The organism is Pseudomonas sp. 05L36 (genome assembly GCF_056398125.1).
Genome location: NZ_JBFTOU010000018.1, coordinates 57,672 through 113,711, shown reverse-complemented (window position 1 = coordinate 113,711; position 56,040 = coordinate 57,672). Strand labels below are relative to the sequence as shown.

Below are 56,040 nucleotides of genomic sequence, written 5' to 3'. Positions count from 1 at the left end.
CGGTGTGGTTGCCGCCCGGCGTGCCCCACGGGATTCGCGTGGTGTCCGACCTGCAAATGCGCAATATCTACTTGCGCCCGTCCCTGGCGGCGACCCTGGATGACAGCGTGCAAGTCATTGAGGTCGGCGGTTTGCTGCGCGAGCTGATCGTCGGTCTGGTGGAGCAGGGCAACGACGGGCCGCCCGAGTATTACGACGCGCTGGTGGGGCTGGCACTGCTGGAGCTCAAGCGCGCCAGGCGTTCGCTGCTGAAAATCCCGCTGCCGGACGATTCCGACCGACGGCTGATGAACCTGTGTCAGGCGGTCATGGTCGCGCCTTCACTGGACATTCCTTTCGAACAACATGCGGATAACGCCGGAGCCAGCGTGCGCACCCTGGCGCGGCTGTTCAAGGACGGCCTGGGCATGGGTTTCGCCGAGTGGCGGCGTCAGGTGCAACTGGCGACGGCGGTGGCCGGGTTGATCCAGGGCGCACCGGTCAGTGCGATTGCCCGGGAGCTGGGCTATTCGCCGAGCAGCTTCAGTGACATGTTTCGTCGTGAGCTGGGTGTCGCCCCCTCGCAGTTTCCTGCGGCGCAACGCCAGGACTGAGTTCGCCGAGGCCAGGCTTTGGCCGAAATTCAGAAGCACTTGGCCGATGCTCGCAGGTTACGCCCTCTAGACTCAGCGCATACCTCAATTGCCCCCGGAGTCTGTCATGAACTTCCTCATGTCACTGGCCATCGGTCTGGGCGTCGGTCTGCTGTACGGCGCCCTGGATTTTCGTTCCCCCGCACCCCCGGCCATCGCGTTGGTAGGCCTGCTCGGCATGCTCGCCGGCGAAAAGCTCTGGCCGATGGGAAGGGAGCTGGTGGCTGGCTGGATCTCCTGACCCCTTCCTTTATTCAATGGACACGCCCATGAAAGCTCTGCAATTCGACAAAACCGGTGATCTCTCGTCCCTGCGCTACGTCGAGGTGCCGACCCCCGTGCCCGGTGCCGATGAAGTGCTGGTCGAGATAAAGGCCGCTGGCCTCAACCCCAGCGATGTGAAAAACGTGCTGGGACGTTTTCCCTACACCACCTTGCCGCGAATTCCCGGTCGGGATTTTGCCGGGGTGGTCGTGGCCGGCCCGCAGGCGTTGATCGGCCGGGAAGTCTGGGGCACGGGCCGGGAACTGGGTTTTTTTGCCGACGGTTCCCACGCGCAGTTCGTCAAGCTGCCGGCCAATGGCGTGGCGCTCAAACCCACGCACCTGAGCTTCGCCCAGGCCGCCAGCCTCGGCGTGCCATACACCACGGCGTGGGATGCACTGGAACGCAGCCTGGTGACGGCCGAAACCCGATTGCTGGTCATCGGTGGCGGGGCGGTCGGCAGTGCCGCGCTGGCCCTGGCCAAGGTGCGTGGCGCCCGGGTGCTGGCGGCCGCGCGGCGTCCGGAACAGGTCAAGGACTTGCAAGACCAGGGCTATCAGACCCTGCAACTGGATAAACCCGAAGATTTGGGCGCACAGGTCAACGCGGTGTATGCCGGAGGCGCCGATGTGATTTTCGACACCACCGGTTTCTGGCTGCCGGCCTCGGTGCCAGCCCTGGCCGCGTTCGGCCGCATCGCAATCATCGCGGCGCCGGTGGACGGTCACGTGCAGTTACCGGCCCTGGCGTTGTATCGCAAGGGTGGCTCAGTGGTGGGGATCAACTCGTTGCTGTACGGGGTACAGGCGTGTGCGGCGATGCTCGAGCAGTTCGGCAGGTTTTTCGATCAGGATCTGTTGCCGTTGCCCCAAGGCTTGTTCGAGTCGCCATTGGCCGAAGGGCTGGAGCGTTACGCCGAAGTGAACCAGGGCAGCGGCGACAAGGTGATTCTGCTGCCATGACCCAACCCCCTGTAGGAGCTGGCTTGCCAGCGAAGATGGCGGTACATCCAAAATCAACGTAACTGACGGACCGCTTTCGCTGGCAAGCCGGCTCCTGCAGGGTCCGTGGCCGCGCAATGCCTTGCGCAGGCCTCGCTCTGTTAGAATCGGCCCCATTGACCCAATGAGGTGCCCCCATGAGCGAACCGATTCGCCTGACCCAATACAGCCACGGCGCCGGTTGCGGCTGCAAGATCTCCCCCCAGGTGCTGGAAGTGATCCTGGCCGGCAGCGGGGCGCAGAACCTCGATCCGAAGCTCTGGGTCGGCAACGCCTCGCGCGACGACGCGGCGGTGTATGCCATCGACGAAGAACGCGGCGTGGTCTCGACCACCGACTTTTTCATGCCGATCGTCGACGATCCCTTCGATTTCGGCCGAATTGCCGCCACCAATGCCATCAGCGACATCTACGCCATGGGCGGCGATCCGTTGATGGCAATTGCGATTCTGGGCTGGCCGGTGAACGTGCTGGCCCCGGAAATTGCCCGGGAAGTGATACGCGGCGGCCGTTCGGTATGTGACGAGGCGGGCATCCCGCTGGCCGGCGGGCACTCCATCGACGCACCTGAGCCAATCTTTGGCCTGGCCGTCACCGGTCTGGTGGAAAAGCGCCACATGAAGCGCAACGACACCGCCACGGCCGGTTGCCTGCTTTATCTGACTAAACCCCTCGGCATCGGCATCCTTACGACTGCCGAGAAAAAGGGCAAGTTGCGTCATGCCGACATCGGCCTGGCCCGGGACTGGATGTGCACCCTGAACAAACCCGGCAGCCGCTTCGGCAAGCTCGATGGCGTGACCGCGATGACCGACGTCACCGGTTTCGGCCTGCTCGGGCACCTGGTGGAAATGGCCGACGGCAGCCAGCTCACGGCGCGCATTGAATACGACCGCATACCGCGCCTGCCGGGCGTCGAGTATTACCTGGAGCAGGGCTGCGTACCGGGCGGGACACTGCGTAATTTCGACAGCTACGCCAGCAAACTCGGACGCCTTCAGGAACTGCACAAACGCGTGCTCTGCGACCCGCAGACCAGTGGTGGCCTGCTGATTGCCGTGACGCCCGAAGGCAACGAGCAATTCCTTTCTGTGGCCGCTGAGCTGGGCTTGAACCTGGAACCGATCGGTGAACTGGTCGAGCGACAGAGCAACGCAGTCGAGGTGTTTTGATGTTCGTCGACTGCACTGATTACCGCGACATCTTCCTCAACGACCGGCCAATGATGGACGCCCGCGCGCCCGTCGAATTCAGCAAAGGCGCGTTTCCCGGCGTGATCAACCTGCCGTTGATGAATGACCATGAACGCCAGCGGGTCGGCACCTGCTACAAGCAGCACGGCCAGCAAGCGGCCATCGTGCTGGGGCATCAACTGGTGTCGGGCGCGGTCAAGGCCGAACGCATCCAGGCCTGGGCCGATTTTGCCCGGGCGCATCCGGAAGGCCTGCTGTATTGCTTTCGCGGCGGCCTGCGCTCGCAGATCGTCCAGCAATGGCTCAGGGACGAGGCCGGTATCGACTATCCACGGGTGGGCGGCGGCTACAAGGCCATGCGTACCTTCCTGCTGGACACCCTCGATCAAGCCGTGACCCAGTGCGATTTCGTCCTGTTGGGCGGGATGACCGGCACCGGCAAAACCGAGGTGCTCACGCAACTGGGCAACAGCGTGGACCTTGAAGGTCATGCCAACCATCGCGGCTCCAGTTTTGGTAAACGCGCCACGGGCCAACCCTCGAATATCGACTTCGAAAACCGCTTGGCCGTAGACGTGCTGAAAAAACGCGCCCGGGGCATCGAGCAGTTCGTATTGGAAGACGAAAGCCGTGCGGTGGGCAGTTGTGCGCTGCCGTTACCGCTGTACCAGGGCATGCAACAGTTTCCGATGGTGTGGCTGGAAGACAGCCTGGAAGGTCGGGTCGAGCGGATCCTGCGCGATTACGTGGTGGATCTGTGCGCCGAATTCATCGACGTGCATGGCGATGACGGCTTTGCGTTGTTTTCCGAACGCCTGCTGGCGAGCCTGAACAATGTGCAGAAGCGCCTGGGTGGCGAACGTCATCGGCGCATGCTGCTTTTGATGGAGGATGCGTTGGTTGAGCAGGCCCGCAGTGGCGCGGTGGATCTGCACCGGGGCTGGATCGAAGGGCTGCTGTGCGAGTACTACGATCCGATGTATGCGTTTCAGCGGGAAAAGAAAGACGCACGGATCGAGTTTGCCGGGGAGCGTGGGGCGGTTCTCGAGTATCTGCGCGAGCGGGTGAATCAGAAGGGTTGAGGGTGCTTTTGCCGGCCTCATCGCGAGCAAGCTCGCTCCCACATTGGATCTGCGTCGTACACAATATCTGTGTTCACTGAAGATCTACTGTGGGAGCGAGCTTGCTCGCGATGAGGCCCGCTCAGACAACGCATGTCTCAAGTCGGGCAGGTTTCAGCACCGTTATCCAGACCTTGCTTGTACACATGGCTCTGCAAACTGGCCTTGCCGTTGTGCCAGGTCAGGGTCAGCACATACAGCGAGTCGTAATCACTGGACTCCCAATCGTCGATGATCTTCGCATCCTCGCCGGTGGCTTCTTCGGCCACCGTGTTGATCAGCTCCGGCAGGTAGCCGTGTGACCAGGCCGTGTAGATGACCGAGTTGTGATACTTGCCCTGGAGCAGTTCTTCGGCCAGGTCATCGGTGTCATTGGCGGAAAAATTGATGTTCACCGGCAGGCCCAGCTTGATGGCGCTGGGGCTGATGGTCATCAGCGGGCGGATGTAACTGTAGGAATTGTCGAACTCGCCTTCCTCGACGTTACGGGTCGGGTTCGCCGCAAACACATAGTTGGCCTTGCCGAACTTTTCCGGCAGCAGCGTGGCCAGGTCGATGGCGCGGTTGAGTCCCTGGCAATTGAGCTGGCCCAGGCCTGCGGCGGGTTTTTCCCCGTGGCGCAGGAAGACCAGCGTCTGGGTGCCATCCATCGGTTGGGCGCGACTTGCGCCGGGCTCCAGCGACAGGAACAACGCGCTGACCACCAAGAGGGCGGGCAACAAAAGGTAAGCGCGATGTTTAAAGCGTTTGGCAAAATTGAACAGGTTCATGAATAAAAGGATCTTCAGCGCAATTCGGTTAAGGCTGACAAACATTTACACCACGATTGTGCTGCGTCGGGTGTTTCCATGTCATTGAAGCCGGTCCGTTTCAAAGGAGTGGTGCTCAGAGTCCCCTGAACCCGTTTGGTTCGATTTCGGTCGAGTGCCGCTAACCTTCAAGGGTTTTCAGCGAAGGCTATCGACAGGATGTTGCACAAATGTGGACACAATACACCGGATGGTGTTGAAAAAGTGGTGATCTCTTTTGATCTCGCCTATCAGCGAGATTCATGGCTTCAACGGATCGCTGAGCGGATATCTACATTATTATCGTCACTCTCAATGTATTCGTGGATCCCGCCCATGACCGATTTGTCCGCATTCCCCATCACCCGCAAATGGCCTGCCCAGTATCCCGAGTGGATTCAGCTGTACTCCTTGCCGACCCCCAACGGCGTCAAGGTCTCGATCATGCTCGAAGAGATCGGCCTGCCGTATGAACCTCACCGGGTAGGCTTCGACACCAACGACCAGATGTCCCCGGAATTTCTTTCCCTCAACCCCAACAACAAGATCCCGGCGATCCTCGACCCCCACGGTCCGGACGACCAGCCGTTGGCGCTGTTCGAGTCGGGGGCGATTCTGATCTACCTGGCGGACAAGAGCGGGCAACTGCTGGCCCAGGAATCGGCAGCGCGCTACGAAACGATCCAGTGGCTGATGTTCCAGATGGGCGGGATCGGTCCGATGTTCGGCCAGCTCGGATTTTTCAACAAGTTCGCCGGCAAGGACTACGAAGACAAGCGTCCCCGTGACCGCTACGTCGAGGAAAGCAGACGCCTGCTCAAGGTGCTGGACGGCCGTCTGCAAGGGCGCGACTGGATCATGGGCGAGCGCTACACCATCGCCGACATCGCTACCTTCCCGTGGGTGCGCAACCTGATCGGCTTCTATGAGGCCGGCGATCTGGTGGGCATCCAGAACTTCCCTAACGTCACGCGGGTGCTGGAACGTTTCCTGGCGCGGCCGGCGGTGGTGCGCGGGTTGCAGATTCCAAACCCCGTGGCGGGTTGAACGCCGCCCCCTGTAGGAGCGAGCCTGCTCGCGAAAAACGTAAAGGCAACGCGAGCATTCAGACAAAGCGCGTTATTGTTTACGACCATCGTCGGAACGCTGACCGGAGCAAGCTCGCTCCTACATCTCATCCTCTGAAATCCAGGAATACCCATGTCCAGTCAGTTCCCCGAAGCACGCCCACGCCGTCTGCGCCGCAATGCGAGCCTGCGCAGCCTGTTCCAGGAGACCGAGTTCAGCCTGAACGACCTGGTGCTGCCGATTTTCGTCGAAGAAGAAATCGACGACTTCGTGCCGATCAAAAGCATGCCGGGCGTGATGCGCATTCCCGAGTCGAAACTGGCCGGCGAGATCGAGCGCTACGCCCGTGCCGGGATCAAGTCGGTGATGACCTTCGGCGTGTCCCATCACCTGGATAGCAGCGGCAGCGACACCTGGCGCGAGGACGGTCTGGTCTCGCGCATGTCGCGTATCGCCAAGGACGCGGTGCCTGAAATGATCGTGATGTCCGACACCTGTTTTTGCGAGTACACCGACCACGGCCATTGCGGCGTGCTGCACAACCATGAAGTGGACAACGACCAGACCCTGATCAACCTCGGCCGGCAAGCCGTCGCGGCGGCCCGTGCCGGTGCCGACGTGATCGCCCCCTCGGCGGCCATGGACGGGCAGGTCCAGGCGATTCGCCGGGCGCTCGATGACGCCGGGTTTACCCAGACGGCGATCATGGCCTATTCGACCAAATTCGCCTCGGCGCTCTATGGCCCGTTCCGCGAGGCTGGCGGCAGTGCGCTCAAGGGCGACCGTAAGAGCTACCAGATGAACCCGATGAACCGCCGCGAAGCGATACGCGAATCGTTGCTCGACGAGCAGGAAGGTGCCGATGCGCTGATGGTCAAGCCGGCCGGTGCGTACCTGGACATCATCCGCGACATCCGCGAAGCCTCGCGCCTGCCGCTGTCGGCGTATCAGGTGAGCGGTGAGTACGCGATGATCAAGTTTGCCGCCCAGGCCGGGGCCATCGATGAGGACCGTGTGGTGCGCGAGAGCCTGGGGGCGATCAAGCGGGCCGGGGCGGATCTGATCTTTACCTATTTTGCGATGGATCTGGCGCTGGCCGGGATCTGAAAGCCAGCACATTCCCCCCTGTAGGAGCGAGCCTGCTCGCGATGGCGGCGTGTCAGTCACTCATCCAGTAACTGACGATCGCTATCGCGAGCAAGCTCGCTCCCACAGTGGATCTGTGTTGCTTCAGGTCGCGCCAAAAAACGGCCGGATCCCGTGATCGCGGAAGTACCGTTCGATCACTTTCGGGTCCGCACACGTCTCGGCTATCGCCACATAGGTATCGGGTCGCAGCAGATAAAAGCCATTGCGCCCCAGGCCCGCCGCTTCGAACGCCGGTCGCCAGTCGAACACATGCAGCTGCAGATGGTGCTCGTGACACCAGGCGATCATCTCGTCGCTGGTGTCGCCATAGACATGCACCTGCCAGGTCAGGCACTTGAGCGACTCGAAATTATCCCCCTCACCATCATGGGCCCAGGGCAGGCGATCACCGCCATGCACGTGCCCGGCAACGCCCGTGCTCAGCGGCATTCCACGATAATTCAGGGTGATCTGCGACACTGTGCGAAACAGGAACTGACGGGAGGTTTCGAACGAGGTCATTTTCGGTAACAAGAACGGGGCCAGGCGTGTACGCAGCAAATCGGCAATTGGCCCGTCGGCGGTGACGAAGTTAAATACCCGGTCGGTGGTGGCCACCAGTTTGCGGGCGAAGGCGATGCGCTCGGTTTCATAGGTGTCGAGCAGCCTGGCCTCGGCACCGCCGCTCAACACGGCCGCGAGTTTCCAGGCCAGGTTGATGGCATCGCCGATCCCGGTGTTCATGCCCTGGCCGCCCGCCGGGCTGTGGACGTGGGCGGCATCGCCCAGCAAAAACGCCCGGCCGTTGCGGAAGTGATCCGCCACCCGGTGATGCACGCGGTAGGTCGAGAACCAGTTCAGTTGCTCGATCTTCACCTTCATATGCTCGATGGCCCGGCTGCTGACGTCTTCGAAACGCAGGGTCTCGGCGTGTTCGGCGCGCTCGTCGCGCACCGTGCCGATCAGGCGGGCACGACCACTGTCTCCCAGCGGGAACACCGCGAGGAAGTCCGCCTCGTCGAGATCCACATGCAGTTCGCCGTTGAATGTCGGGCCGCTGCCCTGCACGTCGGCGACGTAGAAAATCTGTTGGTAAGTGCCGCCGGGAAAACCGGTATCCAGGGTCTTGCGCACAATCGACCGGGCACCGTCGCACCCGGCCAGGTAACAGGCCTGGCAGGTTTCCTGCTGGCCGTCGGGCAGGTGCAGCATGGCCGTGATGCCGTCTGCGGTTTGCTCGAAGCCTGCCAATTCAGTGTTGCGTTCCACCGTAATGCCGAAGGCTTGCAGACGCTCGATCAGCAGCCGTTCGTGTTCGTCCTGCGGGAAGATCTCGAGAAACGAATAGGGCGTCAGGCCTTCACCGATCTGGGACAGGGGCAGGCGCGCAACGGGCTCACCCTTGACCCAGAAGTTGCCGGCCTTTACTTGATGGCCGTGTTGCACCACGGCATCGGCAAGGCCCAGCTGGCGATACAACTCCAGCGTCCGTGCCTGGACGGCCAGCGCCCGGGATGTGGTGCCGGGGGCCGAGGTTTTGTCGACGATCCGCACGCGCACCCCCAGTTTGCTCAGCCACAACGCCAGGACCAGCCCGGTCGGGCCGGCGCCGACGATCAACACGTCGCTGCGGTGCATGAACCTGTCCTCCTCGCTGTGTGAATCAAGTATGGTCCAGTCGGGGAGGGCGGCAACCGTCGGACTGCCATGGACGTAGCCGCTGACCTGCCATTGGTCGTATGGTTAGCCCGGACCAATGGATCAGATGGAACGACATGCAAATCAGATTGATCACAAGCGTCGGCGTGTTGCTGGTATTGACCGGTTGCGGCAGCCAGCGGACCCAGGAGCCGACGACGCGCACCCCGGCCGAAGTGAAGGCCGAGATTGTGCGTTTGCTGCCGGCGAAAGCTGCCGATCCCCAGGGTTGGGCCACGGATATCCAGGTGGCGTTTACCGCGCAAGACATCTCGCCGACCACGCAAAACCTGTGCTCGGTGCTGGCCGTGACCGAACAGGAATCGACCTTTCAAGTCGATCCGGGCGTACCGGGGCTGGGCAAGATCGCCCGCGACGAGATCGACCGCCGTGCCGCCAAGGCGCACATTCCCGGCCTGTTGGTGAGCGGTGCATTAATGCTCGATTCGCCGAATGGCAAAAGCTACAGCAGCCGCCTGAATGCCGCGCGCAGTGAAAAGGAACTGAGCGCGATTTTCGACGACTTCATCGACATGGTACCGATGGGCAAAAAACTGTTCGGCGGCTTCAACCCGGTGCATACCGGCGGGCCGATGCAGGTCGGCATTGATTTTGCCGAACAGCAGGCCAAGGGCTATCCGTACCCGGTGCAGGGCTCGATTCGCCATGAAGTGTTCACCCGGCGCGGTGGCATGTATTTCGGCATCGCGCATCTGCTTGGGTACCCGGTGAGCTACCCGCAGCCGCTGTACCGCTTTGCGGACTTCAACGCGGGTTGGTACGCCAGCCGCAATGCCGCGTTTCAGAACGCGGTGAGCCGGGCTTCCGGTATCCCGTTGGCGCTGGATGGCGATCTGGTGAACTACGGTTCGATCATGCCCGGCACCACGGAACTGGCCGTGCGCACCCTCGGCAAGCAACTGGACATGCGCAATCCGACGATTCGCGAGCAACTGGAGGAGGGGAAAACCCTGGCGTTCGAAGACAGCAAACTCTATCGGCGGGTTTTCGAACTGGCCGAACGGGCCGAGGGCCGGCCGTTACCCCGTGAGGTGTTGCCGGGGATCGTGCTGCAAAGCCCGAAAATCACCCGCAAACTCACCACCGCGTGGTTCGCCAAACGGGTCGATGAACGTTACCAGCGCTGCATGGCGCGGGCAGGGAAGTAATTGCGGTGCAAAAAAAGCATAAAAAACCCGGCGGGTGAGGCCGGGTTTTCGTTGAGTCCTGCGGTAAAGCACTGCATTCAGACAGCGCGGCTTTCGATCAGGCGATCCGAACCGCCTTCAGCGACGCGGTTTTCCAGCAGCTTGTCGGAACCGCCTTCAGCGACGCGGTTTTCCAGCAGCTTGTCGGAACCGCCTTCAGCGACGCGGTTTTCCAGCAGCTTGTCGGAACCGCCTTCAGCGACGCGGTTTTCCAGCAGTTTGTCGGAACCGCCTTCGGCAACACGTTTTTCCAGCAGGCGATCGGAACCACCCTCGGCCACACGGCTTTCAATCAGACGATCCGAGCCGCCTTCAGCGACCACAGGTTGAGCAGAAGTTGCGGCAAAAGCGTTAACTGCGAAAACCGAGAAAGCGATGCCGAGAAGGACTTGGCGTTTCATGATGGTGTGCTCCGGGGTGCTTATGGGTTGGTATGGAGCAGATGTTACGCCGGGGATTTTTTAAGAGAACTTCATTGAGGTGATGGTGAACATCGACGGCAATGATAGGGTCCGTGCCATACCCCTTGTGAGCGTGATGGTGCGATCGTCGGATGGCCGCTGTGTGACGGTTGGCGGCTTCTACACTGGATAGCTGGCGCGTTCCTCTGCCGGGACGGATGATGAGGCACTGCAGAGATCGCGGTGTGAAAGGAGACGTTTATGTACCAGCTCTACGGTTATCAGAACTCCGGGGCGGCGGCCGTCGAAGCCGCCCTTGAACTCTGTGATGTTCCTTATCGCTTCATCGATGTCGAGACCTCCGCGGAGGCGGCCCAGGCGCTGGAGAAACTCAACCCGCTCAAACAGATTCCGACCTTGCAGCTACCTGATGGCAGCGTCCTGACCGAGAGCGCGGCGATCCTGATTCACCTCGGGCTGACCTTTCCCGCATCGGGGTTGTTGCCGTCAGACCCGGCCGAGCGGGCCCAGGCCATTCGCGGCATGGCGTACATCGTCAGCAATTGCTATGCGGCCGTCGGCATCATTGATTACCCCGAACGCTGGCTGGCCAAGGCGGATGAGTCGTCCAGGCACAACCTCATGGAGGGCGCCCGCCGGCGCCTGCACTGGAGTTGGGAGGTGTTTGCCGATCAATTCTCGGGCGAGTTGTACCTGGGCAGCGAGAAGCCAGGGGCGCTGGATGTGCTGGCGGCGGTGATCTCGCGATGGGCGGGCAGTCGGGAGCATTTGCGTAATGCCAGGCCGGGTTTTTTCGCCTGGCTGGAACGCATCGACCGCTACCCGGCGCTGACGCCGGTATTCGCCCGGCATTGGCCGGCCTGAGAACACCACTCACCCTGTGGGAGCAAGCTCGCTCCCACAGGGGATCTTCGGCGTATCGACTTATTCCCCGCGAATGTACTGCTCCAGCTGCTTGATCAGCTCCGCCTGTTCGGCAATCGCTTCCTTGACCAGGTCGCCGATCGACAGCAAGCCAATCAATTTGCCGCCTTCGACTACCGGCAAGTGACGCAGGCGCCTATCGGACATGATGCCCAGGCAGGTCTCCACGGTTTGATGGGTGTCGACGGTAATCACCGGCGACACCATGATGTCGCGCACCGGCGTGCCCACCGAAGAGCGGCCGTGCAGCACCAGTTTGCGTGCATAGTCCCGTTCGCTGATGATGCCCAGCACTTCATCATTCTCCACCACCAGCAAGGCGCCGACGTTTTTCTCGGCCATCTTCATCAGCGCTTCGAGCACCATGTGATCGGGTTTGATCTGGTGCACTTCCTGATTCTTCTGATCTTTGAGCTTGAGCAGTTGGGCGACGGTTTTCATGGTGGTTACTCGGGTGTTGTCGTTGTTCTTGAAGAATCGTAGACGCGAGCGTTCAGGGCAAGGGCGAAAGCGGCAGATAACACGCAAAAAACGTCATTCGACGGTTTTTCTTCGGTAAACCTCACATTTCCGGCCAGCACCTTACCTGTAGGAGCTGGCTTGCCAGCGAAGACGGACTGTCAGCCAACAAAGATGTTGAATGTACTGACCCCTTCGCAGGCAAGCCTGCTCCTACAGGGTTGATGTTTACCGCTGATACCGGGGGCAAACGCGCTATCGCGACTGATGACGGGTAGAATCACCCTCTGAATCAGTTTCGAGGTTTGCAGTGGTGGATCTACAGCAGGGCTTCGTCCTGACCCGGCATTGGCGCGACACCCCGGCCGGCACGGAAGTCGAGTTCTGGCTGGCGACCGACAGCGGTCCCCGGCGCATCCGCCTGCCTCATCAACCGTCGGTGGCGTTCATCCCTGCTGCGCAGCGTCAGGCGGCCGAAGGCGTTTTGCATGACGAGAAGAACGTCGAGCTCAGGCCCCTGGCCCTGCAGGATTTCGAACATCGCCCGGTCCTCGGACTTTACTGCCAGCAACATGGCCAGTTGATGCGCCTGGAAACCGCGCTGCGCCGGGCCGGTGTCGAGGTGTTCGAAGCCGACGTGCGCCCGCCGGAACGCTACCTGATGGAACGCTTCATCACCGCGCCGGTGCGCTTCAGTGGCACGCCGAATGCCGAGGGCCTGCTGCTCGACGCGCAGATGAAACCCGATCCCGACTACCGGCCGAGCCTCAGACTGGTGTCCCTGGACATCGAGACCACGGCCCGGGGCGAGTTGTATTCCATTGCCCTGGAAGGTTGCGGCGAACGTCAGGTGTACATGCTCGGTCCGCCGAATGGTGACGCCAGCCAGGTGGATTTCCAGCTCGAATACTGCGATTCGCGGACCCTGCTGCTGAAAAAACTCAACGACTGGTTTGCCCGGTTCGACCCCGACGCGATCATCGGCTGGAACGTCGTGCAGTTCGACTTGCGGGTGCTTCACGAACACGCCCGGCGCCTGGCAGTGCCGTTGAAACTGGGGCGTGGCGGCGAGGAAATGCAGTGGCGCGAACACGGCAGCGGCAACCATTACTTCGCTTCAGCCGCTGGCCGCTTGATCATCGACGGTATCGAGGCCCTGCGTTCGGCGACCTGGAGTTTCCCCTCGTTCAGCCTGGAAAACGTCGCGCAAACCTTGCTCGGCGAGGGCAAGTCCATCGACAACCCGTACCAGCGCATGGACGAAATCAATCGCATGTTCGCCGAGGACAAACCGGCGCTGGCCACATACAACCTCAAGGACTGCGAACTGGTCACGCGGATTTTCGCCAAGACACAATTACTGACCTTCCTGCTGGAGCGGGCCAGCGTCACCGGTTTGCCGGCCGATCGCATGGGCGGTTCGGTGGCGGCGTTCACTCACCTGTACATGCCGTTGATGCACCGTCAGGGTTTCGTTGCGCCGAATCTTGGTGGCAAGCCACCCGAAGCCAGCCCCGGCGGTTTTGTCATGGATTCGCAACCAGGACTGTACGAATCGGTGTTGGTGCTCGATTACAAAAGCCTCTATCCGTCGATCATCCGAACCTTCCTGATTGACCCCGTGGGGCTGATTGAAGGGCTCAAGCACCCGGACGATAGCGAGTCGGTACCGGGTTTTCGTGGCGCGCGTTTTTCGCGCACCCGGCATTGCCTGCCATCCATCGTCGCCCGGGTGGCCGAAGGCCGGGAAACCGCCAAGCGCGAACATAACGCGCCGCTGTCCCAGGCGCTGAAAATCATCATGAATGCGTTCTACGGTGTGCTCGGCTCCAGCGGCTGTCGCTTCTTCGACACGCGCCTGGCTTCGTCCATCACCTTGCGCGGGCACGAGATCATGCTGCGTACCCGTCAGTTGATCGAGGCCCAAGGGCATGCGGTGATCTATGGCGACACCGATTCGACCTTCGTCTGGCTGCGTCGCGCCCATGGTCAGCAGGAGGCGGCGCAGATCGGCCACGCGCTGGTGGCGCACGTCAATCAGTGGTGGCGCGAGCACGTGCAGCAGGAATACGGCTTGCAAAGCGTTCTCGAATTGCAGTTCGAAACCCACTACAAGCGCTTTTTGATGCCGACCATTCGCGGCGCCGAAGAAGGCAGTAAAAAGCGCTACGCGGGGCTGGTGACCCGTGCCGATGGCAGCGACGAAATGGTCTACAAAGGCCTGGAAACCGTACGCACCGACTGGTCGCCGCTGGCCCGGCAATTCCAGCAGGAGCTATATTTGCGGATCTTCCTGCGCAAGCCCTATCAGGACTATGTGCGTGACTACGTGCGCAAGACCCTGGCCGGTGAATACGATGACCGGCTGGTCTACCGCAAGCGCCTGCGCCGCAGTCTCGATGACTATCAGCGTAACGTGCCACCCCATGTGCGCGCGGCGCGCCTGGCCGACGAATACAACGACCGCCAGGGTCGTCCTCGGCAATACCAGAACGGTGGCTGGATCAGCTATGTGATCACCGTCGCCGGCCCCGAGCCGCTGGAAGTGCGCAGCGCGCCCATCGATTACGACCACTACATCACCCGGCAACTGCAACCGGTGGCGGACGCGATACTGCCGTTTGTCGACGACGACTTCTCAACCCTGATTGGGGGGCAACTGGGCCTGTTTTGAGTCCATCAGCGACAAGGTCCAGTCATCCAGGATGCCGTGGAAGTATTGGTTCAGGGCTTGCTGGAAAAGACTGTCCTCGGCGGCGACCTGGGCAAACAGGGTCATCGAGGAATGAAACTTCAGGTCGTCGGGAGGGCCGAAAATCCCGGCCACCGAGCGCTCCCGGATATTCAGCACCTCCTGGGTGCAGGTGCGTAGCCGGGCGCCCAGCAACGGGTGCTCAAGGTAGGCCAGGGCTTCCTCCCGCGAGCGGATGGCAAAGCGGCGCGACATCTCGCTGCCGCCGAGCCCGGCAAACTGCGGAAAAATGAACCACATCCAGTGACTGCGCTTGTGTCCGTTGCTCAGCTCGTTTTGAACCCGGTCGAATACCGGGTCCTGAGCCTGGAGAAAGCGTTGCAGATTGAACGGGTCCAGGTGGTCGGTGCTTCTCATGGCGAAGCTCTCTGACAGACTGCGGTGGTTCAGACCATGGCCAGCCGCTGTTTGCGTTGTGGCGCGTGAAACGCTTGGTCCAGCGCCTCCAGATCCCCGGGTTCAAGCTGCAATGTTGCGGCCTGGGCATTGAGCCGCACATGCTCGGGTTGGACCGCTTTGGGGATGGCGATCACTCCTTCCTGACGCAGTATCCATGCCAGCGCCACCTGTGCCGGTGTGACCCCGTGACGGGCGGACACTTGCCTGAGCGTAGCATTGGCGAGCATTTTACCGCCTTGGCCAATCGGGCAGTAAGCCATGACCGGCAACCGCCGTTGTTGGCTCCAGGGCAGCAAATCAAATTCTATGCCTCGTTGTTCGAGGTTGTAGAGCACCTGATTGGTGGCGCAGGCCGGGGCGTCCAGTTCCAGCAGGTCGTCGAGGTCGAAGTTGGATACGCCCCAACGGCCGATCTTGCCGGCTTCGCGCAGGCGTTCGAAGGCCTCGACGGTTTCTTCCAGGGGATACTGGCCGCGCCAGTGCAGCAGATACAGATCGATGTAATCGGTGCCAAGCCTGCGCAGGCTTCGCTCGCACGCCTGGGGAATGCCCTGGCGACTGGCGTTGTGCGGGTACACCTTGCTGACCAGAAAGACGCTGTCGCGCTGGCCGGCGATGGCATCGCGGACCACTTCCTCGGCGCCGCCTTCGGCGTACATTTCAGCGGTGTCGATCAGGGTCATGCCCAGTTCGATGCCCAGGCGCAGGGCCGAGACTTCTTCCGTGTGCCGTGAGCGGTCTTCGCCCATCTGCCAGGTCCCCTGGCCGATAACCGGGACCCTGGCGCCAGCCAATTCAAGCGTGCGCATGCAAACCTCCTGTGTGTATTCGGTGAAAAGTGTAGGAGCTGCCGCAGGCTGCGATCTTTCGATCTTGAACAATCAAAGTCAAAAGATCGCAGCCTGCGGCAGCTCCTACAGGGAGTGTGTACCGACCTAATGATTTTCTGATCCGTTTTTTCTTTGAACATTCCCCTGCCAGTGATCGATTGGTACCGCCCGAAACTGCACTTTTTCGCAATGTCCGGCTCTATCCATGGCAGCCTGCGGCGATCCCCACCGTCGGCCCATGCCCAAGTTCAAGAACCCATGGCTCGAGTTTCACCCGCAATCACTTCAAATATCCGCCGTCATTGCCTGCTGCTGGCAGGTCTGTCGATGTTCTTCGTCAGCGGTTGCAGCCAGCAGCAGGGCGGCGACATCCTCACCCAGATGCGCGAAGGCAAACCCCAGGAGTTAATGCAGACCAGCGTCGACCGCATGGCCTCCCTGACCATGCGCGACAACCTCAACAGCCTTTACCTGCTGATGAGCAAGCTCTACCTGCGTAATCCCGATGAGCTGAAAAAGTCCGGTTTCCTCGATGCCCGCACCGCCGGCAAGCAAGTGCGCATGGCCATTGAACAGCAGCAGCCGTTACCGACCCTGGGTGGCAAAAAGGATCTGGCGGCCCTGCGCTTTGCCATGAGTCCGGAGTTTCTCGGCGACCGGGTCGGGGCGTTCATCTATGCCATTGGCAGCATGCTGGTGACCGCCCATGGGAGTCGCCTCGAGTTCTACATGACCGATACGATCAACCCGGTATTCGTCAGCAATGCCGCGCGCAACATCGAGATCGCCACCTGGATCCTCAGCCAGCGACAGAACAAAGAGGGCGAGCCCTTGCTGTTCTCCAACGAAATCTCGGAGGAGGGCAGCAACCTGAGTTTTGCCGTCGAGTTCGGCAAGATCGTCGCCCGGCTGGACCTGCTGACCCAGATGCTCGACGAACGCTACAGGCGCATTGGCCTGAATTATGCCCAGAGCTTGCTGTTCCTGAATTTCCTGCCGGTGCAGTGAGCACGACACATATTCCTTGTGGGAATTGAGTTCAGGGTATAAAGATAGATCGCATCGATATAACTGGTTATAAGAAATATCGCTATGCTGCGGGCCAGATTTCCCTTGCGATCTTTGTGGACGTATTCATGGATTTAGTGAACATCGGGTTGGTCGTTGCCGGGCTGGTCGTCGGCTTCATCGTCGGCATGACTGGCGTGGGTGGCGGGTCGCTCATGACGCCGATCCTGCTAGGGTTCGGCATCAACCCGGCGACGGCAGTCGGTACCGACCTGCTGTACGCCGCCATCACCAAGTCCAGCGGTGTACTGGTTCACCGCAAGAACAACAACATCGACTGGGCGATTACCGGCTGGCTGACCTTGGGCAGCGTGCCCGCTGTGGCGTTGACGCTGTGGTTCCTCAGCACCCTGCACAGCGCCCCCGAGGCGATGAACGCGATCATCAAGCAGGCCCTCGGTTTTGTGTTGTTTGCCACCGCACTGGCGATCCTGTTCAAGAAGCGCCTGCTCGACTTTGCCCACAAACGGGCGGGCGGCCATTACAACCCCAGCGGACTGCGCCTGAATGTGATGACGGTCATCACCGGGCTCGTCCTTGGCACCATGGTCGCGCTGACGTCCATCGGCGCCGGTGCACTGGGCACCGTGGCACTGTTCATCCTCTATCCGATGCTGCCGACCCGCCGCCTGGTGGGGACTGAAATCGCCCACGCCGTGCCGTTGACCCTGGTCGCGGGCCTTGGCCATGCCAGCATGGGCAACATGGATTGGCACGTCCTGGGTTACTTGCTGGTGGGCTCGTTGCCGGGGATATACCTGGGCAGCCACCTGACCGGGCGCATCTCCGACGAACTGCTGCGCCCTTGCCTGGCGACCATGCTGTTGTTGATCGGCTACAAATTGGCGTTTTAACCCCTGCACGCAATGCCCTGTGGGAGCTCTGGATCGGTTACCCGTTTGGCGGGATGAACCGGATCCTGTAGGAGCTGCCGCAGGCTGCGATCTTGTTGCGGATCATGCGGTGTGGGCAGAAATGTCAGATCAAGATCAAAAGATCGCAGCCTGCGGCAGCTCCTACCTGGGTGTTGGCGGTGCTCGGCAGGTTGATGTTCAGCTCCCAGGCACACCCGCCGTCCTCCCGCCTGATCATTGACCTGCCTGGCGCTCGCCAGGCTCGGCCCACCACGGATCGACGGGTTGTCATGAGCCTTCATGATTCACCCAGCCTGTTGCGCAATGACCGCCCTGACCTAAGCTTGGGGCAAGGCGAGACATATTTGCGGTACGTCACCCGGAACGATCGCCGCAATGCGCAATCATTAGAGCGTGGATATCAAAAGGAGATGCGCATGCTCATCAGGTCACTGACCCTGGCTACTTTGCTGGCGATTGCCGGCACTTCGTTCGCCGCTGATGGCGACTCACCGCTGGACATGGACAAGGGCAGGGCCCGGCCACTGATTGTCATCGCTCCGAGCACGGTTGATCCAACCTGGGTCGGCCTGAAAAAGTCGCTGGATGAGCCGGCCAATCGCAAGGGGTTCACCGACCGCAACATGGTGCTCTACACCGTACTCAACCTGATGGGCCAGCGCGACGGCAAAGACCTCGGGCCACAAGACACGGCGGCGCTGATCCGCTCGCTCAAGCTGGGTGCCGGCGCCAAGACCAAGGTCATCCTGGTCGGCAAGGACGGCGAAAAGAAACTCGAACAATCGGACGCCATCAAGCTGGACGAGATTTTCAGCGCTGTCGATCAGTTGCCGGCGGCCGAGAAAGAATTCACGGCGACAGTGGCGGCTCCGGTCACTGAGGCCGAGCCGGCGGCCAAAGGCACCAAGCCCGGGAAAAGCAGCAAACCGGCGAAGGCCGCCAAACCGCCTGAAATGCCGGATGATTGAACCGACACTGAATTCTTGTGGTGAGCAATTAACCTGTGGGAGCGAGCTCGCTCCCACAGGTTTTGTGCCAGGTTGCGTTCTTCCAGAAGCACCTGATTGGCATCCAATCCATACAGGCCTGATTGTTCTTGCAGTTCCCCGTCATTGAGCACGTAGCACAGCACGTCTTTCGCGTCGCTGATGACCAATGGCGAGTGAGTGGTCAGGACAAACTGGCAATTGGGGAAGGTTTCGCTCAACTGTCGAATCAAACTGCGCTGCCATTTGGGGTGCAGGTGCAAATCGACCTCGTCGATCAGGACGATGCCGTCACCTTCCAATGGGTTGTCCAGAGACTGGTTCATCATCGCCAATCGGCGTGCGATGTCGCCGACCAATGCCATCATCGACTTTTCGCCCTGTGAGAGCTGGGAGACGTTAAGTGTCACGCCGTTTTTGTCGATGGCCATGTGCAGGCGCGGTTTGCGTTGCACTCGCAGGTTGCTGAAGCCGGGCATGAACGCGGCGATGGCGGAACGAACTGCGGTCAACTGACGATCCCGGGAAGAAGCTTTCAATTGGGAAAGGGTTTTCCAGATGTCACTGTCATTGCCGAACTTTGCGGAAATCTCGGATAACGCAGTATCGGATACACCGGTTTCGTTTTCGCTGTCTTCGCGTTCGCGGAACCATTCGAAGAAACGGCGGAAGTCCACGCCACGATTCAATGCGTTGTCGTAGCCGTCGAGCTGATCGAAGGCATGTTTGGTGCGGATTTTTAGCGGAATTTCCAAAACCGAACGCTCTACCGGGTAGTAGGCGATCAGAGGGAGTGAAGCTTTTTCATCGATGGTTAGTTGAGAGCGATAGTGGTCTGCAAGGAGGCTGGCTTCCGCTAACTCACTATGGACATCACTCTTTCGCCCTTGCCTGCCACGAGCAATGGCCCACGTGAAGAGATCATGTTTTGGATAATCTTCGGGGGAGCTTGGTTGCGCCGGCGAACTATCTGATACGGCGGTCAAAACGATTGCGACTGCAGCGCCGTTTCGAATGTCTTCATTTGTAAGGTGGCTGCCAACGCCCCTCTCGGTACGAATCCTGGCAACTAGCCAACTCAATGAGGTGGCCAATGATTTTAAAAGGGTGGTTTTCCCGGCACCGTTGTTTCCCACAAGCACCGTCACATTTGAGCGGTGTTTGGGGGTGGGGGCCAGGTAAACGGTCATATCGGTGAAGCGACCGACATCCTTGAGCTCGAAGCTGAAAATTTCCATTACAACGCCCTTTTAGGGGCAGTCGGTTTGAATCGGTGAGCGCGCATTATGTTATTCCGGGCCACGGATTGATCCGATGCCGTTTGCAGGCTTGGGAGGTCCATTAGATACAACGGTTTCACCTGCATCACAACGGTCATGAGCAAAAAGGTATTTGTAACTGGATGCTCAGAAAATCGAGCGTAGGCAAAGGACTTCAGCTGCGTCGGAAATTTCCTGCATGACGTGGCGCACCCCGTGAACTGGTGCCCATTGGGCCGTATCGATAACCTTCTTCAGCCGCTGAAAATCAGCGGTCGGATGTGGAAGTCCGTTGGTTCAAGCCATCTACCAATGCCCCTAGAGCGCAAGTCGACATTTTTTATGTCAACATCGCCGCGTTTTGGCGGCTGTGCGCGGGAGCACTTTCGAGTGCACCGGGTTTTGGTGGATTGACCTGGACTTCCACACCTGCGTACAGCTGCCACCCTCATGTGGAAGTGAGAAGGGTAGTTTTCTCGACAATCCCCAATGGTACTTCTTCATGAAAAAGCTAAGTCCGAATCCCCCGGAATCCCCATCCGAGGCAGATGTCCCACTCTCCGACATCACTGAACCCGCCGTCAGCGCTCGCTTGCGCAACCCCAAACACGCCGACCCGGTCAGCCACATCTTCACCATCCTCCCAAACGTCGACACCCCAACGCTGCTGTGCCACGCCTGCGAAACCCTCGCGTCACTGAACGTGCTGGTCACCGATCTGGCCTGTAACCTGGAAAGCTCCAACCGCAATGTGGCGCTGTCGATTCAGCAATTGGCAGTCGTGGGCGAGTTGTTGGTCAACCGCGCATTGGACAATATCGACCCACCCGAAGGTGTGCCGATAAAGTAAAAAAAGGTGACCTCTGGAGGTCAATGCCGATCAGTTAAGGACTCTGTAGGAGCGAGCTTGCTCGCGATGGTCGTTAACGATAACGCGTATTTACTGGCTAAACGCGGCGCTCTTGAGTCCATCGCGAGCAAGCTCGCTCCTACACAACATTAACCTCTAGATGTCGCCTTTTTCTCTGGGAAAGCAAACAAGGCTTATTGAGTCAGGGCGCTCAAAACCTGATGGGCAATCCTGACCCGCTGCTCATTGGGATAATTCTTGTTGGCCAGAATCACAATGCCGATGTCCTTCGATGGCACGTATGCCACGTAAGCACCAAAGCCCCCGGTTGAACCGGTCTTGTTGACCAGCACGCTCTGCGGCTGCGCTTGCGGCGGGTTCAGCCATTGGACCTTGTGCGCCTCCATGGCCATCGGCGTGGAGTTGCCGTCCAGCAAGCGATCCAGCGTGATCGGGTAGCGATACATCTCCCAGCCCAGGCCCTGGGTCATATCGCCTACGGTGTAGTAACCGCTATGGGTCAAGGCGATGGCTTGCTGCAATGGCTTTTCCAGAGACGCCGGCTTCATGTTCGCGCCGACATAGCCCAGCAAGTCCGCGGCGCTGGTTTTCACCCCGTACGCCTCGGAATCCAGCGCACCCGGAGTGACCCGTACCGGTTTGCCGTCCTTGTTGTAGCCCTGGGCGTACAGCGCCATCTGATCCTGCGGCACATGCACATAGGTGTGCTTGAGGCCCAGTTTCGGCAGCAGGGTTTTCTCCATCAGCTCATCGAACGGCTGGCCCATGCTTTGCGCAGCGAGGTAGCCGAACAGGCCAAGGCTGGGGTTCGAATACAGTCGGTGGCTGCCGGGGGCGTAGAGCGGTTTCCATTGCTTGTAGTAGCCGAGCATTTTGTCGGCCGAATCAGATTCAGCAGGGAATTGCAGTGGCAAGCCGCCAGCGCTGTAGGTGCCCAGTTGCAGCACGCTGATGTGGTCGAACGCACTGCCGCGCAAGGCCGGCAGGACCTGACTGGCCTTGTCCGACAGTGACAGCTTGCCCGAGGCCTGTGCATAAGCGGCCAGGGTGGCGGTGAAGGTTTTACTGACGGAGCCGATCTCGAACAAAGTGTCTTGCGTGACGGGGTTGCCGGCTTCTTTCGAGGCAACGCCATAGTTGAAGTAATGCGCTACGCCGTTGACGGTGACTGCCACGGCCATGCCGTTGATACCCTCGGCTTGCATCACCGGTTGTACAGCGGCATTCACCACTGTCTCGATTTGATCCTGTGCCACGCACTGGCCCGCGGCGAATATCGCCATGCAAGCGGCGATGGTTTTCAGCCTGTCCATATTGGTTTCATCCGTCGTTGATTCAGGTGCGCGCCATTCTATGGGGAAAACCCTGTTTTTAAATCCGACCGCCCACAGGCGGGTCGGGTTTATTGTTACAAGGTGCGCACCGTCGATTCAACGTACCAGGCACGGCCGCTTGTTATCGAACTTCCAGTCCGGAATCAAAAACTGCATCGCCACGCTGTCATCCCGCGCCCCCAGGCCCATGCCTTTGTACAGTTCATGGGCCTTGGCCAGTTGATCCATGTCCAGCTCCACCCCCAGCCCCGGTTTCTGCGGCACCTGCACGCAGCCGTCGACGATTTGCAGCGGGGCCTTGGTCAGGCGTTGGCCGTCCTGCCAGATCCAGTGGGTGTCGATGGCGGTGATCTCGCCCGGCGCGGCCGCCGCGACATGGGTGAACATCGCCAGGGAGATGTCGAAGTGGTTGTTGGAGTGCGAACCCCAGGTCAGGCCCCATTCGTGGCACATCTGCGCCACGCGCACCGAGCCCTGCAGGGTCCAGAAGTGCGGGTCGGCCAGGGGAATGTCGACCGACTGCAACTGGATCGCGTGGCCCATCTCCCGCCAGTCGGTGGCGATCATGTTGGTCGCGGTCTTCAGGCCCGTGGCCCGGCGGAATTCAGCCATGACTTCGCGTCCCGAGTAACCGTTTTCCGCCCCGCACGGGTCTTCGGCATAGGCCAGCACGTGGTGCTGATCGCGGCACAGGCGGATGGCTTCCTTCAGCGACCAGGCGCCATTCGGGTCGAGGGTGATGCGCGCATCGGGGAAGCGTTCGGCGAGGGCCGTGACCGCTTCGATTTCGGCGTCGCCGCTGAGCACGCCGCCCTTGAGCTTGAAGTCCTTGAAGCCGTAACGGGCATGGGCCGCCTCGGCCAGACGGACCACCGCGTCGGCGGTCATGGCTTTCTCATGCCGCACACGGAACCAGTCGTTGTCGGCGTCCGGTTCGCTGCGGTAGGCGAGGTCGGTTTCGTTGCGATCACCGACATAAAACAGATAGCCAAGCATCTTCACTTCATCGCGCTGCTGGCCTTCGCCGAGCAGGGCGGCCACCGGCACGTCCAGGTGCTGGCCGAGCAAGTCGAGCAATGCGGCTTCCAGGCCGGTGACGGCGTGAATGGTGATGCGCAGGTCGAAGGTCTGCAAACCGCGCCCACCGGCATCGCGGTCGGCGAAGGTCTGGCGCACCTGATTGAGAATCTTCTGATAAGTGCCAATCGGGCTGCCGACCACCAGGCTGCGTGCGTCTTCGAGGGTCTGGCGGATACGTTCGCCCCCCGGCACCTCGCCAACGCCGGTGTGGCCGGCGTTGTCCTTGAGGATCACGATGTTGCGAGTGAAGAACGGCCCATGGGCGCCGCTCAGGTTGAGCAGCATGCCATCGTGGCCGGCGACCGGAACCACTTGCATGCTGGTGATGACCGGGGCTTTTGCGGTGTCTTGTGGGTTCATTTTCCAATCCTTAAAAGCTGAATTCAGGCGTGGTTGGGTGCAGCTTTGCTCTGCGCCACGGCAGGTGCGGATTTCGGTGTGTTTCGGGCGGCAAACACGATGATGGCGGCGATGATCGAGGTCGCGGCCAGGCCGTACAGCCCGCCCTGAATGGAACCGGTGCGTTCTTCCAGCAGGCCGAAGGTGGTCGGCGCAACGAAGCCACCGAGGTTGCCCACCGAGTTGATCAACGCGATGACGCCGGCGGCAATGCGCGCATCCAGGTAGGCCTGGGGAATCGGCCAGAACAGCGACGAGGCGGATTTGAAGCCCAGTGCTGCAAAGCAGATGGCGACAAAGGCGAAGACCGGCCCGCCGGTGGTGGACATGAACATCCCGGCCGCGGCGATCAGCAGGGCGGCAGCGACCCAGGCTTGCTGGTGTTTCCACTTGCCCGACAAGGAGGCGAAGGCGTACATGCCGACAATCGACAGCAACCACGGAATCGAGTTGAACAGCCCGACCTGGACATCGCTCAGGTCGCCCATCTTCTTGATGATGCTCGGCAGCCAGAAAGTCGCGGCGTAGATGGTCAGCTGGATAAAGAAGTAGATCAGGCAGAACAGGATGATCTGGCGATCCTTGAGCAACTTGCCCAGCGACGGCTTGATCGGCGTCGCCGCTTCCCGGGCCAGTTGTTCGTCGTCGATGGCCTTGACCAGCGCGTCCTGCTCCTCGCGGCTCAGCCATTTGGCGTCATGGGGTCTGGAGTCCAGCCAGAACCAGACGAACACGCACAACCCCACCGAAAACATGCCCTCGATGAAGTACATCCACTGCCAGCCGTGCAGGCCCAGGCCACTGATTTGCAGAAGTAGCCCGGACAGCGGGCCGGAGATCAGCGAGGCAATCGCCGAGCCGCTGAGGAAGATGGCAATCGCCTTGCCACGTTCCACGCCGGGCAACCAGCGGGTGAAGTAGTAGATCACCCCGGGAAAGAACCCGGCTTCGGCCACGCCCAGCAGAAAACGCAGGATGTAGAAGTGGGTTTCGTTCTGGATGAACGCCATGCCCGCGGCGACCAGGCCCCAGGTCAGCATGATGCGGGTCAGCCAGATGCGTGCGCCGACTTTTTGCAGGAGGATGTTGGAGGGCACCTCGAACAGTGCATAGCCGATGAAAAACAGGCCGGCACCCAGGCCATAGGCGGCCGCGCCAATACCCAGGTCGTGTTCCATGTGGGCGCGGACGAAGCCGATGTTCACGCGATCGATGTAATTGACGATGAACATGATGACGAACAGCGGCAAGACGTGACGTTTGACTTTGGCGATGGCGGACTTCAGCGCTGAATTGGCGTCGTCGTGCATCGCGGAGATGGATGTATTCACTGCGTTTTCTCCCACTCGTTATTTTTATGCGGGGTGAAGCTGGGTGCTGCGTTGTTGCTAGACATCATACAACTAGGTTTTTTGATCTTGCAACCACGTTTGTCCAATGAAATAGAGCGATTGCAGAGATTTTTTATTCTTTTTGTGGTGGCAGGTAGCCTTTGAAACGACTCAATATGGATTGGTTGTTGAGTGTTGTCATACAAGTTGAGCGAGATTTTTCAGGATTCCCACCCGGCGCGGTGCTACGATTCGATAGCCCCGATTTCCGGACACCCCCATGCAAGAAGACCTCGAAGTACCCGCCCGCAAGCGCAGCCACAACCTGGCCCATGACCTGGTCGAAAAATTGACCCAGCGCATCCTGCTCGGCCAGATGTTGCCCGGCGACAAGTTGCCGTCGGAAAACACCATCGTTCAGGAACACGGGGTCAGTCGCACGGTGGTGCGCGAGGCGATCTCGAAGCTGCAGGCCTCGGGGCTGGTGGAGACCCGGCACGGCATTGGCACGTTCGTGATCGAGCGCGCACCGGAGCAGGGGCTGCGGCTGAATGTCGATACGGCGTTGGGGGTGCGCAGCATTCTGGAGTTGCGCATGGGCCTGGAAACCCAGGCGGCGGCGCTGGCGGCAACTCGCCGCACCGATCTGCAACTGGCGCAGATGCGTGAAGCACTGGACGACTATCAAAGCCTGCTGGCCAACAACGACAGCTGTGTCGAAGCGGACCGGCGTTTTCACCTGCTGATCGCCGAAGCCACTGGCAACCTGTGCTTCACCGAGATCATGCAGCACCTGGGCAGTGCGATGATCCCGCGCACCCGGGTCAATGCCGCCGAGCGTGGCGCGGTGGACTTGAGCAAGCTCGGCCAGTTGGCCAACCTTGAGCACGAGGCGATTCTCAACGCCATCAAGCGCCAGGACCCGGACGCGGCGCGGGCGGCGATGTGGTTGCACCTGACCAACAGTCGCGACCGGTTTTCGGCTAGCTGAGGTTGTCTGTTTTTCAGTTGCACCGAGTCATCGTTCATCGCGAGCAGGCTCGCTCCCACATTGGAATGCGTACCCCTGTAGGAGCGGGCTTGCCCGCGAAGGCGTCAGTCCAGGCAACAAAAAGCATGGATCAGACCCTGGCAACCTGAACAACCACAACCCGCCGCTCCAGATTCAACGCCAGCACACTCGCCAACACCACCAGCCCGCCGACCACGATCATCAACGTCGGCCGCTCGCCAAGCGCATAGGACGCAATGACCATCGCCGTCGGCGGCGTCAAATACAGCGTCATCGTCGCCCGGCTCAAATCGACATGCGCCAGCACATAGGCCCAGGCCAGGTACGCCAGGGCACTGGGGAAAATCCCCAGTGCTAACACGGCGAACTGCACATGCAGCGGCGCAATCGCGATTTGATCCATCAGGCCGGGCAGATAAATCAACAACAACACCGTCCCGGACCACACCGTGTAACACACCAGCGTCAGCCCGTCGTAACGCCCGGTGTGATGCTTTTGCAGGGCAAAGTAGAGGCTCCAGGACACCGCCGCCAACAGGATCAGCAAGCCGTGGGCGTCGAGGCTGCCCAGGCCATGATCGCCGGCCACCACAATCAGCACACCAAACAACCCGAGCAGCACACAACCCCAGCGCCACAGGCTCACCTGATCCTTGAACACGAAGCGCGCAATCAATGTGCTGAACAGCGGTGTGGTCTGGGCCAGGACGCTCGAAGCCCCGGCGCTGACACCCTGCTGCCCGAAGTTGATCGCCACGTGGTGCAGGCTTACCGCAAAGAAACCCAGGCCGAACATCAGCGGCAAGTCTTGAAGCCTGGGCAAGCGAATGCCCTTGAGTATCGCGATCACTGCCATGAACACGGAGGCCAGCAGGAAGCGCAGGAGTGCCAGGTGCACGGGGTCGTAGGCCTGCAGGCCGATATGGATGCCGGTTGGGGAATACCCCCAGCACGCCACGACAAACGCCATGGCCAGGATGATTTTCCAGGGTGAAACGGAGGAGGGTGTGAGCGGCGACATGGGCGTGCACCTGTGGGTGGATGCACCGAGTATCAGAAAGCGTATCGTTCGCCACAACTGACTTATAATGCTCAAACCGTTCACTATGGGTGATGTATGGAGCTGGCACAGATTCGCATGTTCAAGACCGTGGCCGATGTCGGCAGCATCGCCCGCGCGGCCGAGCTGTTGCATTGCGTGCCGTCGAACATCACGGCCCGCATCAAGGCCCTTGAGGCCGAACTGGGTGTCGCGCTGTTTTTGCGTGAGGGCCGAGGGCTGCGCATCAGCCCGTCGGGGCAAACCTTCCTGGCCTACGCTTCGAAAATCCTTGCCCTCACCGCCGAGGCCAAGCGCGCGGTCGACCCTTCGGCCGAGCCTTCGGGGCCGTTGCGCATCGGCGCCATCGAGTCGTCGGCCACCGGGCGCTTGCCGCGTCTGCTGGCGAAATTCCACAAGCGTTTCCCGCAGGTGGCGCTGGAGCTGGCCACCGGCTCCTGGGGGCAGTTGCTTGACGACACACTCAATCACAAGCTCGACGGGGCCATCGTGGCGGTGGATGTCGAGCGTTCGCACCTCAAGCGCACGCCGATGTACCGCGAGGATTTATTGCTGATTGCCTCGACCTCCCTGGGGCCGCTGCGGGACATCAGCGACTTGCGGGACCAGACCGTATTCATGTGGCCACAGGGCTGTCCGTACCGGGCGGCGCTGGAGCATTGGTTGCTGCGACAGGGGCAGGCACTGCCGATTGTCAGCCTGGCCAGTTATGGCGCGATTGTCGGTTGCGTCAGCGCCGGGGCTGGGGTGGCACTGGTGCCCAAAGGCGTGTTCGACCAATACGCCAAAGGCGCGGGGTGCGCGGGGTTTGAATTCCCCGAACTGACCGCCGTCGACAACCTGTTTTACTGGCACGAAAACGCCGGGGTGCACCCGGCGCGCGAGGCGTTCGTGGCGATGCTGCGCGAGGAGTTTGCCTGATTTGCACGTGTGGGAGCGAGCCGTTATGAGGCAATCAACTGCCGCAACACGTAATGCAAAATTCCTCCCGACTTGAAGTATTCCACTTCATTGAGCGTATCGATCCGGCACAACACCTCGACCTTTTCCTTGCTGCCGTCTTCACGGGTGATGACCAGCGACAGGTTCATCCGTGGCGTCAGCTCGACGCCGGTCAATCCGAGGATGTCCAGGGTTTCACTGCCGCCCAGTTTCAGGCTCTTGCGGTTCTGGTCCAGCTTGAACTGCAGCGGCAACACGCCCATGCCCACCAGATTGGAGCGGTGAATCCGCTCGAAGCTTTCGGCGATGACCGCTTTCACCCCCAACAGATTGGTGCCCTTGGCCGCCCAGTCGCGGCTCGATCCGGTGCCGTATTCCTGGCCGGCGATCACCACCAGCGGCGTGCCCGAAGCCTGATAGCGCATGGCGGCGTCGTAGATCGGCATTTTTTCCCCGGTGGGAATGTAGCGGGTGTTGCCGCCTTCCTCGCCGCCGAGCATTTCGTTGCGTATGCGGATGTTGGCGAAGGTGCCGCGCATCATCACTTCGTGGTTGCCGCGCCGCGAGCCGTAGGAGTTGAAGTCCCGTGGCTCCACGCCTTTGTCGCGCAAGTATTGCCCTGCCGGGCTGTCGGCCTTGATGTTGCCGGCGGGGGAGATGTGGTCGGTGGTCACCGAGTCGCCGAGCAACGCGAGAATGTTCGCTGCGTAGATATCCTTGACCACAGGCGGCGGGCCGCCGATGTCATCGAAAAACGGCGGATGCTGGATGTAGGTCGAGTCGGCCTGCCAGACATAGGTCGCCGCCTGCGGAACCTTGATCGCCTGCCATTGCGCGTCACCGGCAAACACTTCGGCGTATTCCTTGTGGAACATCGCGGTGTTGACCTGATTCACCGCGTCGGCAATTTCTTTGCTGCTTGGCCAGATATCCCGCAGGTAAACCGGTTTGCCGTCCTTGTCATCGCCCAACGGTTCGCGGCTGAGGTCAGTGCGCACCGTGCCGGCCAGCGCGTAGGCGACCACCAGCGGCGGGGAGGCCAGCCAGTTGGTTTTCACCAGTGGATGCACCCGGCCTTCGAAGTTGCGATTGCCTGAGAGCACCGATGCCACGGTGAGGTCGGCTTGCTGGATGGCTTTTTCGATGGGCTCCGACAGCGGCCCGGAGTTGCCGATGCAGGTGGTGCAGCCATAGCCGACCAGGGCGAAGCCCAATTCATCGAGGTAACGGGTCAGGCCGGCCGCCTTGTAGTAGTCGGTGACCACTTTCGAGCCGGGGGCCAGCGAACTCTTCACCCAGGGTTTGCGTTTCAGGCCTTTTTCCACAGCCTTCTTCGCCACCAGCCCGGCCGCCATCATCACGCTCGGGTTGGAGGTGTTGGTGCAGGAGGTGATGGCGGCAATCACCACCGCGCCGTTTTTCAGGCGATAGGTCTGGCCTTCGTAGTCGTAATCCGCTTCGCCGGCCAGATCGGCGTTGCCGACGGCGACGCCGCCGCCCCCCTCGCTTTCCAGGCGGCCTTCTTCCTTGCTGGTGGGTTTGAATTGCAGGTCGACGAAGTCGCTGAAGGCTTGGGCGACATTCGGCAGCGATACCCGGTCCTGCGGGCGTTTCGGCCCCGCGAGGCAGGCTTCGACGCGGCCCATGTCCAGCGCCAGGGTGTCGGTGAACAGCGGTTCCTGGCCGGGCAGGCGCCACAGCCCCTGGGCCTTGCTGTAGGCCTCGACCAGTTGCACCGTTTCCAGAGGCCGGCCGGACAGGCGCAGGTACTCCAGCGTGACGTCGTCCACCGGGAAGAAACCGCAGGTGGCGCCGTATTCCGGGGCCATGTTGGCGATGGTCGCGCGGTCGGCGAGCGGCAGGTCGGCGAGGCCATCGCCGTAGAACTCGACGAATTTGCCCACCACGCCTTTCTTGCGCAGCATCTGGGTCACGGTCAGCACCAGGTCGGTGGCGGTGATGCCTTCCTTGAGCTTGCCGGTGAGTTTGAAACCGATGACTTCGGGAATCAGCATCGACACCGGTTGCCCGAGCATCGCCGCTTCCGCCTCGATACCGCCAACGCCCCAGCCGAGCACGCCGAGGCCGTTGATCATGGTGGTGTGGGAATCGGTGCCGACCAAAGTGTCGGGGAAGGCATAGGTGCGGTCGTCCTCGTCCTTGGTCCAGACCGTGCGGCCGAGGTATTCAAGATTCACCTGGTGGCAGATCCCGGTGCCCGGCGGCACCACGCTGAAATTGTCAAAGGCACTCTGGCCCCAGCGCAGGAACGCATAACGCTCGCCATTGCGCTGCATTTCAATGTCGACGTTTTGCTCGAAGGCGCTGCTGCTGGCGAACTTGTCGACCATCACCGAGTGGTCGATCACCAGGTCTACCGGCGACAGCGGGTTGATCCGCTGTGGATTGCCGCCGGCCTTGGCCATCGCCGCACGCATCGCGGCCAGGTCGACCACAGCGGGAACGCCAGTGAAGTCTTGCATCAAGACCCGCGCCGGGCGGTACTGGATTTCGCGGTCGGAGCGACGCTCCTTGAGCCACGCGGCCAGTGCCTTGAGGTCGGCGCCGGTGACGGTTTTTTCGTCTTCCCAGCGCAGCAGGTTTTCCAGCAGGACTTTCAAGGACATCGGCAACTTGTCCAGGTCGCCCAGGCTTTTGGCGGCTTCCGGCAGGCTGAAGTAGTGGTAAGTCTTGTTGCCGACTTGCAGGGTCTTCAGTGTTTTCAGGCTATCGAGGGACGGCATTACGATCACTCCTTAAAGTCCGCACGGCTACGGACTGAGGGGACGGGCAGAACATTAAACCTAGCCCTGTTTTAAGTAGCTGGCTAATAACTGGACTCTATGGACAGACCCCAGGTTCCGAAGTCAGCTATCATGCGCCGGTTTTCGTGACAGGCTTTGCTTCAACGCAAGCGGTCTCTCTTTGTGGGAGCGAGCCTGCTCGCGATGGACGTTAACGATAACGCGTGTTTCCTGAGTAAACGCGCAGCCCTTGAGTCCATCGCGAGCAAGCTCGCTCCTACAGGGTCCAGGAGTAAGAATGAACACCCTCTTTATGCATTGCCGGCCGGGCTTCGAAGGCGAAGTCTGTTCCGAGATTTCCGACCTCGCCGCGCGCTTGAATGTGGCCGGTTATGCCAAGGCCAAAGCTGCAACTGCCTGCGCCGAATTCGTCTGCACCGAAGAAGACGGCGCCGAGCGCCTGATGCGCGGGCAGCGTTTCGCCGAGCTGATCTTCCCGCGCCAGTGGGCTCGGGGGATTTTCATCGATCTGCCGGAAACCGACCGCATCAGCGTGATCCTCGCGCATATGGCGGACTTTCCGCTGTGCGGCAGCCTGTGGCTGGAAATGGTCGACACCAATGACGGCAAGGAACTGTCGAACTTCTGCAAGAAATTCGAAGTGCACCTGCGCAAGGCGCTGATGGCCGCTGGCAAACTGGTGGAAGACGCGCACAAGCCGCGCCTGTTGCTGACCTTCAAGAGTGGGCGTGAAGTGTTCATGGGCCTGGCCGAGTCGAATAACTCGGCCATGTGGCCAATGGGCATCCCCCGTTTGAAATTCCCCCGCGAAGCGCCGAGCCGCTCGACCCTCAAGCTGGAAGAGGCCTGGCACCACTTCATCCCGCGCGACCAGTGGGACGAGCGCCTGCACGGCGATATGACCGGCGTCGACCTCGGGGCCGCTCCTGGTGGCTGGACCTGGCAACTGGTCAACCGCGGCATGCTGGTGACGGCGATCGACAACGGCCCGATGGCCGAAAGCCTGATGGACACCGGTCTGGTGCAGCACTTGATGGCCGACGGTTTCACCTTCAAGCCCAAGCAACCGGTGGACTGGATGGTCTGCGACATCGTCGAGAAGCCGGCGCGCAACGCCGCGATGCTGGAAGAGTGGATCGGCGAGGGGCATTGTCGTGAAGCGGTGGTTAACCTCAAGCTGCCGATGAAGCAGCGTTACGCCGAAGTGAAGCGTTTGCTCGAGCGCATTGCCGAAGGCTTCAAGGCACGGGGCATCAAGGTCGAGATCGGCTGCAAGCAGCTGTACCACGACCGCGAGGAAGTGACCTGCCATTTGCGCCGGCTGGATGTGAAGAAGCCGAAATCCCGCTGATGCACCGCAATCCCCCTGTAGGAGCGAGCCTGCTCGCGATGGACCTGAGAGCATCACGGGGTGTCAGGTCTCCCGCGTCATCGTTGACGACCATCGCGAGCAGGGCTCGCTCCTACAAGGGGCGGCGTTATGCCACAGATGACGTTACACCCGGCAATGCGCGACAATGCCGGCCAGTTTCAGGAGTGAATCATGAGTGAAATGCTTGATACGCCGGTAGACGGCACCCTCGACGCCACCGGCCTCAATTGCCCGGAGCCGGTGATGATGCTACACCAGCATATCCGTGACCTGGTGCCTGGCGGCTTGCTCAAGGTGATCGCCACTGACCCGTCGACCCGTCGCGACATTCCCAAGTTCTGTGTGTTTCTCGACCATGAACTGGTGGCGCAGCACGAAGAGGCGGGCACCTACCTCTACTGGATTCGCAAGAAATCCGGCTGATCATCAAGCCCCTGTAGGAGCGAGCTTGCTCGCGATGGACGTCAACGATAACGCGTAAAACCTGATGCCCCGCGGTGTCCTGACGTTTTTCGCGAGCAATCGAGCGTCGACCGGCTGCTCCTACAGGTGATGCGGTAATCAGTGCTGGCTCAGGCGAATCCGTTTGCGCGCACTGAGCGTCAGGCGGATCGACAGCATCAGCGCCGCACAGCTCAAGCCGGCAATCAGCCCTTCCCACAACCCGCTTGGGCCGCTGGCCGGACCGAACCAGTCGGTCAGTCCCAGCACGTAGCCGACCGGCAGGCCGATGCCCCAATAGGCGAACAAGGTCAGGATCATCGTCACCCGGGTGTCCTGGTATCCACGCAACGCGCCAGCGCAAATCACCTGGATGGCATCGGAAAACTGGTACAGCGCAGCATAGACAATCAGCATCGATGCAATCTGGATCACGTTCCTGTCAGGCGTGTAGATCGAGGCGATGGGCTCGCGCAGCAGCAGGATCAGGCTCGCCGAGAACGCCGCGAACACCAGTGCCGCGCCGAGCCCGACCTTTGCCGCGAAGCGCGCCTGCCAAGGATTTCCGGCCCCCAGTGCCTGACCGACGCGCACGGTCACCGCCATGCCCAGCGAGTAAGGAATCATGAACAACAGTGAGCTGATGTTCAGGGCGATTTGATGCCCGGCCACCACGGTAGAGCCGAGACTACCGATCAATAGCGCGATGACCGCGAAGATGCTGGACTCGGCGAAGACGGCGATACCAATCGGCAGGCCAATGCCGACCAGGCGCTTGATCACGACCCATTGCGGACGGTCGAAGCGCACCAGCACACGGGTGCGGGAATAGAAGGGCGCCCAGAACGTCCAGCCGGCCATGCTCAACGCCATGAACCACATCACGATGCCGCTGGCCCAGCCGCAACCGACGCCGCCCAGGGCCGGTGCGCCGAAGTGGCCGTAGATCAACGCATAGTTCAGCGGGATGTTCAGCAGCAGGCCGCACAAGCCAATGACCATGCTCGGACGGGTGCGCCCCATGCCATCGCTGTAGCAGCGCAGTACGTAATAAAAAGCCATGCCCGGCAAGCCGAAGGCGATCCCGTGCAGGTAACCCATGCTCGGCTCGATCAACTGCGGATCGACTTTCATCCAGTGCAGGATCGGCTCGGCGCCGAGCAGCAGGCCGCTGCCGATCAACCCGACACACAGCGCGAGCCACAGCGCCTGGCGAACCAGCGGGCCGATCTCGTCAAACTGCCCGGCGCCAAAGCGTTGTGCGACCTTGGGTGTGGTAGCCAGCAGGACGCCGGACATCAACAGGTAGACGGGAATCCAGATCGAGTTGCCCAGGGCCACCGAGGCCAGGTCCCGTGGGCTGACGCGGCCGGCCATCACCGCATCGACGAAGCCCATGGCCGTGGTCGCCAGTTGCGCGATCATGATGGGCAGGGCCAGGTTGAGCAGGCCTTTGAGTTCCAGGCGAACGGGGGTTGTCCGCGCAGGCGCAATGGCGGCGGTATTCTCGATTACAGGATTCAATAGCGAAACGTCCAAAAGGTGTTGATGCACAGGCGCGCATTCTACGCGTTGACGCGGCAGTCAGGAAAAGACCCGTGTTACCGATTTGTAATCAACCCTCTGTAGGAGCGAGCGCGCTCGCGATGAGCGTCAACGATGACGCGGGACGCCTGAATGAACGTGGCATCCTTGCGTCCATCGTCGGAACGCCGCCCGGAGCAAGCTCGCTCCTACAGAGAGATGCGTCTAGGCGCGATGCGTCATCTACGCCTACACTGCCGATCCGCCAAAGGAGCCTGCCATGCTGATTGTTGCCGACGAAAATATCCCCCTGCTCGATGCCTTCTTCGAAGGCTTCGGTGAAATCCGCCGGGTGCCGGGTCGTTCCATTGACCGTGCCACGGTCGAACACGCCGATGTGCTGTTGGTGCGTTCGGTGACCAACGTCAATCGCGCGCTGCTCGAAGGCAGCAAGGTGCGTTTTGTCGGTACGTGCACCATCGGCACCGATCATCTGGACCTGGATTACTTTCAGCAGGCCGGTATCACCTGGTCCAGCGCACCGGGCTGCAATGCCCGCGGCGTGGTCGACTATGTGCTCGGCAGCTTGTTGACCCTGGCCGAAATCGAAGGCGTCGACCTGACCCGGCGTACCTACGGCGTAGTCGGTGCCGGCGAAGTGGGCGGGCGATTGGTCAAAGTCCTGCAGGGTCTGGGCTGGAAGGTGCTGGTGTGCGATCCGCCACGGCAGGCCGCTGAAGGCGGTGACTACGTCAGCCTCGAGCAGATCATCGAAGCGTGCGACGTCATCAGCCTGCACACGCCGCTGACCAGGCAGGGACAGCTATCGACCTGGCATTTGTTCGATGAGACACGCCTGAACCAGCTCAAGTCCGGCACCTGGCTGATCAATGCCAGTCGCGGACCGGTGGTGAACAACAGGGCCCTGCGCGATGTGCTGCTGGAGCGCGAAGACCTGCAAGCGGTGCTCGATGTGTGGGAAAACGAGCCTGAAGTCGACGTGGCGCTGGCCGAGCTGTGCGTGCTGGCAACGCCGCACATTGCCGGTTACAGCCTCGACGGCAAGCAGCGGGGGACCGCGCAGATTTATCAGGCGTATTGCGACTTTCTCGGGCAACCGGCCCGCGTCAGCCTGAGCGATTTGCTGCCGGCACCGTGGCTGTCGCACGTGACCCTGAATGCGCAAAGCGACCCGGCCTGGGCCTTGGCGATGCTGTGCCGTGGCGTATATGACCCGCGTCGCGACGATGCGGATTTCCGTCGCAGCCTGGTCGGCAGTGTCAGCGAGCAGCGTGCGGCATTCGATGTGCTGCGCAAGCAATACCCGTTGCGCCGGGAGATCGACGGATTGCAGGTGCGGATCGAAGGTGACTCGCCTGAGTTGCAGAGGATTGTGGCGGCGTTGGGGGCAATGGCAATCTGATAGACCGCGGCGGCCCCATCGCGAGCAAGCTCGCTCCCACAGGGAACTGCGGCGTACACAAATCTTGTGCATGACAAAGAACACTGTTGGAGCGAGCTTGCTCGCGATGGGGCCACCGCGGTCCCGGATTGGATTAAGCAGGCATAAAAAACCCGGCCAACCATGGGCCGGGTCAAGAAGACGGTGGCTATATCACTCTTGTTCGGCAGGTTTGACCAATCGCTTTTCCAGTTCGCTGCAAGCTTTCTGGATCATCTCTTCAGTGATCGGTACTTCGCGACCCTGCTCGTCAATAATCGAGCAACCCAGAGACTGGTCTGGTTGCGTGCGGATCACTTGAATCTTGTCATCGCTGCTGTGTTGCAAGGACATGGCCTGTCTCCTCATCAGGTTGTGTGCTTACTGTAGAACCGCCAGGTGACCGGGCTATGACAACTCCCTGCGATCTTTCCGGGGGGACAGAAACAGTCCACCAGAAATGCCTTCGCGTGGCTAGCCGAACTTTAGACCAATAGCGTCTAGCCTCTAGTGTTGGTGGACATAATTAACCTGACTCATTGTGATTTGCAGCGAGCCACCCCATTGAGCGGTGTAGGCTGACCCTAATGACTGCTTTGTCCTGGATGATTGCGATGCTCTCTGCCCGTCACCGCCGTGCTGTTCGCCTGGCCCGTCGTTTCATCGCGCCGTATCGCTGGCAGGCCTTTGGCGCCTTGCTGGCGCTGATCGCCACCGCCGGCATCACCTTGTCCATGGGGCAGGGCATTCGCCTGCTGGTGGACCAGGGGTTCATGACCCAGTCACCGCATCTGCTCAATCAGTCCATCACGCTGTTCATGTTGCTGGTCATGGGGTTGGCAATCGGTACGTTTGCGCGGTTTTACCTGGTGTCGTGGATCGGTGAACGCTGCGTCGCCGATATCCGGCGCAACGTGTTCAATCATCTGATTTACCTGCACCCGGGGTTTTACGAAGACAATCGCAGCTCCGAAATCCAGTCACGCCTGACCGCCGATACCACGCTGCTGCAATCGGTCATCGGTTCTTCGCTGTCGTTGTTCCTGCGCAATCTGTTGATGGTGATCGGCGGAATCGTCTTGCTGTTCATCACCAACCCCAAGCTCACCAGCATCGTGGTGCTGGCCTTGCCTTTGGTGATCGCGCCGATCCTGATCTTCGGCCGGCGGGTGCGTAACCTCTCGCGCCTGAGTCAGGACCGGATTGCCGACATCGGCAGCTATGTTTCCGAAACCCTGGGCCAGATCAAGACCGTGCAGGCCTACAACCATCAGGCCGAGGACGAGCGCCGGTTTGCCGTGACCGTGGAGGAGGCGTTCAACACCGCACGCAAGCGCATCTTCCAGCGGGCCTGGCTGATTACCCTGGTGATCGTCTTGGTATTGGGCGCGGTCGGGGTGATGCTCTGGGTCGGTGGCATGGACGTCATCGCCGGGCGAATTTCCGCCGGCGAGCTGGCGGCGTTCGTGTTCTATAGCCTGATCGTCGGCAGCGCGTTCGGCACCTTGAGCGAAGTGATTGGCGAATTGCAACGGGCAGCCGGCGCGGCCGAGCGGATTGCCGAGTTGCTGCGTTCGGAAAACATCATCCTGCCGCCGGTGGCAGGCGCGGTGACACTGCCGGACCGGGTCGACGGCCAACTGCAACTGCAAAATGTGCGTTTTTCCTACCCGTCGCGGCCGGAAAGTTATGCCGTCGACGGGTTGAGCCTGACTGTAAATGCCGGTGAGACGCTGGCGCTGGTCGGGCCATCGGGGGCCGGAAAATCGACGGTGTATGACTTGCTGCTGCGTTTTTACGACCCGGCCGAGGGACGGATCCTGCTCGATGGCGTGCCGTTGACTCAACTCGATCCGCTGGACCTGCGTCGCTGTTTCGCCCTGGTGTCGCAAGCCCCGGCACTGTTTTTCGGCAGCATTGAAGAAAACATTCGCTACGGCAGTCCGAAGGCGACTTTGGCCGAGGTACAGGAAGCGGCAAAAATCGCTTATGCCCATGACTTTATCGAAGCCATGGCCAACGGTTACCAGACTCATCTGGGGGACGGTGGTCTCGGCTTGTCCGGTGGTCAGCGCCAACGTCTGGCCATCGCCCGCGCGTTGCTGGTGGACGCCCCGATCCTGCTCCTCGACGAAGCTACCAGCGCCCTCGATGCCCAGAGTGAACACCTGATCCAGCAGGCGCTGCCGAGCCTGATGAAAAACCGTACCACCCTGGTCATCGCCCATCGCCTGGCCACGGTGAAAAACGCCGACCGAATTGCGGTGATGGACCAGGGGAAACTGGTGGCGGTGGGCACGCATCAGGAGCTGATTGCCAGCAATGCGTTGTATGCGCGGTTGGCGGCGTTGCAGTTCAGTGATGGACATGAAGCGGCATGAATGACTACTGATGAATGACGCCAGGTTCGGGCATTATGTCGTCCTCTGTCATGAGCCCGGATGAGGATATGAGCCGTTATCAACCACCGTTGACCTTGACGACAAAAATGTTGTCGCTGATCGCCGATATCAGCGAACAGATCGGTCAGCTTACGGCGATGGACGAACGCCTGCAGACGCCTCAGTTACGTCGTGGCAATCGGATTCGAACGATTCAGGCTTCTTTGGCCATCGAAAATAATACGCTGAGCATCGAGCAAGTGACTGCCGTTCTGGCAGGGCATCGTGTGCTGGGGTTGCCTCGGGAAATCCAGGAAGTACGAAATGCGTTTGCTGCTTACGAAGCCATGCCTGATTGGCAACCAAGCAGCCGGGCCGATTTACTGCGTGCCCATGAATTGCTGATGGGTGGATTGATTGATGATTACGGGCAGTTTCGTCGATCCGGCGTGGGTATCTATCGTGGCGATAAGTTGCTCCATATGGCGCCGCCGCCGAGTCGCGTTTTGCACTTGATCGACGACTTGTTGACGTGGCTTGGTGCCTCGGATTGGCATCCGCTGATTACCAGCTGCGTCTTTCATTATGAGTTCGAGTTCATCCATCCCTTCGCTGACGGTAATGGACGTATGGGACGCCTTTGGCAAACCCTGATACTCAGTCAGTGGCGCCCGGCATTGTCATATTTGCCGGTTGAGGCGGTGATTCGGGATCAGCAGGAGGCGTACTACGCGGCATTGTCGGCGGCCGATCATTTGGCCGAATCGACGCCTTTCGTAGAGTTCATGCTGCAAGCCATGAGCCTTGCACTATCGGAGGCGGTACGTGGGGGGGCAGAAATCGACCCAGTAAGCGACCCAGTAAGCGACCCAGTAGAGAAGTTGCTTTCTGTATTGCATCTTAACGGTCCGCGTAAGATCAGTGACCTGATGGCTGACATCGGATTGGTGCACAAGGCAACGTTTCGGGCTAACTATCTCAGGCCGGCATTAGCGGTCGAATGGATAGAGATGACCCATCCCGAATCGCCAAGTAGTCCGGCACAAAAGTATCGCCTGACCCAGCTCGGAAAACAGGTCTTCGCACAGCTCAAATCGGCGAAGAAACACTGAGTAATAAAAAAGCCCGCATCTGTGATGCGGGCTTTTTTTGCGGGTCGATTTGAATCATTGATCGTCGAAAAACCGCTCATGCCAATCCACGATCGGCTGTGGCGCATTGAGCTTCTGACCGTAGATCACCGAGTACGACAGCACGTTTTGCACGTACTGGCGGGTTTCGTCGAACGGGATGCTTTCCACCCACACGTCGAAACTCAGGTGGTCCGCACCGCGCAGCCATTGGCGTACGCGGCCGGGGCCGGCGTTGTAGGCGGCGGAGGCGAGGACGCGGTTGCCGTTGAACTGGCTGTGCACCTGGCTCAGGTAGGCGGCACCGAGCTGGATGTTCTTGTCCGGATCGAACAGTTGCTGTGGCGAGCTATAGGGAATGCTGAACTTGCGTGCGGTTTCCTTGGCGGTGGCCGGCATCAGTTGCATCAGGCCCGAGGCGCCGACCCCGGAGCGGGCGTCGTCCATGAACGCACTTTCCTGGCGGGTAATGGCGAACGCCCAGCTCGGATGCAGGCCGCGGTTTTTCGCTTCACGGACCAGGGTCTCGCGGTGAGCCATCGGGAAGCGGATATCCAGGTCATCCCAATACTGCGCCTGACTGATGGTGCGGATCGCCGGGAAGTACCATTTCAGGTCGTAGGCCAGTTTCGCCTGGGCGACCATTTCGTCGCGGCTGAAGTGACGGCTGACGTAATACCACTCGCGACGGCCATCGACGATCTGCCCGCGGGCGTGCAGCTCCAGGGCGCGGCGTACGCCGGGCGTGTTTCGCACCTTGTTGATGGTGGCTTGGCTGAGCACCAGCGGTTTGTTGAGCAAAGAGTAGGGCGACTGGGAGCGATCGGCGGCGAGGAAACCATAGAAGTCGCGTTCGCGGGCCAGGCTTTTATAGAGCGTCTGCGCTTGCGGATTCTGCGGTTGCGCCAGTTCCAGGCTGCGGGCCTGCCAGTAACGCCAGCGGTTGGTGGTGGCCAGGTCCTGGGGCAGGCGGCGGGTCAACTGATAGGCGTCGTCCCAGCGAGCGAGGCGCAGGAGCAGGCGCAAGCGCCATTCGGAAACCGTGTTGTCGCGCAGCTCGGGGTCGTATTTGGTCATGACGTCCAGTGCACGGCTGTCGAAACGTCGTGCGAGGGTCAGGCCGATTTCCCGGGCGATCGCCACTTTTTCATCCCGGGAGAAGTGCATGCTACTGGCGTAACCGTCGAGCAGGTCCATGGCCTTGTCCGGGTCCTGGCGGGCCAGGCGGCGCAGGCCGAGGCTGACCACATCGGACATGGCCTCATCGGCCGGGGTGAAGCGTGACGGCTGGTTGAGCAGTTCCGGTTTCTGCGCGACGTCCACCAGCAAGCGACCGCGAGGGGCGAGGGCGGTCATGCCGTTGACCAGGCTGTTGGCCAGCGGGTAGTTGCGCGTCTGGGCGGCGAGTTTGGCGCGCTCCCAGCGTTTTTGCTCGGTCAACTGGCCTTCGGCGGCCCACATGCCGAACAGCGTGTCACAGGCTTCAGGTTGGGATTTACCAGTCAGCCAGAGTTTTTCGGCGTTGGCGTTACCTTCGACCTTGAGATTGTGGCTGAGCTGGTACTGCGCATTCAGGCAGTCCAGTTCGGTGAAGTTCATTTTCGGGTCGTAGTACTTGACGAAGGTCGCCCAGTCGCCCCGATCCGCCAGCCAGCGCAACCAGCGCAGTTTCATCCAGTTGGCCTGGGGCAGGTCGCCGTGTTCGGCGAGGAATTTCTCGATTTCGGCGTTGCTCGCGGTTTTCAGGCGCGCGGTCAGCTCGTCGTAGGCCAGGTAGGGTTCCAGCGGATAATCGGCGAGGGCCTGGCTGTAACGGAAATACGGGCCACTGTCGCCCTTGGCCAAGGCGCGTTTGGCTTCATCGTAATACTGGCGTTGGGTGGACAGGTCCACCGCCTGGACGGATTGAACGGCAGCGGCAGACAGTAAAAAAACAGATAAAAGATTGAAAAGGCGACTGCGCATGAGACGTCCGGGCAGAGAAAAATCATGACAAGTGCGGGCCAGACCCGCGCTGAATTGTCTGTAGCTTAGCCTTTTGCCAGCAGCCGGTGAAAGCTTTGCGGGTCTTCCCGCGTCAGTTCGCAACATTTGTCATGCAGAGTGCTACGACAGCGAAATTGCCGGCCTTCTGAAGCCTCAAGTCAGGTAGAATGCGCGCCCGGTTTTTGGAGAAGCTCATGACCCTGCTCAAATTCAGCGATGTGTCCCTTGCTTTCGGCGCTATGCCGTTGTTGGACAAGGTGTCCTGGCAGATCGCCCGTGGTGAGCGGGTGTGCATCATCGGCCGCAACGGCACTGGCAAGTCCAGCATGATGAAGCTCGTCAAGGGCGACCAGAAGCCCGATGACGGCTCGGTGTGGCGTGCCCCCGGTCTGAAAATCGGCGAATTGCCGCAAGAATTGCCGGTGGCCGACGAGCGGACCGTGTTCGATGTGGTGGCCGAAGGCCTGGACGGCGTTGGCGCCTTGCTCGCCGAATATCACCACCTGAGCCAGAACTGCGTCACCGACGCCGACCTGGACAAACTGATGCACGTCCAGCACGACCTCGAAGCCCGCGACGGCTGGCGTTTGCAGACCCTCGTCGACAGCACCCTGAGCCGCCTGCAACTGCCGGCCGACAAGACCCTCGCCGAGTTGTCCGGCGGCTGGCGTCGTCGCGTCCTGCTGGCCCAGGCCCTGGTGTCCGAGCCGGACCTGCTGCTGCTCGACGAACCGACCAACCACCTGGACATCGGTGCCATCGCCTGGCTTGAAGAAGCATTGAAGGATTTCCAGGGCGCCGTGCTGTTCATCACGCACGACCGTTCTTTCCTGCAGAACCTGGCCACCCGCATCCTCGAACTGGATCGCGGCGGCCTGATCGACTGGAACGGCGACTACGCCAGTTTCCTCGTGCACAAGGAAGCCGAACTCGCTGCCGAAGCCACCGCCAATGCGTTGTTCGACAAGCGCCTGGCCCAGGAAGAAGTGTGGATTCGTCAGGGTATCAAGGCCCGTCGCACCCGTAACGAAGGCCGCGTACGTGCCCTCAAGGCTCTGCGTGTCGAGCGCAGCGAGCGTCGTGAGCGTACCGGCAAGGCCAATATCCAGCTGGACACTGCCGACAAGTCCGGCAAGCAAGTGATGGTGCTCGAGAACGTCAGCTTCGCTCACCCGGGCGGCCCGTTCCTGATCAAGGACTTCTCGATGGTGCTGCAGCGCGGCGACCGTATCGGTCTGCTCGGCGCCAACGGTACCGGCAAGACCACGCTGCTGAAGCTGATGCTCAGCGGCCTGCAACCGACCAGCGGCAAAGTGGAAGAAGGCACCAGGATCGATGTCGCCTACTTCGACCAGTTGCGTCATCAACTGGATCTGGAAAAAACCGTAATCGACAACGTGGCCGAAGGTCGCGACTTCATCGATATCGATGGTCAGAGCCGCCATGTGCTGAGCTACCTCGGCGACTTCCTGTTCAGCCCGCAGCGTGCGCGCACGCCGGTCAAGGCGCTGTCCGGTGGTGAGCGTGCCCGTCTGTTGCTGGCCAAGTTGTTCAGCAAGCCGGCGAACCTGCTGGTACTCGACGAACCGACCAACGACCTCGACGTTGAAACCCTCGAATTGCTCGAAGAGGTCTTGCTGACCTTCAACGGCACCGTACTGATGGTCAGCCACGACCGGGCATTCCTCGACAACGTGGTCACCAGCACCCTGGTTTTCGAAGGTGAAGGCAAGGTTCGCGAGTACGTCGGTGGCTACCAGGACTGGCTGCGCCAGGGCGGCTCGCCGCGCCTGCTGGGCGTGACCGAAAGCAAATCCGGCAAGGCCGACCTGAACTCCGCGGTGGTGAAGGCCGAGCCTGCGCCGGTTGCGGCGGCCGTCGAAGCGCCAGTGGCGAAGAAAAAGCTCAGCTACAAGTTGCAGCGCGAACTGGAAGCGTTGCCGGGGCAGATCGAAGCCATGGAGCAACAGATCGCCGCCGTTGAAGCACAGATGGCGGATGCGGGCTTCTATCAGCGTCCTGCTGCCGAAACGGCTGCGGTGATTGCTCAGCTGGAGCAGTTGCAGGCTGAGCTCGAGATCATGGTCGAGCGTTGGGCCGAACTGGATGCCTGATTGATCCCGTAATAAAAAAAGCCCGGCTTCACACCTGTGAACGCCGGGCTTTTCATATGTAATGCGATCTGTTGCTTGAAATGGATTCCCTGTAGGAGCGAGCTTGCTCGCGATGGTCGTCAACGATGACGCTTGAAACCTGACACCCCGTGGCGTTCTCAGGTCCATCGCGAGCACGCTCGCTCCTACAGTGAGTTCATGTCGACCTATAGATCGCATTCCATGCGAAAAGCCCGGCGCTCGCGTGTTGTCAGCTTTTGGTTTGCAGGCGCACAGCAAGCACATCGCAAGGCGCGCCATGCAGCACGTCATTGGCGGTGGAGCCCAGCAGCAGTGCCAGGCCGTGCCGGCCATGGCTGCCCACCACGATCAGGTCGCAGGTTTGCTCCTTGGCCATCTGGTGAATTTCCTGGCGTGGCTGGCCGTAGGTCAGGTGGCAGTTGGCGCCTTCGAGTTCGGCGTATTTGTGCTTGAGGCGCTCCAGTCGCTCCTTGGCCTGATCGAACTGCTGCTGTTGCAGTTGTGACAGGTCCATCGGCACGTCGCCGCCGAAGGCCATGGCCATCGGCTCGACAATGTGCACCAGTGACAACTTCGCGCCGTTGCTCACCGACAGTTCGCGAGCGCGGTGGATCACAGGGTCGCACTCTTCGGTCAGGTCTACAGCGACCAGAATATGGTTGTAGGGCATGAGGTGCTCCTCCTGAGGGATGCAATATTGGTAAGTATGGCTGGTTTCAAGCGCATTGGTTCCAAAGTGACACAATGGGCTCATCAAGAATCGGGAGTACAGATATGACGGTCTGGATAGTGGTGTCAATCCTGCTGGTGGTACTTAGCCCGCTGGCATGGTTGCGCCCCTCGCGCGCCCAGAGTGGGCGTATCGCCCTGCGGATGGAGGCCCGGCGCATCGGCCTGGCCATGCAACTGGCGCCCCAGCAATGGCCGCACTGGCTGAGCCAGGAGCCGCCGAGCCCCTGCGCCCAGTACCATCGCCCGCGACGTGGCAGTCAGCCGGCGTGCTGGAGTTACTGGCAAAAATCACCGGGTGTCTGGGTGAATCAGTGGCAGGAAATCTGTGAAGATCGGGCGCTGCTCGATCATTTCGAAAAATTGCCAGGCAATGTCTTCAAGGTCGAGGCCGACAGGCAAATAATCGCCTTGTATTGGGGCGAGAAGGGCGAGGCCGAGGTGTTGCAACAGATCGATGTCACCCTCAAGGCACTGGCCTGAAACCGGGTCCCCTGTAGGAGCGAGCCTGCTCGCGATGGTCGTCAACGATGACGCTGGCAACCTGACACCCCTGCGGCGTCCTCAGGTTCATCGCGAGCAGGCTCGCTCCTACAGGAAGCGATCAGGCAATAAAAAGCCCGACAACTTCATCGGGCGGGTTGGCCAGGCAGGCCGGTAAAACGGTGTGGGCTGATCTTACGCTGGGCATTCGCCAAAGCGTTCAACTTTTTCCCCTGGTTTCGCCAGCGTAGCGTGTTAAACACGGGCTGCAGCGAATTAGGGCGAATTTTCTAACAATTGATTCTATGAATGACCTTGCATGCTCAAACGTGTTTAAGGTCTTCGCAGTACGGAAATGACCGGAAAGTCGCGTTTCAACCCGTTTTTCAGGCGATTGACAATTGTCGGAAATTCCGTGAAGGTGACGTACCCAAATCAAACGGGCGTATGAATTGAGCGTTTGTATTTCAGACCGCTCCTACAGAATCCCGACTATCGCGTTGGCGGGTGTGCCGGGGGAATGGGCGTAGCATTGACGATCAACGTCCCTGCCAAGCCATTCGCCTGCGTCCGACGTGTACTGTTCAGCTTCCATATCGTGGAGATCAGTTGATGATTTACGAAGGTAAAGCCATCACGGTTAAGGCTCTTGAAAGTGGCATCGTCGAACTGAAGTTCGATCTCAAGGGTGAGTCCGTCAACAAGTTCAACCGTCTAACCCTGAACGAACTGCGTCAGGCCGTAGACACCATCAAGGCAGATGCTTCGATCAAGGGCGTGATCGTCAGCAGTGGCAAGGACGTGTTCATCGTCGGCGCCGACATCACCGAATTTGTCGACAACTTCAAGCTGCCGGATGCAGAACTTGTTGCTGGCAACCTCGAAGCCAACAGGATTTTCAGCGATTTCGAAGACCTCAACGTCCCGACCGTCGCCGCAATCAACGGCATCGCGCTGGGTGGCGGTCTGGAAATGTGCCTGGCGGCGGACTACCGCGTCATGTCCACCAATGCCAAGATCGGCCTGCCGGAAGTCAAGCTGGGCATCTACCCGGGCTTCGGCGGTACCGTGCGCCTGCCGCGCCTGATCGGTGCCGACAACGCCATCGAGTGGATTGCCGCCGGCAAGGAAAACCGTCCTGAAGACGCGCTGAAAGTCGGCGCTGTCGACGCAGTGGTTGCTCCTGAGCAGCTGCAGGACGCCGCGCTGGAACTGGTCAAGCGCGCCATCTCCGGCGAGTTCGACTACAAGGCCAAGCGCCAGCCGAAGCTGGAAAAGCTCAAGCTGAACGCCATCGAACAAATGATGGCTTTCGAAACCGCCAAAGGTTTCGTGGCTGGTCAGGCTGGCCCGAACTACCCGGCGCCGGTTGAAGCGATCAAGACTATCCAGAAAGCCGCGAACTTCGGTCGCGACAAGGCGCTGGAAATCGAAGCGGCCGGTTTCGTCAAGCTGGCCAAGACCTCTGCTGCGCAGAGCTTGATCGGCTTGTTCCTGAACGATCAGGAACTGAAGAAAAAGGCCAAGGCCTACGACGAAATCGCCAAGGACGTGAAGCAGGCCGCCGTACTGGGCGCCGGCATCATGGGTGGCGGTATCGCCTATCAGTCGGCTTCCAAAGGCACGCCGATCCTGATGAAGGACATCAACGAGCACGGTATCGAGCAGGGTCTGGCCGAAGCCGCCAAACTGCTGGTTGGCCGCGTTGATAAAGGTCGCATGACCGCCGCGAAAATGGCCGAAGTGCTCAACGGCATCCGTCCAACCCTGTCTTACGGCGATTTCGGTCACGTGGACCTGGTGGTGGAAGCTGTCGTCGAGAACCCGAAGGTCAAACAAGCGGTACTGGCTGAAGTTGAAGACCAGGTCAAGGAGGACACCATCCTGGCGTCCAACACCTCGACCATTTCCATCACCTTGCTGGCCAAGGCCCTCAAGCGTCCGGAAAACTTCGTCGGCATGCACTTCTTCAACCCGGTGCACATGATGCCGCTGGTGGAAGTGATCCGTGGCGAGAAGTCCAGCGAACTGGCCGTAGCGACTACCGTTGCCTACGCCAAGAAAATGGGCAAGAACCCGATCGTCGTCAACGATTGCCCGGGCTTCCTGGTCAACCGCGTCCTGTTCCCGTACTTCGGCGGTTTCGCCAAGCTGGTCAGTGCCGGTGTGGACTTCGTCCGTATCGACAAGGTCATGGAAAAATTCGGCTGGCCGATGGGCCCGGCCTACCTGATGGACGTGGTCGGCATCGACACCGGTCACCACGGTCGTGACGTGATGGCTGAAGGCTTCCCGGACCGCATGAAGGACGACCGTCGCTCGGCCGTCGACGTGCTCTACGAAGCCAAGCGCCTGGGCCAGAAGAACGGCAAGGGCTTCTACGCCTACGAGACCGATAAGAAAGGCAAGCAGAAGAAAGTGGCCGACCCGTCGGTACTGGAAGTGCTCAAGCCGATCGTTTACGAGCAACGCGAAGTCACCGACGAAGACATCATCAACTGGATGATGATCCCGCTGTGCCTGGAAACCGTGCGTTGCCTGGAAGACGGCATCGTCGAAACCGCCGCCGAAGCCGACATGGGTCTGGTCTACGGTATTGGTTTCCCTCCATTCCGTGGCGGTGCGCTGCGCTACATCGACTCGCTCGGTGTGGCAGAGTTCGTTGCCCTGGCTGACCAGTACGCTGATTTGAGCGCGCTGTACCACCCGACCGCGAAGCTGCGCGAAATGGCCAAGAACGGCCAGAGCTTCTTCGGTTAAGCGCCCCCAACTAGAGTGAGAGTGAACTTATGAGCTTGAATCCTAGAGACGTCGTGATTGTCGACTTCGGTCGTACTCCGATGGGCCGCTCCAAGGGCGGCATGCACCGCAACACCCGCGCCGAAGACATGTCGGCGCACCTGATCAGCAAACTGCTGGAACGCAACGTCAAGGTTGACCCGAGCGAAGTCGAAGACGTGATCTGGGGCTGTGTGAACCAGACCCTGGAGCAGGGCTGGAACATTGCGCGCATGGCGTCGCTGATGACCCAGATCCCGCACACCTCGGCCGGCCAGACCGTCAGCCGCCTGTGTGGCTCGTCCATGAGCGCTCTGCACACTGCTGCGCAAGCGATCATGACCGGTAATGGTGACGTCTTCGTGGTTGGTGGCGTCGAGCATATGGGCCATGTGAGCATGATGCACGGTGTCGATCCGAATCCGCATATGTCGCTGTACGCGGCGAAAGCCTCGGGCATGATGGGCCTGACCGCGGAAATGCTGGGCAAAATGCACGGCATCACTCGCGAGCAACAGGACGCTTTCGGCGTGCGCTCCCACCAACTCGCCCACAAGGCGACCGTGGAAGGCAAGTTCAAAGACGAAATCATCCCGATGCAGGGCTACGACGAGAACGGTTTCCTGAAAACCTTCGACTACGACGAAACCATTCGTCCGGAAACCACCCTGGAAAGCCTGGCGGCCCTGAAGCCGGCGTTCAATCCGAAGGGCGGCACCGTGACAGCCGGTACCTCGTCGCAGATCACCGATGGTGCTTCGTGCATGATCGTGATGTCGGCGCAACGCGCACAGGACCTGGGTATCCAGCCTCTGGCGGTGATTCGTTCGATGGCGGTGGCAGGTGTGGATCCGGCAATCATGGGCTATGGTCCAGTACCGGCCACACAAAAAGCATTGAAGCGCGCAGGTCTGGGCATCTCCGACATCGACTTCTTCGAGCTCAACGAAGCTTTCGCCGCACAGGCCCTGCCAGTGCTGAAAGATCTGAAAGTGCTCGACAAGATGAACGAGAAGGTTAACCTGCACGGCGGCGCGATCGCCCTGGGCCACCCGTTCGGTTGCTCCGGTGCGCGTATCTCCGGCACTTTGCTCAATGTGATGAAGCAGAATGGCGGCACCTTCGGGGTGGCCACCATGTGCATTGGTCTCGGCCAAGGCATCTCCACCGTCTTCGAACGCGTTTAAGCGTCTCGTTGATGGAAGCCGGGGCCAAGTGCCCCGGTTTTTGTTTTTCCGGATTTATTTTTGTTTTTATTTTGAAAACACTTGAGTGAGGGCCAAAGCATGCCGATACAACCTGGGCTCTACCAACATTACAAAGGTCCGCAGTACCGCGTATTCAGTGTTGCGCGGCATTCGGAAAGCGAAGAAGAAGTGGTCTTCTATCAAGCCCTGTATGGCGATTACGGCTTTTGGGTGCGTCCCTTGAGCATGTTCCTGGAGTCCGTCGAGGTTGACGGCGAACAGGTGCCACGCTTTGCTTTGGTGCAGGCCGAACCGAGCATTTTTCCGCAGCCATAAGGGGAGTGCGCGCAGAACCCTGCGCTTGACCTCACCTTGTAGCCACTATATATAGCGGTGCCGCGTCAGGCGCCAATCGCCTTTCACTTCTCGAATTCAGGAATTTTCTGATCCATGGGCAAATCGCTGGTCATTGTGGAATCCCCGGCTAAGGCCAAGACCATCAACAAGTATTTGGGCAACGAATACGTGGTGAAGTCGAGTATCGGCCATATCCGAGACCTGCCCACCAGCGGTTCGGCTAGCGCCAGCAAAGAGCCAGCCGCCAAGCGCGGCAAGGCTGCTGCGGGTGAAGTGCCGGCACTGTCGCCGAAAGAAAAAGCGCGCAAGCAGCTGGTCGCGCGCATGGGTGTCGATCCGGATCATGGCTGGAAAGCCAAGTACGAGATCCTCCCGGGCAAGGAAAAAGTCATCGAAGAGCTGCGCCGGCTCGCCAAAGATGCTGACACCATCTATCTCGCAACCGACTTGGACCGCGAGGGGGAAGCCATTGCCTGGCACCTGCGCGAAGCCATCGGTGGTGACGACAGCCGCTACAAGCGCGTGGTGTTCAACGAAATCACCAAGAAGGCGATTCAGGAAGCCTTCTCAAAGCCGGGCGAGCTGGATATCGACCGCGTCAACGCCCAGCAGGCGCGTCGTTTCCTCGACCGCGTCGTGGGTTACATGGTTTCGCCGCTGCTGTGGGCCAAGATCGCCCGTGGCCTTTCCGCCGGTCGCGTGCAGTCGGTTGCGGTAAAACTGGTGGTTGAGCGCGAGCGCGAAATCCGTGCGTTCAACCCGGAAGAATACTGGGAAGTCCACGCTGACCTCGGCACCGCCAAGGGCGCGACTGTGCGCTTCGACGTGGCTCGCGAGAAAGGCGAAGCCTTCAAGCCGCTCAATGAAACCCAGGCCATGGCCGCGCTGGAGAAGCTCAAAGCTTCCAGCTACAGCATCGTCAAGCGTGAAGACAAGCCGACCAGCAGCAAACCGTCGGCACCGTTCATCACTTCCACCCTGCAACAGGCCGCAAGCAACCGCCTGGGCTTTGGTGTGAAGAAAACCATGATGATGGCCCAGCGTTTGTACGAAGCCGGCTACATCACCTACATGCGTACCGACTCCACCAACCTTTCGGTCGATGCGGTGGCGATGGCGCGTACCTATATCGAAGGCGAGTTCGGCAAGAAGTACCTGCCGGAGACCCCGAACGTCTACAGCAGCAAGGAAGGCGCACAAGAGGCTCACGAAGCGATTCGTCCCTCCGACGCCAATACCGAGCCAAGCAAGCTATCGGGCATGGAGCGTGACGCTGAGCGCCTCTACGAACTGATCTGGCGCCAGTTCCTCGCTTGCCAGATGCTGCCGGCGCAATACCTGTCGACTACCGTCACCGTGGGTGCCGGCGACTTCGAGCTGCGCGCCAAGGGCCGCATCCTCAAGTTCGACGGTTACACCCGTGTCATGCCGCAAATCGCCAAGCCGGGCGACGACGATGTATTGCCGGACATGGCCCAGGGCGACGCGATGAAGCTGATCAAGCTTGATCCGACCCAGCACTTCACCAAGCCACCGGCACGTTACTCGGAAGCCAGCCTGGTAAAAGAAATGGAAAAGCGCGGCATCGGTCGTCCTTCGACCTACGCGGCGATCATTTCGACCATCCAGGACCGTGGTTACGTGGCGCTGCACAACCGTCGTTTCTACTCGGAAAAGATGGGCGATATCGTCACCGAGCGTCTGGCCGAGAGCTTCTCCAACCTGATGGACTACGGCTTCACTGCTGGCATGGAAGAGCATCTCGATGACGTGGCCCAGGGCGAACGCGACTGGAAAAACGTGCTCGACGAGTTCTACGGCGACTTCAAGAAGAAACTCGAAGTGGCCGAAAGCCCGGAAAGCGGCATGCGTGCCAATCAACCGGTGATGACCGACATCCCGTGCACCACCTGCGGTCGTCCGATGCAGATTCGTACTGCGTCGACCGGCGTGTTCCTCGGTTGCTCGGGCTACAGCCTGCCGCCGAAAGAGCGCTGCAAGGCTACCGTCAACCTGGTGCCGGGCGATGAAATCGCCGCGGACGACGAGGGTGAGTCGGAGTCGCTGGTGTTGCGTGGCAAGCATCGCTGCCCGATCTGCAGCACGGCGATGGATGCCTACCTGCTCGATGAGAAGCGCAAGTTGCACATCTGCGGTAACAACCCGGATTGCGATGGCTACGAAATCGAAGAGGGCACCTATCGCATCAAGGGCTATGAAGGCCCGAGCCTGGAATGCGACAAGTGCGGTAGCGAAATGCAGCTCAAGACCGGCCGTTTCGGCAAGTTCTTCGGTTGCACCAACGCGACCTGCAAGAACACGCGCAAACTGCTGAAGAGCGGCGATGCGGCACCGCCGAAGATGGACCCGGTGAAGATGCCTGAGCTGAAGTGCGAAAAGGTCAACGACACCTACATTCTGCGCGACGGTGCATCAGGCTTGTTCCTGGCCGCCAGCCAGTTCCCGAAAAACCGCGAGACTCGTGCTCCGCTGGTGATGGAAATCATCCCGCACAAGGACGAGATCGATCCGAAGTATCACTTCCTCTGTGAGGCGCCGAAGAAAGATCCGGATGGCCTCCCGACTGTGATTCGTTACAGTCGCAAGACCAAGGAACAGTACGTGCAGACCGAGGTTGACGGTAAGCCGACTGGCTGGAAAGCGTTCTACGACGGCGGCAAGTGGGCGGTTGAAGATAAACGTCCGGCAGCCAAGGCTTAATGCCGCCAACCCCCCTGTGTAGGAGCGAGCTTGCTCGCGATGGACCTGAGAGCAACGCGGGCATTCTGAAGGCCCGCGTCATCGTTGACGACCATCGCGAGCAAGCTCGCTCCTACAGTGCGTACAGTGCGCAAGGCCGCATGACCACCCTCGGGTGTTCATGCGGCCTTTTTGTTGGGGCGCTTTGCACATTGCGCTTTACGTTTTTTGCGTTTGTTGTAGGAGCGAGCTCGCTCGCGAAAAACACAAGGACTGCGCGTTAATCCAGAATGTACGCGTTATCGTTGACGTTCTTCGCGAGCGAGCTCGCTCCTACAGTATCGGCATCGGCAGAGGACTTGCGGTTTGCCTGGCTGATCCACGACACTGTCCAACCTGCATGAAGCAATTATTTCGTTGTGGAGGCTGCCGTCATGGCCCACGAACTTTATACCCGCACCAATCAGAAGATTTATTTCGCCGGCCTGTCGCTGGAAGCACTGGCCCGCACTGAAGAGGGGCGGGCGATGAATTCGCTGGCGCTGATCCAGGCGGGACGCGAATCCGCTCTGTTTCACCTGTACGGCGCGCTGTTGGGGCTGTGTCACGAAATCGCCGGTTACTATCGCTTGCCTCAGGCCAATGCGCCCCGTGCAGAGTTATTGCTGACTCGCGAGGTGCTGGATACCATCGCCATTCCGGAAATGGCTGAGCTGGTCGAGCTGGCCAATAACCCGGAGACCTGGCTGGCCAAACTCCTGGCCGCCCATGCTGCGCTGTTTCAGCCGCCGCGCGCGCCGCACAAGCCGAAAGGGGACGTGACCCAGCCACTGATTCAGGCGGTCAATCTGGATGAAGAGGACGCGCCGCAGGAACTGAGCCGGGAAGAGCTGGAGAGTTGGCGTCAGAACCTGAAAGGCTTGGCGATCCGGTTTCGTGAAGGGTTGAACGAGTGCTGACGCACACATTTGGGTAATGACATCTGGTCAAGATCCCAAGCGAAGCCCGAGCGATGCCTATATAATCCCCGCCTTTCGTGGAGAACAGTCCTTTATGCCAACGTCCTTTCTAGAAATTGTCGAGTTACCAGACGGCCGTATCGAGCTGCGCAGGGCCGAGGACGAGGGTTCTCTGGTTACTTTGGATTTCTCCGAGGACGCCAAGGCGTTCCTGCAAGGGCAGCACGTGGAAGTCGCCAAGGCGATGTTGAGCGTGGGTGTTCAGATGGCAGGTCGCCTGGTTGAAGGCGAATTCGACAAGGACGAGGGGTCGCGGGTGCTTCATTGATCCCCGTCTGTCGTTTTTCTTGATATCGCTACTCATCGGCTTCTCAGTCCCTCGAGAAGCCTCGCGCGGTGAAGCACACGTTTTGTCTGTCAGTCAGCCCAGTCGAATATTCAGGCTCTGAGCGTCCCCGGTGCGGGCGGCGCTGATCAGTTGTTGCCGCGATTGCGGGCTCAACGGGTTGATCCAGCTGACCACCGTGTGGCTGCGACCCAGACGCAGCGCTTCGCAGGTCAGTTGCTGGGCGCTCTGGGTGCCCCGCGGTTGCAGCAACAGAATGCGCTCGCGGTTGAGGCCGGCATCTCGCAACCAGGCTTGAGTCAGGCTGGCGGGTGGCGCGATCAGTGTCAGCCAGCGTGCATCCTGGTCCTGGCTCAATTCCCTGAGGATCGGTGCCAGCAGGCTCAGGCAGTTCCCGGCTGCACCACGCAGTGACAGCTCACTGAAAACGTCAGGTTCGGCGCTCCAGGGGGACTCGACTACGTCTTTCAGAATCGGCGCCAATGGCTGTGCCATGAACGCTTCGAACAACGGCAGTTGGGTTTGCTGTGGTGATGTCTGTGGGAACTGCATGGTGCCTCCTTTAGCGGCGAATGACGCCGACACTCAAGCCTTCGATCACCAGTTCCTGGTCTTGAAGGTTCACTTCAATCGGGGCGAACTCGGGGTTCTCGGCGATCAGCCAGACTTTGCTGCCGTCACGCTTGAAGCGCTTGACGGTCACTTCGTCGCCGATTCGCGCCACCACGATCTGGCCGTTACGGGCTTCGCGGGTGGTGTGGACCGCCAGCAGGTCACCGTCGAAAATGCCGATATCCTTCATGCTCATCCCATGGACGCGCAGCAGGTAGTCGGCGCGCGGATGGAAGAAGGCGGGATTGATGTTGCAGGACTCTTCGATGTGTTGCTGCGCAAGAATCGGGGCGCCGGCTGCGACCCGGCCAATGATCGGCAGGGTGGAATCGTCGGCCTTGGCTTCGAAGCCGGGGATGCGAATGCCACGGGAGGCGCCAGGCGTCATCTCGATTGCACCCTTGCGGGCCAGTGCCTTGAGGTGTTCTTCCGCCGCGTTGGGTGATTTGAAACCCAGTTCCTGAGCGATTTCCGCGCGGGTCGGCGGGTAGCCGTTGTCTTCCAGGCAGCGTTTGATGAAGGCCAGAATTTCGGCTTGGCGTGGCGTCAGCTTTAGCATATTGATCGCTCTGTTTTTTTATACAGTGACTGGGATTATATACAGTGAAGCGGTCTTGGCAATGCCCCTTTTTTCAGTGGCCGCCGGACGGTCAATCAGGCAGTGGATTGAAGCTTCGCCGTTGTGTGGTTAAATGTCTGACCGACCATTCCCGAAACGAACTGCCAGGCTTGACAAGGCGCAGGCTGAAACGTATGTTTCAAACAAGTGTTTGTCAGGCGGAGTAGCCATGGCCCAGTCGGAAACCGTTGAACGCATTCTCGATGCTGCCGAGCAGTTGTTCGCGGAAAAAGGTTTCGCCGAAACCTCGTTGCGCCTGATCACCAGCAAGGCCGGTGTCAACCTGGCGGCGGTGAACTATCACTTCGGTTCGAAGAAGGCGTTGATCCAGGCGGTTTTCTCGCGGTTCCTCGGGCCGTTCTGCATCAGTCTCGATAAAGAGCTGGAGCGGCGCCAGGCCAAACCTGAAATCAGGCCGACACTCGAAGAGTTGCTGGAAATCCTCGTCGAGCAGGCTCTGGTGGTGCAGCCGCGCAGTGGCAACGACCTGTCTATCTTCATGCGTTTGCTGGGACTGGCGTTCAGTCAGAGCCAGGGGCACTTGCGTCGTTATCTGGAAGACATGTACGGCAAGGTGTTCCGCCGCTACATGATACTGGTCAACGACGCGGCACCGCGTATTCCGCCCATCGAGCTGTTCTGGCGCGTGCACTTCATGCTCGGTGCTGCGGCGTTCAGCATGTCCGGTATCAAGGCGTTGCGGGCGATTGCTGAAACCGACTTCGGCGTGAATACCTCGATCGAGCAGGTCATGCGTCTGATGGTGCCATTCCTGGCCGCCGGCATGCGTGCCGAATCCGGTGTGACTGACGCGGCCATGGCCACTGCCCAGTTGCGTCCACGCAGCAAATCGACACCGGTTGTCGCCAAGGTTTAACCGCACACGGGTGGGCGCGGCAGCCGACATCCGCTAAGCTAGCCGCCCATGCCGACTCTCGTTCTGAACCCGTTTTCCATTGATATCGCCGACCTGCCGGGCACAGCGCCCGGCGGCGAATTCGTGTGGGCCGGGTTTTCTGTTATCAAGGAATTTTTATGACTGCTGGCTTGCAAGGCTCGTTGATGGTGGACGTCGCCGGTACCTGGCTGACGGCTGAAGATCGCCAATTGTTGCGCCAGCCCGAAGTGGGTGGCCTGATCATCTTTGCCCGCAACATCGAGCATCCACGCCAGGTGCGTGAATTGAGTGCGGCGATCCGCGCCGTCCGTCCCGACTTGTTGCTGGCTGTGGACCAGGAGGGCGGTCGTGTGCAGCGCCTGCGCCAGGGTTTCGTGCGCTTGCCCGCCATGCGCGCCATCGCCGACAACCCGAACGCCGAGTACCTGGCCGAGCAGTGCGGCTGGATCATGGCGACCGAAGTGCTGGCCGTCGGCCTGGACCTGAGCTTCGCCCCGGTGCTCGACCTCGATTACCAGCGCAGTGCGGTGGTGGGTACCCGTTCGTTCGAGGGTAACCCGGAGCGCGCCGCTCAATTGGCCGGTGCATTCATCCGCGGGATGAACAGCGCAGGCATGGCGGCCACCGGCAAGCATTTCCCCGGTCACGGCTGGGCGGAAGCGGATTCCCACGTCGCGATCCCGAATGATGAGCGCAGCCTCGACGAGATCCGTGCCAACGACCTGGTGCCGTTTGCCAAATTGAGCAAGCAGCTGGCCGCGGTCATGCCAGCCCACGTTATTTATCCACAAGTCGATACCCAGCCCGCTGGTTTCTCCCGCCGCTGGTTGCAGGACATCCTGCGTGGCGAGTTGCAGTTCGACGGGGTGATCTTCAGTGACGACCTGTCCATGGCAGGCGCCCACGTGGTCGGCGATGCCGCCAGCCGTATCGAAGCGGCGCTGACTGCCGGTTGCGACATGGGCCTGGTGTGCAACGATCGAGCGGCCGCCGAACTGGCCCTGAGCGCTGCCCAGCGTCTGAAGGTCAAGCCTTCCGAGCGCATTGCGCGGATGCGCGGCCAGTCGTTCGCCAGCACCGAATACCGTCAGGA

48 protein-coding genes and 1 pseudogene (2 of these 49 running past the window's edge) are annotated in these 56,040 nt (G+C 60.4%); 31 read left to right on the top strand and 18 right to left on the bottom strand.

Annotation, left to right across the window (positions count from 1 at the left end; genetic code table 11):
• The 5 genes from AC1DKH_RS19500 to mnmH form a co-directional block, all read left to right on the top strand.
• On the top strand, window positions 1–593 hold the 3' portion of the coding sequence (locus AC1DKH_RS19500) for an AraC family transcriptional regulator (RefSeq protein ID WP_477798988.1). Its footprint begins 187 nt before the window's first position; only the last 593 of its 780 coding nucleotides appear in the window; the start codon falls outside the window, past its left edge; it ends in the stop codon at window positions 591–593.
• A 106-nt stretch (window positions 594–699) separates the two neighbouring features.
• Window positions 700–873: a DUF1427 family protein gene (locus AC1DKH_RS19495; protein WP_477755721.1), complete on the top strand. Its 174-nt coding sequence runs from the start codon at window positions 700–702 to the stop codon at window positions 871–873.
• A 28-nt stretch (window positions 874–901) separates the two neighbouring features.
• On the top strand, window positions 902–1,858 hold the full coding sequence (locus AC1DKH_RS19490) for a quinone oxidoreductase family protein (protein ID WP_477798987.1): 957 nt from the start codon (window positions 902–904) through the stop codon (window positions 1,856–1,858).
• Window positions 1,859–2,034: 176 nt separating this feature from the next.
• On the top strand, window positions 2,035–3,069 hold the full coding sequence (selD, locus tag AC1DKH_RS19485; RefSeq protein WP_477798986.1) for a selenide, water dikinase SelD: 1,035 nt from the start codon (window positions 2,035–2,037) through the stop codon (window positions 3,067–3,069).
• Window positions 3,069–4,172 (top strand): tRNA 2-selenouridine(34) synthase MnmH, encoded by a 1,104-nt coding sequence (mnmH, locus tag AC1DKH_RS19480; RefSeq protein ID WP_477798985.1) that lies wholly within the window; start codon window positions 3,069–3,071, stop codon window positions 4,170–4,172. Before selD ends, mnmH begins: the two co-directional genes overlap by 1 nt.
• Window positions 4,173–4,309: 137 nt before the next feature.
• Here the strand turns inward: mnmH and AC1DKH_RS19475 are convergent, their stop codons facing one another.
• Window positions 4,310–4,981, bottom strand: a complete 672-nt coding sequence (locus tag AC1DKH_RS19475; protein WP_477763420.1) for a histidine phosphatase family protein — start codon at window positions 4,979–4,981, stop codon at window positions 4,310–4,312.
• 354 nt (window positions 4,982–5,335) lie between these two features.
• On the opposite strand from AC1DKH_RS19475, the gene AC1DKH_RS19470 reads away from it, so the two are divergent.
• Both AC1DKH_RS19470 and hemB read left to right on the top strand, forming a co-directional pair.
• Window positions 5,336–6,046, top strand: coding sequence for a glutathione S-transferase family protein (locus tag AC1DKH_RS19470; RefSeq protein ID WP_477798984.1), 711 nt, complete (start codon window positions 5,336–5,338; stop codon window positions 6,044–6,046).
• A 153-nt stretch (window positions 6,047–6,199) separates the two neighbouring features.
• Window positions 6,200–7,174 (top strand): porphobilinogen synthase, encoded by a 975-nt coding sequence (gene hemB / locus AC1DKH_RS19465; protein WP_057714015.1) that lies wholly within the window; start codon window positions 6,200–6,202, stop codon window positions 7,172–7,174.
• Between the two features lie 123 nt (window positions 7,175–7,297).
• Here the strand turns inward: hemB and AC1DKH_RS19460 are convergent, their stop codons facing one another.
• Window positions 7,298–8,833, bottom strand: coding sequence for an FAD-dependent oxidoreductase (locus AC1DKH_RS19460; RefSeq protein WP_477798983.1), 1,536 nt, complete (start codon window positions 8,831–8,833; stop codon window positions 7,298–7,300).
• Window positions 8,834–8,970: 137 nt separating this feature from the next.
• On the opposite strand from AC1DKH_RS19460, the gene AC1DKH_RS19455 reads away from it, so the two are divergent.
• Window positions 8,971–10,062, top strand: a complete 1,092-nt coding sequence (locus tag AC1DKH_RS19455; RefSeq protein ID WP_477787619.1) for a DUF1615 domain-containing protein — start codon at window positions 8,971–8,973, stop codon at window positions 10,060–10,062.
• Window positions 10,063–10,139: 77 nt separating this feature from the next.
• On the opposite strand, the gene AC1DKH_RS19450 is transcribed toward AC1DKH_RS19455, so the two are convergent.
• The gene (locus tag AC1DKH_RS19450) at window positions 10,140–10,502 is read right to left on the bottom strand and encodes a hypothetical protein (protein WP_477798982.1); all 363 of its coding nucleotides are present in this window, start codon (window positions 10,500–10,502) and stop codon (window positions 10,140–10,142) included.
• Between the two features lie 261 nt (window positions 10,503–10,763).
• On the opposite strand from AC1DKH_RS19450, the gene AC1DKH_RS19445 reads away from it, so the two are divergent.
• The gene (locus tag AC1DKH_RS19445) at window positions 10,764–11,387 is read left to right on the top strand and encodes a glutathione S-transferase family protein (protein ID WP_477798981.1); all 624 of its coding nucleotides are present in this window, start codon (window positions 10,764–10,766) and stop codon (window positions 11,385–11,387) included.
• Window positions 11,388–11,447: 60 nt separating this feature from the next.
• Here AC1DKH_RS19445 and AC1DKH_RS19440 read toward each other — a convergent pair whose 3' ends face one another.
• Window positions 11,448–11,888, bottom strand: a complete 441-nt coding sequence (locus AC1DKH_RS19440; RefSeq protein ID WP_007987990.1) for a CBS domain-containing protein — start codon at window positions 11,886–11,888, stop codon at window positions 11,448–11,450.
• Window positions 11,889–12,219: 331 nt separating this feature from the next.
• On the opposite strand from AC1DKH_RS19440, the gene AC1DKH_RS19435 reads away from it, so the two are divergent.
• A complete protein-coding gene (locus tag AC1DKH_RS19435; protein WP_477798980.1) occupies window positions 12,220–14,580 on the top strand; it encodes a DNA polymerase II in 2,361 nt (786 codons plus the stop codon).
• Here the strand turns inward: AC1DKH_RS19435 and AC1DKH_RS19430 are convergent.
• Both AC1DKH_RS19430 and AC1DKH_RS19425 read right to left on the bottom strand, forming a co-directional pair.
• Window positions 14,545–15,015 carry a DUF1810 domain-containing protein gene (locus AC1DKH_RS19430; protein ID WP_477798979.1) on the bottom strand — a complete coding sequence of 157 codons (471 nt, stop codon included), beginning with the start codon at window positions 15,013–15,015 and terminating at the stop codon, window positions 14,545–14,547. The genes AC1DKH_RS19435 and AC1DKH_RS19430 overlap by 36 nt on opposite strands.
• Before the next feature lie 29 nt (window positions 15,016–15,044).
• Window positions 15,045–15,866, bottom strand: coding sequence for an aldo/keto reductase (locus AC1DKH_RS19425; protein ID WP_477798978.1), 822 nt, complete (start codon window positions 15,864–15,866; stop codon window positions 15,045–15,047).
• 279 nt (window positions 15,867–16,145) lie between these two features.
• Between AC1DKH_RS19425 and AC1DKH_RS19420 the strand changes: the two genes are divergently transcribed.
• The 3 genes from AC1DKH_RS19420 (at window position 16,146) to AC1DKH_RS19410 (ending at window position 18,798) form a co-directional block, all read left to right on the top strand.
• Window positions 16,146–16,895: a hypothetical protein gene (locus tag AC1DKH_RS19420; RefSeq protein WP_477798977.1), complete on the top strand. Its 750-nt coding sequence runs from the start codon at window positions 16,146–16,148 to the stop codon at window positions 16,893–16,895.
• A 128-nt stretch (window positions 16,896–17,023) separates the two neighbouring features.
• Entirely contained in the window at window positions 17,024–17,809 is a 786-nt protein-coding gene (locus tag AC1DKH_RS19415) for a sulfite exporter TauE/SafE family protein (RefSeq protein WP_477756576.1), read from the top strand.
• Window positions 17,810–18,246: 437 nt separating this feature from the next.
• Window positions 18,247–18,798 (top strand): DUF4174 domain-containing protein, encoded by a 552-nt coding sequence (locus AC1DKH_RS19410; protein WP_477763427.1) that lies wholly within the window; start codon window positions 18,247–18,249, stop codon window positions 18,796–18,798.
• An 83-nt stretch (window positions 18,799–18,881) separates the two neighbouring features.
• On the opposite strand, the pseudogene AC1DKH_RS19405 reads toward AC1DKH_RS19410, so the two are convergent.
• Window positions 18,882–20,054 (bottom strand): annotated as a pseudogene (locus tag AC1DKH_RS19405) (AAA family ATPase); the annotation flags it as partial.
• A 523-nt stretch (window positions 20,055–20,577) separates the two neighbouring features.
• On the opposite strand from AC1DKH_RS19405, the gene AC1DKH_RS19400 reads away from it, so the two are divergent.
• On the top strand, window positions 20,578–20,925 hold the full coding sequence (locus AC1DKH_RS19400; RefSeq protein ID WP_477798976.1) for a DUF6124 family protein: 348 nt from the start codon (window positions 20,578–20,580) through the stop codon (window positions 20,923–20,925).
• Between the two features lie 194 nt (window positions 20,926–21,119).
• Here the strand turns inward: AC1DKH_RS19400 and ampC are convergent, their stop codons facing one another.
• The 3 genes from ampC to AC1DKH_RS19385 form a co-directional block, all read right to left on the bottom strand.
• Window positions 21,120–22,229, bottom strand: a complete 1,110-nt coding sequence (ampC, locus tag AC1DKH_RS19395; RefSeq protein ID WP_477798999.1) for a class C beta-lactamase — start codon at window positions 22,227–22,229, stop codon at window positions 21,120–21,122.
• Window positions 22,230–22,376: 147 nt separating this feature from the next.
• Window positions 22,377–23,720: a glucarate dehydratase gene (gene gudD, locus AC1DKH_RS19390; protein ID WP_477798975.1), complete on the bottom strand. Its 1,344-nt coding sequence runs from the start codon at window positions 23,718–23,720 to the stop codon at window positions 22,377–22,379.
• A gap of 23 nt (window positions 23,721–23,743) precedes the next feature.
• Entirely contained in the window at window positions 23,744–25,090 is a 1,347-nt protein-coding gene (locus AC1DKH_RS19385) for an MFS transporter (RefSeq protein ID WP_477798974.1), read from the bottom strand.
• A gap of 280 nt (window positions 25,091–25,370) precedes the next feature.
• Here AC1DKH_RS19385 and AC1DKH_RS19380 point away from each other — a divergent pair, with 280 nt between their 5' ends.
• Complete coding sequence (locus AC1DKH_RS19380) at window positions 25,371–26,081, top strand: FadR/GntR family transcriptional regulator (RefSeq protein ID WP_477798973.1); 711 nt, start codon at window positions 25,371–25,373, stop codon at window positions 26,079–26,081.
• A 130-nt stretch (window positions 26,082–26,211) separates the two neighbouring features.
• On the opposite strand, the gene AC1DKH_RS19375 is transcribed toward AC1DKH_RS19380, so the two are convergent.
• Window positions 26,212–27,123: a DMT family transporter gene (locus AC1DKH_RS19375; protein ID WP_477798972.1), complete on the bottom strand. Its 912-nt coding sequence runs from the start codon at window positions 27,121–27,123 to the stop codon at window positions 26,212–26,214.
• Between the two features lie 96 nt (window positions 27,124–27,219).
• On the opposite strand from AC1DKH_RS19375, the gene AC1DKH_RS19370 reads away from it, so the two are divergent.
• Window positions 27,220–28,083 carry a LysR substrate-binding domain-containing protein gene (locus AC1DKH_RS19370; protein WP_477798971.1) on the top strand — a complete coding sequence of 288 codons (864 nt, stop codon included), beginning with the start codon at window positions 27,220–27,222 and terminating at the stop codon, window positions 28,081–28,083.
• A gap of 23 nt (window positions 28,084–28,106) precedes the next feature.
• Here AC1DKH_RS19370 and acnA read toward each other — a convergent pair whose 3' ends face one another.
• Window positions 28,107–30,848 (bottom strand): aconitate hydratase AcnA, encoded by a 2,742-nt coding sequence (gene acnA, locus AC1DKH_RS19365; RefSeq protein ID WP_477798970.1) that lies wholly within the window; start codon window positions 30,846–30,848, stop codon window positions 28,107–28,109.
• A gap of 298 nt (window positions 30,849–31,146) precedes the next feature.
• On the opposite strand from acnA, the gene rlmM reads away from it, so the two are divergent.
• Window positions 31,147–32,220: a 23S rRNA (cytidine(2498)-2'-O)-methyltransferase RlmM gene (gene rlmM, locus AC1DKH_RS19360; RefSeq protein ID WP_477798969.1), complete on the top strand. Its 1,074-nt coding sequence runs from the start codon at window positions 31,147–31,149 to the stop codon at window positions 32,218–32,220.
• A gap of 192 nt (window positions 32,221–32,412) precedes the next feature.
• On the top strand, window positions 32,413–32,664 hold the full coding sequence (gene tusA, locus AC1DKH_RS19355; protein WP_007987255.1) for a sulfurtransferase TusA: 252 nt from the start codon (window positions 32,413–32,415) through the stop codon (window positions 32,662–32,664).
• 138 nt (window positions 32,665–32,802) lie between these two features.
• On the opposite strand, the gene AC1DKH_RS19350 is transcribed toward tusA, so the two are convergent.
• Window positions 32,803–34,206, bottom strand: coding sequence for an MATE family efflux transporter (locus tag AC1DKH_RS19350; RefSeq protein WP_477798968.1), 1,404 nt, complete (start codon window positions 34,204–34,206; stop codon window positions 32,803–32,805).
• 280 nt (window positions 34,207–34,486) lie between these two features.
• On the opposite strand from AC1DKH_RS19350, the gene pdxB reads away from it, so the two are divergent.
• Window positions 34,487–35,629: a 4-phosphoerythronate dehydrogenase PdxB gene (gene pdxB, locus AC1DKH_RS19345; RefSeq protein WP_477798967.1), complete on the top strand. Its 1,143-nt coding sequence runs from the start codon at window positions 34,487–34,489 to the stop codon at window positions 35,627–35,629.
• Window positions 35,630–35,821: 192 nt separating this feature from the next.
• Here the strand turns inward: pdxB and AC1DKH_RS19340 are convergent, their stop codons facing one another.
• Complete coding sequence (locus tag AC1DKH_RS19340; RefSeq protein WP_007974065.1) at window positions 35,822–36,001, bottom strand: PA1571 family protein; 180 nt, start codon at window positions 35,999–36,001, stop codon at window positions 35,822–35,824.
• A 251-nt stretch (window positions 36,002–36,252) separates the two neighbouring features.
• On the opposite strand from AC1DKH_RS19340, the gene AC1DKH_RS19335 reads away from it, so the two are divergent.
• Both AC1DKH_RS19335 and AC1DKH_RS19330 read left to right on the top strand, forming a co-directional pair.
• A complete protein-coding gene (locus AC1DKH_RS19335) occupies window positions 36,253–38,028 on the top strand; it encodes an ABC transporter transmembrane domain-containing protein (RefSeq protein ID WP_477763580.1) in 1,776 nt (591 codons plus the stop codon).
• Between the two features lie 68 nt (window positions 38,029–38,096).
• On the top strand, window positions 38,097–39,140 hold the full coding sequence (locus tag AC1DKH_RS19330) for a Fic family protein (RefSeq protein ID WP_477798966.1): 1,044 nt from the start codon (window positions 38,097–38,099) through the stop codon (window positions 39,138–39,140).
• A gap of 54 nt (window positions 39,141–39,194) precedes the next feature.
• Here the strand turns inward: AC1DKH_RS19330 and AC1DKH_RS19325 are convergent, their stop codons facing one another.
• Window positions 39,195–41,123, bottom strand: coding sequence for a transglycosylase SLT domain-containing protein (locus tag AC1DKH_RS19325; protein WP_477798965.1), 1,929 nt, complete (start codon window positions 41,121–41,123; stop codon window positions 39,195–39,197).
• 215 nt (window positions 41,124–41,338) lie between these two features.
• On the opposite strand from AC1DKH_RS19325, the gene AC1DKH_RS19320 reads away from it, so the two are divergent.
• Window positions 41,339–43,258, top strand: coding sequence for an ATP-binding cassette domain-containing protein (locus tag AC1DKH_RS19320; RefSeq protein ID WP_414873348.1), 1,920 nt, complete (start codon window positions 41,339–41,341; stop codon window positions 43,256–43,258).
• Between the two features lie 250 nt (window positions 43,259–43,508).
• Here AC1DKH_RS19320 and AC1DKH_RS19315 read toward each other — a convergent pair whose 3' ends face one another.
• The gene (locus tag AC1DKH_RS19315; protein ID WP_477763434.1) at window positions 43,509–43,949 is read right to left on the bottom strand and encodes a universal stress protein; all 441 of its coding nucleotides are present in this window, start codon (window positions 43,947–43,949) and stop codon (window positions 43,509–43,511) included.
• A gap of 104 nt (window positions 43,950–44,053) precedes the next feature.
• Here AC1DKH_RS19315 and AC1DKH_RS19310 point away from each other — a divergent pair, with 104 nt between their 5' ends.
• From AC1DKH_RS19310 to AC1DKH_RS19280, 7 genes are all read left to right on the top strand, one after another.
• Window positions 44,054–44,491, top strand: a complete 438-nt coding sequence (locus AC1DKH_RS19310; protein WP_477798964.1) for a hypothetical protein — start codon at window positions 44,054–44,056, stop codon at window positions 44,489–44,491.
• Between the two features lie 612 nt (window positions 44,492–45,103).
• Complete coding sequence (gene fadB, locus AC1DKH_RS19305; RefSeq protein WP_477798963.1) at window positions 45,104–47,251, top strand: fatty acid oxidation complex subunit alpha FadB; 2,148 nt, start codon at window positions 45,104–45,106, stop codon at window positions 47,249–47,251.
• A gap of 29 nt (window positions 47,252–47,280) precedes the next feature.
• Window positions 47,281–48,456, top strand: coding sequence for an acetyl-CoA C-acyltransferase FadA (gene fadA, locus AC1DKH_RS19300; protein ID WP_053160736.1), 1,176 nt, complete (start codon window positions 47,281–47,283; stop codon window positions 48,454–48,456).
• A gap of 99 nt (window positions 48,457–48,555) precedes the next feature.
• Entirely contained in the window at window positions 48,556–48,792 is a 237-nt protein-coding gene (locus AC1DKH_RS19295; RefSeq protein ID WP_477754640.1) for a DUF1653 domain-containing protein, read from the top strand.
• Window positions 48,793–48,906: 114 nt separating this feature from the next.
• Entirely contained in the window at window positions 48,907–51,534 is a 2,628-nt protein-coding gene (topA, locus tag AC1DKH_RS19290) for a type I DNA topoisomerase (RefSeq protein WP_477798962.1), read from the top strand.
• Window positions 51,535–51,947: 413 nt separating this feature from the next.
• Window positions 51,948–52,472 carry a DUF6586 family protein gene (locus AC1DKH_RS19285; RefSeq protein WP_477798961.1) on the top strand — a complete coding sequence of 175 codons (525 nt, stop codon included), beginning with the start codon at window positions 51,948–51,950 and terminating at the stop codon, window positions 52,470–52,472.
• A gap of 94 nt (window positions 52,473–52,566) precedes the next feature.
• Window positions 52,567–52,800, top strand: coding sequence for a hypothetical protein (locus tag AC1DKH_RS19280; protein ID WP_015095953.1), 234 nt, complete (start codon window positions 52,567–52,569; stop codon window positions 52,798–52,800).
• Between the two features lie 93 nt (window positions 52,801–52,893).
• Here AC1DKH_RS19280 and sulA read toward each other — a convergent pair whose 3' ends face one another.
• Window positions 52,894–53,370 carry an SOS-induced cell division inhibitor SulA gene (sulA, locus tag AC1DKH_RS19275; RefSeq protein WP_007991406.1) on the bottom strand — a complete coding sequence of 159 codons (477 nt, stop codon included), beginning with the start codon at window positions 53,368–53,370 and terminating at the stop codon, window positions 52,894–52,896.
• 10 nt (window positions 53,371–53,380) lie between these two features.
• Window positions 53,381–53,989 (bottom strand): transcriptional repressor LexA, encoded by a 609-nt coding sequence (gene lexA / locus AC1DKH_RS19270; RefSeq protein WP_007995278.1) that lies wholly within the window; start codon window positions 53,987–53,989, stop codon window positions 53,381–53,383.
• 229 nt (window positions 53,990–54,218) lie between these two features.
• On the opposite strand from lexA, the gene AC1DKH_RS19265 reads away from it, so the two are divergent.
• Together AC1DKH_RS19265 and nagZ are read left to right on the top strand one after the other, a co-directional pair.
• Complete coding sequence (locus AC1DKH_RS19265) at window positions 54,219–54,926, top strand: TetR/AcrR family transcriptional regulator (RefSeq protein ID WP_477798960.1); 708 nt, start codon at window positions 54,219–54,221, stop codon at window positions 54,924–54,926.
• Between the two features lie 158 nt (window positions 54,927–55,084).
• Window positions 55,085–56,040 carry the 5' portion of a beta-N-acetylhexosaminidase gene (gene nagZ / locus AC1DKH_RS19260; protein ID WP_477759921.1) on the top strand. It continues 55 nt past the right edge of the window, so only the first 956 of its 1,011 coding nucleotides appear in the window; the start codon lies at window positions 55,085–55,087; its stop codon lies beyond the right edge, outside the window.

What these genes read in the sequence shown, in the direction of transcription:
- AC1DKH_RS19495 (WP_477755721.1), top strand. Translation starts at nt 700, where the DNA reads ATGAACTTCCTCATGTCACTGGCCATCGGTCTGGGCGTCGGTCTGCTG.
- AC1DKH_RS19490 (WP_477798987.1), top strand. Translation starts at nt 902, where the DNA reads ATGAAAGCTCTGCAATTCGACAAAACCGGTGATCTCTCGTCCCTGCGC.
- selD (WP_477798986.1), top strand. Translation starts at nt 2,035, where the DNA reads ATGAGCGAACCGATTCGCCTGACCCAATACAGCCACGGCGCCGGTTGC.
- mnmH (WP_477798985.1), top strand. Translation starts at nt 3,069, where the DNA reads ATGTTCGTCGACTGCACTGATTACCGCGACATCTTCCTCAACGACCGG.
- AC1DKH_RS19475 (WP_477763420.1), bottom strand. Translation starts at nt 4,981, where the DNA reads ATGAACCTGTTCAATTTTGCCAAACGCTTTAAACATCGCGCTTACCTT.
- AC1DKH_RS19470 (WP_477798984.1), top strand. Translation starts at nt 5,336, where the DNA reads ATGACCGATTTGTCCGCATTCCCCATCACCCGCAAATGGCCTGCCCAG.
- hemB (WP_057714015.1), top strand. Translation starts at nt 6,200, where the DNA reads ATGTCCAGTCAGTTCCCCGAAGCACGCCCACGCCGTCTGCGCCGCAAT.
- AC1DKH_RS19460 (WP_477798983.1), bottom strand. Translation starts at nt 8,833, where the DNA reads ATGCACCGCAGCGACGTGTTGATCGTCGGCGCCGGCCCGACCGGGCTG.
- AC1DKH_RS19455 (WP_477787619.1), top strand. Translation starts at nt 8,971, where the DNA reads ATGCAAATCAGATTGATCACAAGCGTCGGCGTGTTGCTGGTATTGACC.
- AC1DKH_RS19450 (WP_477798982.1), bottom strand. Translation starts at nt 10,502, where the DNA reads ATGAAACGCCAAGTCCTTCTCGGCATCGCTTTCTCGGTTTTCGCAGTT.
- AC1DKH_RS19445 (WP_477798981.1), top strand. Translation starts at nt 10,764, where the DNA reads ATGTACCAGCTCTACGGTTATCAGAACTCCGGGGCGGCGGCCGTCGAA.
- AC1DKH_RS19440 (WP_007987990.1), bottom strand. Translation starts at nt 11,888, where the DNA reads ATGAAAACCGTCGCCCAACTGCTCAAGCTCAAAGATCAGAAGAATCAG.
- AC1DKH_RS19430 (WP_477798979.1), bottom strand. Translation starts at nt 15,015, where the DNA reads ATGAGAAGCACCGACCACCTGGACCCGTTCAATCTGCAACGCTTTCTC.
- AC1DKH_RS19425 (WP_477798978.1), bottom strand. Translation starts at nt 15,866, where the DNA reads ATGCGCACGCTTGAATTGGCTGGCGCCAGGGTCCCGGTTATCGGCCAG.
- AC1DKH_RS19420 (WP_477798977.1), top strand. Translation starts at nt 16,146, where the DNA reads ATGGCTCGAGTTTCACCCGCAATCACTTCAAATATCCGCCGTCATTGC.
- AC1DKH_RS19415 (WP_477756576.1), top strand. Translation starts at nt 17,024, where the DNA reads ATGGATTTAGTGAACATCGGGTTGGTCGTTGCCGGGCTGGTCGTCGGC.
- AC1DKH_RS19410 (WP_477763427.1), top strand. Translation starts at nt 18,247, where the DNA reads ATGCTCATCAGGTCACTGACCCTGGCTACTTTGCTGGCGATTGCCGGC.
- AC1DKH_RS19400 (WP_477798976.1), top strand. Translation starts at nt 20,578, where the DNA reads ATGAAAAAGCTAAGTCCGAATCCCCCGGAATCCCCATCCGAGGCAGAT.
- ampC (WP_477798999.1), bottom strand. Translation starts at nt 22,229, where the DNA reads ATGGCGATATTCGCCGCGGGCCAGTGCGTGGCACAGGATCAAATCGAG.
- gudD (WP_477798975.1), bottom strand. Translation starts at nt 23,720, where the DNA reads ATGAACCCACAAGACACCGCAAAAGCCCCGGTCATCACCAGCATGCAA.
- AC1DKH_RS19380 (WP_477798973.1), top strand. Translation starts at nt 25,371, where the DNA reads ATGCAAGAAGACCTCGAAGTACCCGCCCGCAAGCGCAGCCACAACCTG.
- AC1DKH_RS19375 (WP_477798972.1), bottom strand. Translation starts at nt 27,123, where the DNA reads ATGTCGCCGCTCACACCCTCCTCCGTTTCACCCTGGAAAATCATCCTG.
- AC1DKH_RS19370 (WP_477798971.1), top strand. Translation starts at nt 27,220, where the DNA reads ATGGAGCTGGCACAGATTCGCATGTTCAAGACCGTGGCCGATGTCGGC.
- acnA (WP_477798970.1), bottom strand. Translation starts at nt 30,848, where the DNA reads ATGCCGTCCCTCGATAGCCTGAAAACACTGAAGACCCTGCAAGTCGGC.
- rlmM (WP_477798969.1), top strand. Translation starts at nt 31,147, where the DNA reads ATGAACACCCTCTTTATGCATTGCCGGCCGGGCTTCGAAGGCGAAGTC.
- tusA (WP_007987255.1), top strand. Translation starts at nt 32,413, where the DNA reads ATGAGTGAAATGCTTGATACGCCGGTAGACGGCACCCTCGACGCCACC.
- pdxB (WP_477798967.1), top strand. Translation starts at nt 34,487, where the DNA reads ATGCTGATTGTTGCCGACGAAAATATCCCCCTGCTCGATGCCTTCTTC.
- AC1DKH_RS19340 (WP_007974065.1), bottom strand. Translation starts at nt 36,001, where the DNA reads ATGTCCTTGCAACACAGCAGCGATGACAAGATTCAAGTGATCCGCACG.
- AC1DKH_RS19335 (WP_477763580.1), top strand. Translation starts at nt 36,253, where the DNA reads ATGATTGCGATGCTCTCTGCCCGTCACCGCCGTGCTGTTCGCCTGGCC.
- AC1DKH_RS19330 (WP_477798966.1), top strand. Translation starts at nt 38,097, where the DNA reads ATGAGCCGTTATCAACCACCGTTGACCTTGACGACAAAAATGTTGTCG.
- AC1DKH_RS19325 (WP_477798965.1), bottom strand. Translation starts at nt 41,123, where the DNA reads ATGCGCAGTCGCCTTTTCAATCTTTTATCTGTTTTTTTACTGTCTGCC.
- AC1DKH_RS19320 (WP_414873348.1), top strand. Translation starts at nt 41,339, where the DNA reads ATGACCCTGCTCAAATTCAGCGATGTGTCCCTTGCTTTCGGCGCTATG.
- AC1DKH_RS19315 (WP_477763434.1), bottom strand. Translation starts at nt 43,949, where the DNA reads ATGCCCTACAACCATATTCTGGTCGCTGTAGACCTGACCGAAGAGTGC.
- AC1DKH_RS19310 (WP_477798964.1), top strand. Translation starts at nt 44,054, where the DNA reads ATGACGGTCTGGATAGTGGTGTCAATCCTGCTGGTGGTACTTAGCCCG.
- fadB (WP_477798963.1), top strand. Translation starts at nt 45,104, where the DNA reads ATGATTTACGAAGGTAAAGCCATCACGGTTAAGGCTCTTGAAAGTGGC.
- fadA (WP_053160736.1), top strand. Translation starts at nt 47,281, where the DNA reads ATGAGCTTGAATCCTAGAGACGTCGTGATTGTCGACTTCGGTCGTACT.
- AC1DKH_RS19295 (WP_477754640.1), top strand. Translation starts at nt 48,556, where the DNA reads ATGCCGATACAACCTGGGCTCTACCAACATTACAAAGGTCCGCAGTAC.
- topA (WP_477798962.1), top strand. Translation starts at nt 48,907, where the DNA reads ATGGGCAAATCGCTGGTCATTGTGGAATCCCCGGCTAAGGCCAAGACC.
- AC1DKH_RS19285 (WP_477798961.1), top strand. Translation starts at nt 51,948, where the DNA reads ATGGCCCACGAACTTTATACCCGCACCAATCAGAAGATTTATTTCGCC.
- AC1DKH_RS19280 (WP_015095953.1), top strand. Translation starts at nt 52,567, where the DNA reads ATGCCAACGTCCTTTCTAGAAATTGTCGAGTTACCAGACGGCCGTATC.
- sulA (WP_007991406.1), bottom strand. Translation starts at nt 53,370, where the DNA reads ATGCAGTTCCCACAGACATCACCACAGCAAACCCAACTGCCGTTGTTC.
- lexA (WP_007995278.1), bottom strand. Translation starts at nt 53,989, where the DNA reads ATGCTAAAGCTGACGCCACGCCAAGCCGAAATTCTGGCCTTCATCAAA.
- AC1DKH_RS19265 (WP_477798960.1), top strand. Translation starts at nt 54,219, where the DNA reads ATGGCCCAGTCGGAAACCGTTGAACGCATTCTCGATGCTGCCGAGCAG.